Consider the following 57,671-nt stretch of genomic DNA (forward strand, 5'->3'; position numbering starts at 1 on the left):
GTGGACTAAATTGACTGTAAGCTTTTAAGCCAAAATATTTTGCCTGATTATCTGTAATGTCGAGCGAGCCGATTATTGATTTTATTTTTCGGGGCTTTCCTGTTTTAATTCCTGATACTGCTGAAAAAAAAAGCTACCTATTTCTGGACCAACCTCTGATAACATTTTCTGACGGACTGCTTTTTCTATACTTTCAAAAGTTTTTAACTCGGTTGGCTCTGTATTTCTGTAAAGAATTTTTGCTACCGCTTTTAAGTGGGCTTTTAGTTGTTGTTGGTCTGAGGGTGTCATTTTATTTACCTCATCTTTATTTGACGATTTTACTAGCTTTTTCATTTTAACTCTTTTTTGACACATTCGCAAAAGTGAGATGCACCCGCGGAATCTTGTTTAATATTGTCTTCCAAGTCTTTCAGTCGCCGGGTAAGGTTGGATGGTTCCATTGGAGCAGCCTTTTGCTTTTACAAAAAAGATTTGTAAATAATGTAGCACTTAACGCACGTGTTTGGATCTGCGATCGCACCCATACACTCAGAAACCGTGTTGTTCAACCAGAATAAAGGACTAGAAGCAAGTCTTTTCGTAAAAAACCCGGTTTCCAGTCAGTCCTGTGCGGTTCACACGCGCACCTCCTGACCCAAATCCTCCCGTACTCTTTGCAGTATTTCCCGTTCAAGTCTGATTACTTTTGTTTGCAACTCCCACTTTTCCAAACGATAAAGAACTAAGTCCGTCTCCGTATCGCTAGCACCCAACATCGCATCAACTATTTCTAAACTGTGGGTAGTTGCAAATAGCTGCACATCCAATCGCTGACACCACTGCACAATCCAAGTAAAGGAACTGCAAAGTGAATCAGTATGAATAGCTTTTTCTGTCTCGTCAATTAGTAAAACTCCACCTCGAACTTTGCTCAGCGTTAAAGCAATGAACAACAGACGACGCACACCATCACCAACAGCACTTAACGGCAAAATTCCCAATTGTTTATGATCGATATAAAGACTGGGACGCTTGCCCCTATGCGACAGAATGGCTAAATCAATAATTCCTGAATCTATCCCTTGCAGTAACTTAATCACTTCCGACTTAAAACGCTGAAAAGTTGCTTCTGAGAGCAATTCAAATTGCAATTCTTCGAGTCCATAAGAAAAAGGTGTGACTGTATCAACAGTCAGCACGGCATTTGAACAATGTGTTGATATTGCCTCTAAAATGCTGGTTTTCCCTGAGTTATTCGCACCAATCAATATGTTGATTTGACCCAAGTCCTGCAAGGTTAAATCTCGCAGGCCTCGGAACCGATGAATGGTTAAATTGTCAAGGTGTTTCATAATTATGACTTAGGCATTTCAACTGAGATGCTTCGCTTCTCTCAGCATGACACATAGGCTTTGCCTAAGTCCCGATCGCCCTTATGACTTGGGCGTATAAGTCGATCGCACTTGCAACTCCTTCAACTGCTTCTCATCCACAGCAGACGGCGCATTCGTCAGCAAACAAGCCGCCTGCTGCGTCTTCGGAAACGCAATCACATCGCGAATCGATTCTTCATCAGCCAACAGCCTCACCAACCGATCCAAGCCGTAAGCAATGCCTCCGTGGGGAGGAGTTCCATACTCAAACGCCTCCAACAAAAAGCCAAACTTATTGTAAGCTTCCTCAGTCGATAAGCCGATCGCCTCAAACACCTTTTCCTGAACTTCCCGCTGGTAAATCCGCAGAGAACCACCGCCGATTTCTGTACCGTTTAACACCAAATCGTAAGCTTGAGCTCTCGCAGTTTTCAAATCATTAATATCGTCAGGATGCGGCGCAGTAAACGGGTGGTGCACTGCTTCCAAACGCTTCTCGTCAGCGTTCCATTCAAACATCGGGAAATCTGTCACCCACAGCAGATTCATCTTGTCTTTGTCAATCAATCCCAATTCGTTACCAACGAACAAACGCAATCTATCCAAAGTCTTATTGACAGTTGTCGCATCAGCCGCTGCGAATAACAACAAATGACCTGGTTGCGCGCCCGTGCGATCGAGCAATTGCTGTTTTTGTGCTTCCGTCAAATTATCCTTAATAGCGCCGATCGTATCAATTTCGCCGTTATCCCGCACGCGGATGTAAGCCAATCCTTTCGCACCCGCTTCGCTGGCTTCCTTAAACAAATCGCCAGCGGGTTTAATCCGCACGTTAGAAATCGCATCATTCCCGCCCGGAATCGGCAAAACTTTCACAATTCCGCCTGCAGCAACCGCCCCGGAAAATACCTTAAATCCCGAATCTTTCATCAAATCGGAAACATCGACTAATTCCATACCGAAGCGAGTGTCTGGTTTGTCGCTACCATAGCGATCCATTGCTTCCGCGTAAGTCAAGCGCGGAAAAGGACGAGGTAATTCTACGCCTTTGACACTTTGGAAAATCTGGCAGACTAAACCTTCGTTTAGTTCGAGAATTTCTTCTAAAGACATGAAACTCATTTCCATGTCTAATTGTGTGAATTCCGGCTGTCTTTCGGCGCGCAAATCTTCATCGCGGAAACAGCGGGCAAGTTGATAATATCTGTCCAAACCCGAAACCATTAACAATTGTTTGAACAACTGTGGCGACTGCGGCAAAGCGTACCATTCGCCCAAATTGACGCGACTGGGCACTAAATAATCTCTCGCACCTTCAGGAGTCGATCGCGTTAAAATCGGTGTTTCAACTTCAATAAAACCTCCCACATCTTCCAAGTGGCGGCGCATCGCTTTGACTACTTGGTGGCGAAGCTGCAAATTGCGACTCATGCGAGCGCGCCGCAAGTCCAAATAGCGATATTTCAGGCGCAAATCTTCCCGCACGCTTTCAGTCTCCGCCGTCGCCACCTGAAACGGTAACTGTTTGCGAACCGCATTCAACAACTCAATTTCGTCAGCATAAATTTCTACTTCACCCGTAGGCAATTTCGGGTTGAGGGACTCTTCGGGGCGGCTGGTGACTCGCCCAGTAATTTTAATCACGTATTCGCTGCGTAAAGCCTCAGCCCCGTGATAGGAATCGGGGGTGCGTTCAGGATCGCTGACAATCTGCACAATACCCGATCGATCGCGCACATCCAGAAAAATCACCCCGCCATGATCGCGGCGGCGATCCACCCAGCCGTAAAGGGTGACAGTCTCTCCAATGTGTTCGCTTCGCAGTTCGCCGCAGTAGTAACTTCTCATAATTAGGGGTAGTGGACTAAAAATAAAGCTTTTTAATTATGCAGTATGCCTGAAACTTCTGCTGAATGCAAATGCACGGATGATTTTTAAGCAGAGGCGCATCTCAATTTTATAGTCAATGCTGATGAAATTATTGTGGGGAGTAGGGGTTGGGCGTCCCGCCCGCCCCACAAATACAATGTTCTAGGAATCCCCGCGATCGCTGTGAGACTTGTCAAAAAACGCCGTCAGCGCGTTCCATGCAGACTTAGCCGCATCCGTCAAGCGAGTGCCGATCGACTCAATTTGCTTCACAATAACGTGCCAATTCTTTTCAGCTTCCGTGTGAATGTGGTCAACAGCTTGTTCGATGCGATCGCGTTCGATCAATTTATTTTGTTCCACCGCTTCTCGCGCTTGTCGCACTGCTTTCAAATAAGCTTCGCGACTGACTTCGCCGGCATCTTGCACCTGCGCTTGCGCCCGCGTTTTAATCGCATCTACCACCAGCCAATTTTTCTCAGTTTCTTTTTTAATCAGCTTGACTGCTTCTGTGAATCTCTCGTGGGCGAGATCCTTATTTTCTTCGATCGCGCCCGATGCCTTATTCACAGCTTTTAAATAAGCTTCGCGGGTGAGTTCGCCCGCTGCTTGCACTTCGGCGGTGGCGCGTTTTTTAATTGCTTCAAACAGCGCGGCAGTTTCTGCGATCGCCTCATCAGTCGCGTCGGGCATCTCTTTTTTGACGAGCTCCGTCGTTTCGATAGTTGCCTCTAAAACGGGTTCCTCGGTTACTTTTGGATCTGTCATCTCAATCTTCTCCTGTGGTAGTAAACATTTTCAAAAAATCTCACAGTCCCTGGATGCAGACTTTGTAGGTGTAGCGCCAGAACGAATTGTGGTCTTTTATACAGACTTTGTACGTGTAGCGCCAGAAGGAATTCTGGCATTTAATAAGAACTAGGCAATTCTTATTCCAGCTTTATCAACTTTTGTATCCGCGCTTACCTAGTTGGAATGACCTCAGTTCTATTACATTATATCTACCAAAGTTGCTCTCGTGTGTAGGATACCGCCAACTTGCAGGTACGGTTTAGCGCACTTAAATTTATGATAAGTCTCTATACCTAAAAAACACACACCAATCAACTTGGTTTCTCAACACAATAAAACGGGCAAATTTAATAGTTTCAATTTTCCAACTGCAAATCTTCGCTCTCGTCCCTATATAACAAGTGGTGACATCTTTGAGCGTGCAGTAAAGATTGAGGAAATTCGTACTGAGATAAGAGGATATCTTCGAGCGCAACTTTCATTTGATTGGCGCAGATATGTGGCGGCACTTTGCCCATTCCCGTACCCATGCCGGGAATAGCGATAGTTTCAATTATATGTTTGACTGGAGTTCCATCTGCCACTGAGCCAAATTTTACGAGAGTCAAAATAGCGCGGGTTGCTAGATAAACATTTACTGTTTCTCTTAAAACTGTGGGAACGCGCATAACGGGTGCAGCTATTAAATACGGAATTTCAGCATGATCCGTGTCTACAATTTCTGCCCTTCCTACTAAGAGTTCGCCGTGATGTCGAGCCTGAATTAGTTTTTGCAAGCGTTCAAGAACCTGCCCTCCAAAATATTCCAAAATTTCTAAATGTAAGCCGTCGTCCATGAAACCAAAACTATTTCCCGGACTCACAATAGCATCACATTTGACATCAAATATTGAACCGCGGTGAATCTTTACATTTTCTATATTGCCGCAAGTGCTTTCCCAGGCTCTAACTAAATCATCGTCTAAGGCAGCCAGCACAATTTGCATACATACTCTCTCTTAATTTTAATGGCGAACAGCCAGAGCGATCGCCAATTTAATCCTACAATACTTTACATAAGTCCGCTAAATTTTAAATTCATCTCAATTTCAACTAGCAAATGTTCAATAGCTACGACATTTTTTTATCGCACACACCCTTAACCTAATACAGAGAGAGCTTTTAACAGGGTTGGCACCCTCTCAGGTTTAGGTGTGATGAGCTATACTGCATCGTGTTTTCTGGCCCAGGGGCTAAAGTCTGCAAGCTGTTTCCCTATCTTGTTTTCAGTTTACTCTTTCTCGGTTGAACTCACGTTTAATAAATAATGCTTAGGGCGCTTCGATATCGCTGTTCTCAAAAGAACGGTTGAGGATTTAAACAGCGTTTGATACGTTTATGCTCGTACATGAGTTTGTCAGCTTTTGCCAGCAATTGTTCTAATAAAACTTCATGGTTTAAATCGCCAAACTCCACACCAAGACTTATTGATATATAAGCTCGCTCGGACTGTTGATTAAAGCGATCTATATTTTCTTGCAGCCGAGCATGGAAATTAGTAGATGAATTCCCAGAAAAGTTAGGAATAAATAAAGCAAATTCATCTCCGCCGAGTCGAGCCACAATATCCGCTTCACGAAAGGTTTGCTTCAATATTTGAGCTGCGTCAACGATTACTCTGTCTCCCATTTCGTGTCCTAAAGTGTCGTTAATCTTTTTCAGACCATCTAAGTCAGCGAACAAAATAAAATAGGATGTTTGCGTGCGTCGAGCAATTTTTAATTGTTGATCTGCTAGTAAAAAAAAGCCTCGTCGGTTATATAATCCAGTTAATTCATCGGTCACGGATAGCTGCCTTACTTCTGCTTCTGCCCTCAGACGTTCCTGGATTTCGTGTTCTAAACGTTGATTTTGTTCGAGCAGTTGTTGGCGTTGCTGTTGGATGAGTAATTGATTTTTTACTCTCATCAGCACTTCCTGCTCTTGAAAGGGTTTGGTAATATAATCTACACCACCCAGTTCAAAGGCTCGTACCTTGTTTTCCAGTCGTTCGAGCGCACTGATAAAAATAACTGGTATCTGAGCACTCGCTTCCGATGCTTTTAACTTTTGGCAGACTTCGTACCCATTCATCTCCGGCATATTGATGTCAAGTAAAATTAGACTCGGTGGGTCGCGATGAACACCTTGGAGTGCCATTCTGCCGTTGAGGGCTTTACGGACAATATAGCCCTGTGACTCTAGAATTTTGGCTAACAAGCGCAGATTGTCTGGGGTATCATCCACGATGAGAATATTCGTTTGGGCCACAAGTTTGAATAAAGCTGTCATGGTCTTATTCCTAAATCTGGGTGAGAGTTGCGATCGCTTCAAGCTGAAAGTTATCGACCAGAGATGTCATCGCCGCGATGAAATCTTGTTTCTCCTTGGGAATTTGAGCGATCAGTTCATAAAGCTTATTATCACTAAGATCGAGTGCTGCTTCATGAACTTCTGCAATCCACTTGGTGGGCATGGTTTTCAAGTCGGGAGTCAATATCTTTGGGGGCGAAGCTGATGAGTCTGGCTGAACTTTTTCGGCGTAGCAGTAGCGGACGCCCAAGTGATGAGCTATTTTGTCGAAAAGTGTGTCTTCAGTAAACGGCTTGGCAATGTAGTCATCGCAACCGACTTGCAGGCTGGCGATACGATCGTCTTCAAAAGCATAGGCAGTGAGGGCAATTATGCGTGTAATTTGTCTTTTGTCCTGTGACATTTGCCCTGAGTTATCTGCTGATGACTCATGACTCATGACTAATGACTGTTGTGCTCGAATCTGTCTCGTCGCTTCATAACCATCCATGACAGGCATTTGAATGTCCATCAAAATCAGGTCAGGGTGCCATGTTTGCCAACGATCGATCGCCTCTACCCCATTTTCCACCGCACACACATCAAACCCAACTGACCCCAGCAGCGTCACCAGCAGTTGCCGATTTTCTGGAACGTCTTCTACTACTAGAATTCGGTAGATACGTTGCCCAGGTTCGATCCCGATAATCCGATCGCTAATTTTATGTTCATCTAAATCAACGGACTCTGGTAGTTCCAAAACGACTTGGCAGGTAAAAGTCGAGCCTCGATTCAGGGTGCTTCGCACGGTGATATCCCCTCCCATCAGACGCGCAAACTCACGACTGATAGACAGTCCTAAACCTGTTCCTCGATCGTTGCGACCGCTATTGGTTTGCATGAAAGCGTCAAAAATTGATTCTAAATCTGAGGGAGAAATGCCAGGCCCGGTATCCTCAACTTCGAGACACAAGGTAATAGTTGGTTTAATATCGGGTGGATTAGTGGCGCGATCGCAATTTGTACCAGATGGCATATCATCTGATGAAAAAGCTCGTCCACGTAGGGCTATGCTTCCTGTTGTTGTAAATTTGAGCGCGTTCCCCAGCAGATTAATCAAGATTTGGCGAAGTTTTGCTTCATCGCCACAGACATAACGGGGGACAGTAGCATCCCACTCGCTGCTAAGATGTAACCCTTTCTCAGGCGCTTTGATGGTGAACATCTCGTTAATAGAACCTAGCAGTCGATGCAGATTAAAACACCTTTTACTCAGTACCAATTGCCCTGCTTCAATTCTAGACATTTGCAAAACATCGTCGATCAATGTCAGCAGGTGTTCTCCACTACGGGTAATGATCCCTAAATGCTCTTGAAATTCTTCTGGGATATAGGGGTTGCGGTTCATAAGCTGGGTAAATCCCAGAATCGCGTTGAGTGGCGTTCTGAGCTCGTGGCTCATGTTGGCAAGGAACTGGCTTTTGGCACGGTTGGCTATTGCTGCCCTTTCTGCTGCGTGTTCTAAGGCAGCTTGCGAAAATTCTAACACCGCCAGCATGAGGATATGTCTCATTTCGGCGGCAGCTTCTAACTCTGCAATCTGCCACGGATAAGACATCTCCCGCACTGTCTCTTGCCACAGTTTAAAGGATTGGCGGGGACACAGGTGCATTTTTCCAATTTCGTCGATCGACACAGCATCCTGTGGATTACCTGCCCAGTTTATGGTTTGAATTTGTTCGGGTCGGAACCAAAGGATATGGTATGACTTTTGTTTGGCGTAGGATAGGAAGATTGAGATTGCTAAAACACCGCTAGCTTGCTCTTTGAATTGCTTCGCTTGGGGATACAACTGAGACAAAGAAGCTGTTGCAAACACTCGTTCTTTATTCTGTTCCAGCAACCACTGCACGAGTTCGTCTACCTCAGATTCCGATGGTGTTTGACCCACCAATGTTAGACGACCATCGAGCAGAATTGCAGCTCCCTGAGCATGAACTAAATCTAGCAATTGAGAAGCATTTTCGCTCAATACCTGTTCGATAAAATTAGAATCTCGCAGGAATGCCTGCTGAAGTTTATCCTGAATAGTTTTCGCCTGCGATCGGTAAACGTTCAATTCTCGATCTTGCTGATGTACCAGTTCGATCGAGGCAAATTGTCCTAAAAATTCACAGGTTTTGCGAGTTTCGTAATCTACCAATCGCGGGCTGTAATGGTGACAGGCAATTAATCCCCAGAGGCGCCGATCGTCAATTAACGAAATTGTCAGTGTCCCAGCAACTCCCATATTCTGCAAATATTCAATGTGGTAGGGAGATACTCCCCTTAACACGCAAGCACTTAGATCCTGGGGTGTATCGGTTAGGGGATGGTTGGTGGGAATTAGGCGGGCCGGGGTGTAATTGATATCAGGAATTTGGCGCACCCAGTTGCGGTAAAACAATTTGCGGGCGGGTACGGGAATATCGATCGCCGGGTAATGCAATCCCAGGTAGCTTTCTAGATAGCTTTCTTTCTCTTCGGCAATTACCACCCCATGATCGTCGGCTTCAAAGCGATAGACCATCACGCGATCGAACCCGGTCATGGCTTTGACTTCACGAGCAATGGTTTGAGCTAAATCAGAAAGACCGATCGCACTGCGAAAGTTGAGGATAACTGTTTGCAGACGGTGATAGAAATCGATTGAATGATTATTTTCAATAGGGAATTGGGGTTCTAGCTCCAGAACCCACCCATCTGATATCTGATGCAGTGTACTTCTAAATGTTTGGGTTTTGCCGTCTTTTAGAGATACTTTTATCTCCAAATAATTAGGAGAGTTTTGTGTTTCTTGAGTTATCTTGCTAACAATTTTTTCTGCTTGAACCTCGCCAAATAACCGTTGCAATGGCTTGCCTAGCAATTCTTCTGCCGAAATGCCAAAAAACTCTTTTACATTTTCACTTATCTGTATAATATTTAGATTAGTTCCTTGCAGCAATAAAACGATTCCGTGCGGCTGAATATGACCTGGAGCATACACAGATTCCTCGGTACATTCCTCTAAACTTGTTAAATCAAAAGTAGTGATTTGGGAGATTTTGGTAACTTTATGAGGCATTTTAGGTCAGTAATTATCAATAAAAATTAAGGATGTTTTTTTAAGAAATACCAAAAATTAGATGGTCTTATTGTTCACTGTTCCTAATTCCCTAGTCCTCATCAAACGTTTAAATGCACAACGGCTTATAAATCCAATGGAGGAATTTCACTTGGGAAATTACCTTGAATTAGATTAAGAATTTTTTCAAATTGATACTGGTTGGCGAGTTCCGTCAGATGAGTACCTAATTGAGCGAGTTCTGAGGAAAGTTGAGCTACCAGTTCAACGATCGCAACATCATCCCCACATAAAGCAGCATCTTCCAACTGAACCACCCATACTTTTGGTAATGTCGCCAGAATCGTTGGATCGAGGGAATCAGAAACGGAAGACGCAACAGAACAGAGGTAAGAAGGAAAACAATCTGTTCCCCGTTCCCCTTTTTCTGTTTCCTCTTCCTCATATACATACTCTAAACCTAGGTATTCCGCCATCTTAAGAAATAGGGTCTGTTCCCGGAAGGGCTTGCTGATGTAGTCGTTGCAACCAGCAGCTAAGGCGAGGGCGCGATCGCTCTGGGAAGCTTGGGCCGTAAGTGCAATAATGATACTGTTCTGTCCGTCTTCCATTGCCCGAATTTGCTTCGTAGCCTCGTATCCATCTAAAACGGGCATCCGAATGTCCATCCAGGTTAGGTCGGGTTGCCATTGTTGCCAAATCTGCACAGCTTGCTGTCCGTTGGTAGCTTCTTTTACCTCTAATCCTAATTGTGTCAGTAATCTGACCATTAGCAAGCGATTTTCTACTTGATCATCAACCACCAAAATGCGATGATCCCGTTCACTGGGAGCCAGCCCAATCACGAGGCGATTATTCTCTTCGGGTGTAACATTAACTCCACTGATGGGGCTGACGGGAAGGGTAAATGTGAAGGTACTCCCCTCTCCCAGAGTGCTGCTGACAGAAATTTTTCCGCCCATGAGTTCCAACAATTTGCGACTAATGGTGAGACCTAGGCCAGTACCAGCGATCGATCGCTTCCCAGCTTGGGCTTGCACAAACGCATCGAAGATGGTATCGAGTTCGACTGATGCAATCCCTACACCTGTGTCAGCTACTACAAACTGGAGAATTGGCCGAGTTGTGGTTAATGCCCCTGTACCAGAAGCCTGAATGCTGACTTGCAAAGTAATGCTTCCCCGATCGGTAAATTTGATGGCATTACTCACCAAATTGAGCAAAACCTGACGCAGTTTTTGAGCATCGACCAGCATAAATTGGGGAACTTCTGGCGCAATCTCAAAACAAAGGTCAAGTCCTTTAGAACTTGCTCGTTCCGCCAACATATTTCGGAGGGAATGCAGCAGCGCAATTAAGTCCAATCCGCTTTGTTCAACTGTGCAGTGTCCCGATTCAATTTTCGAGAGATCCAGCACATCGTTAATCAAACTCAAGAGGTGATCCCCACTCCGTCGAATTGTTTGCAGGTCTTGTTGTTGGTTGGGAGTTAGGGAGGGGTCATGGGTCATTACCTGAGCAAATCCTAGAATTACGTTGAGAGGAGTGCGTAATTCGTGGCTCATATTGGCTAGGAAGGTACTTTTTGCCAAATTCGCTGCTTCTGCTGCTTCCATTGCCTGCTGCAGTGCCAGTTCTTTTTGTTTGCGATCGCTGATGTCTTTGTGCGTTCCAATCATCCGTAAAGGCTTACCATGTTCATCGTAGGCAACGACTTTCCCGTAGTTAGCGATCCACTTCCACTCACCTGACTTGCAACGCACACGATAGTCAAAGGCATACTTAACTGAGCTATCTTGCAAGTGACTATTGAGAAACTCAAAAACCCAGAATTTATCATCAGGGTGAATCATCTGTTCCCAGACCTTCAAATCCATCACCAATTCACCCGGCTTGTAGCCCAGCATCTCCTGGTAGTAGGAATTCAGGTAAACTTTTCCAGTTTCAATTTTCCAATCCCATAGTCCATCTCCAGAGGCTTCTAGTGCCAGTTTTAAGCGTTCCTCACTCATTTGTAAGGCGGTTTCAGCTTGATGTTGTCGTGTCACATCGATCGCCACACCACCTACTAGCATTTGCCCAGGTAAGTCGGGGATGAGAAATTTGTAAACCAGAAACTCACCCAGGGTGCCATCTCGACGGGGCGCCATCTCAATCGTTTCAATTAGCTCGTTGGTTTGAACAACCGTTTGGATATTGTCTAGATATTGTTGCGCGTGGGCGGCGGGGTAAAGTTCAAAAATGGATTTTCCAATCACATCGTCAGTGGGTAACTCGAAGGTATTGAGATAAGTCTGGCTGGCATAGAGCATTACACCATTTTCATCGGTAATCCAGGCAGGGGCAGGGCTGTGATTCATGAAGGCTTGGAAGCGAGTTTCACTCTCTCGGAGTGCCTGTTCGGTTTGTTGGCGTTCCGCTTCGTTGCGTTTGCGATCGCTAATATCCCGGCAGATACAGAAGTTCATTATCTCATCTTGTAATTCCACCCGGTTCCAGCTAATTTCCACGTCATATACAGAACCATCCTTGCGGCGATGTCGCGTTTCAAACAGCGGAATAACCTTCTCTCTCTGGAGCATAAGTTGTAGTTCTTCCTTCGTCCATTCAGCATCCCAATCAAACACACTCAGATTCAGGGTTTCTTCTAGGGTGTAGCCCAGCATTTGAGCAAAACTGGAACTAGCTTCGACAACTTTTCCGACCCTATCCATGACAACAACACCATCCAGTGAAGTGTTGAAGAAGGCTTTACTCCGCAGGAGTTCCTGTTCTAGTGCAAGTTCGGCTTTTTTGCGATCGCTAATATCTTTCATGAAGCAGTAATGCCCCATAAATTGGTGCTGTTCGTCGTAAGTTGAAATCATCACCAATTGCTTATAAAAAACCGAACCGTCTTTACGAACCCCTCTGGTTTCAACTTCAACTCTGCCCTCTTGCACCATCAGCCCATAGGCTGCAATCAGTTTTTTCAACTCATCGGGATATACGGTTTTTTCCCAGGACATCCCGATCATTTCTTCTGGCTGATAGCCTGTCACGTCAGAATATGCTTTATTGACATAGAGGTAACGTCCTTGAGTGTCTATTTTGGAAATGCCGGACACCGCATTTTTCATCACCTCACTCAGTTCTCTAAGCTCTGCTTCTGCGTGTTTGCGATCGGTGATATCTTCTGAAAAACAAAGTAGGTACTGGGGCTGATGCTGCTGGTCGTAAATGGGAATCTTCACTGTATGCAGCCAAAGTTTTCCCAGACTATGACTGTCAATGACTTCTTCGAGAATATCTTCACTCTTACCTTTCTCAAAGGCTTCTCTATCCTTTTGGTCAAAAAAGATAGCCTGTTCTGTTGGAAAAAAATCATAGCCACTTTTGCCGATCGCTTGTTCGGCTGAGATGCCAAATAACCGTTCGCTGGTTTTATTCCAAAACTGAAATACGCCAAATCGTTTAGGATCGGCGTCCTTAACAAAAACCGCCACCGGTAAATTATCCAGCAGTGCTTGTAAGAAATTGCGAGTGTTTTGGATGTCCTGCTCTACTTTTTTGCTTTTACTAACATCAATAAACGTAACTACAACTTGTGTAATTTGACCGTTTTGATCGAACTCCGGGTAGGCATTAACTAAGACCCAAACACAACTATCAATTTCTTTTTTAATTCCTAAAACATAATTTTTGAGGGAACTTCTACTGGATAAAACCTGATTTACCGGATATTCCTCTAGGGGCATAACGCTGCCATCTTCCCGCACAAAATGCCATGCCGGAGATATCGCAGTTTTTCCCAGCATTTGATCCATTGAAAGCCCTAGTAATTCACAGGCCGTTTCATTAGATAATTGGATGCTGGTATCTGTAGCATGAATCAGAAAACCTGCATTTAAGTTATCGATCAATTGCCGATATCTGGCTTCGCTGACCTGTAAAGCAACTTCAGCTTGCTTGCGCTCGGTAATGTCGGTGTGAGAGCCAGCCATCCGAATTACGTTACCTGCATCGTCCCACAGCGCCTGACCGCGATCCAAAATCCATTTGTAGGAACCATCTTTGCAGCGAATGCGATGTTCTGTGATGTAAAAAGGAGTTTTCTTGGCAAAATGGTCTTGAACGGCTTGCATCACCCATCCCAAATCATCGGGATGTACCAGATTAGCCCATTCGTCTACAATGTTTTGGATTTCATGGTCTTCATAGCCCAGCATTTCCTTCCAGCGACTAGACAAGAAGACCTCGTTGGTTTGAACATTCCAATCCCAAATGCCGTCATTATTCCCGCGTACAGACAGTTCCCAGCGTTCTTCACTTTCACGTAGTGCTGCTTCTGCTTGTTTGCTGTCAGCAATATTCCGGGCAATCTTTGAGGCTCCAATTATATTCCCTGCTTGGTCTTTAATGGGGGAGACACTCATCGAGACATCGATTAATGTTCCATCTTTCCTCAGCCTCTTTGTATCGTAGTGTTTGATACGTTCTCCTCGCTGGATTTTGGTGAGAATTTCGTTTTCCTCATCTTGATAGTCTGCAGGAATCAGTTTTCTCCCTGATTGCCCTACTATTTCGGCCGCTGTATAGCCAAAAATTGTTTCGGCTCCTACATTCCAACTTGTAACTACACCCTCTAAATCTTTACTGAGAATGGCATCTTCCGAAGATTCAACGATCGCAGCTAGTTGAGCGATCGTAAGTTCTGCCTGTTGTCGCTGGTGAATTTCCCATTGCAACTGGTGATTGGCTTTTTTGAATTTATCGACTTTGCCATAACTAACTTGTGCGAGATACACGACCCACATCAACAGCCAAACTAAAACTAAGCCACCAATTAATACAACTCTAGGCCAATAAAACTTGACACTTTGTACTAAATCTAAAGTTGGATAAACATCTATTCTCCAGTCTACACGATAGGCTTTAACTACAACTGTTTTATGCTCGGAATTTTGAGACAAAGATTCTTGACCGTAGAGCCACCTTGTGCCATCATAGATAGCCACATTGTACCCTGGTGACACTTTTACAATACTTTCAAATAGAGTTTTAAACTGAAAAAATCCGACAATAAACCCATCAAACCGTTCACCTACAAACAAAGGAAAACTTGCTAAAAATCCTTGACCCCCTTGAACAAGTGAAATATTGTGACTTAAGATAGGTTGACGCAAATCACGAGCTACTTGCAAAGTAATTTTCCGACGCAGTTCCCCATTCAAATCTAGGTTTTGCGCTGCCTCATTCCCTGCCAGTGGAGCAACCCATCGCACTTTAAATGATGGATCGACTAATGCGATCGCCTGATAACCGTAGAAATCCTTTACATAAGCCTCTGCATCGGCTTCCCAAAGAGCCTTTGGTGTACCGCCATTGGCTTGCCAGCGATTCGCCATTTGTCGAAGTGTCAACACCCGAATTGATAATCCTTCGCTAAGTTGTGACTGAATCGCATTGGCTTCCTGCTGAATTAACTGCTCGAGGTGAATTTGTCCGTTGATGGTTAGCTGTTGCCACGTAAATAAAACAGCAAGAGAAGCTACCACACCAAGCAAAAGAGGTAGCAATCGTTTAAGTGGTGTTTGGTCTAAACTTATAATTACTTTGCGTCGAGAGATTACCATAAATTAAGCGATAGATGAATAGAGCTGTCTTCAATATTTTGGGCTATACTTGGGTAATTTAATGATGCAAGAAAACTAAGTGTTGAGCCTGATAACCAGTTAGCGATAAGGCAATCTCTAAACTTTATACTCCCTAAGTTTAGCTGTTAAAATCCATCGGTAAAGAAGGTTGTTTCTTAACCCCTAGCCCTTTAACTAGATTTATAGAGGGCGATGAGCCATATCTGTGCAGATTGTAAATAGGTATTGTTTGCCAACATTGGCGACAAAACCAGTAGATTTGATGCTCGCGAACGTGACGCAGCATTTGATTCGAGCAGCAGGGGCAGTGTGTCATAAAGACCTCTTTTTTAACTAAAGGATATTTCACTCTTGTTGCAAAGTGCTGTAAGCTCGCTTGAAGCAACCATAACAAGACCCTAGAGAAAAAAAATAAAGATTTGGTAAAGAATATAAAACGGTTAAGGAAAAGATACAAGTTTAAACATTCCGTAATAAAATTAAGAGCGAAGAGAATTTTTATCCCACAATACGCACCTTGTAATGTCCCATCTGGTTTGTTATAATTCTACACTATTCAGATGCAGCTTTTGATACCCATGCCTACATAAAATAATTTTCCTGCTCCCTGTTCCTTGATTTGATCTGAGAGTCTAAATCCCAGCCCTAAACATGGGCAGTTTGAACAGGAACCATAGGTGGAGCGAGGGGATTCACTATGAATGCTGGCAGATGATATTGACAGTTTTAATTAATTGTTGACTATAGCAAGATAATAAGTTATCAAACCAATTATTGCCGAAAACTTCTTTGTGTGTATAACCCGTGAGGCGGCAGAAAAAAGGATTTACGTAGCCCCGAAACTTAATTCTAGAGGTTGCTGGTTGCAGTTAGCCGATCGCACCACCCAAAACACCCCAACAGCCCAAAATACAAGCACCGCAATATATTGACAATATTGTTTTTTTGCGTATTATATTAAAAACCCGTAAAATCTCTATTCGGATGCCGAACTAATGAACTCCTCACTAACCAAGAAAAACCTCAAACTCGCAGCATTTACAGCCATAGTTTCGATATTATTTCCCGCAGCTTTACCTACAGTTGCCTCAGCCCAGACAGCACTGGAAGAAATTCGGCAAACTGGCATTCTCAAAGTTGGTATCAGAAAAGATGCCCCTCCCTTCGGCTACTTAGAAGGTGAAAAATGGCAAGGAGTTTGCATGGAAGGCTTAGAACTTTTTCGAGCTGACTTAGAAAAAAAATTAAATCGATCCATCCGCTTAGAAAAACTAGAAACAGATCTCAACGAATCAGCGGAAAAAGGCCGCTTCCGCAGCGTAACTAGCAAGCGCACTCACCTAGAATGCGGGCCTAATACAATTCTAAAAAATCCCCCCAGCGGGATTGCATATTCACTGCCTTTTTTATACAGCGGCACTTATCTGTTAGTCAGGCCAGAAAACAGACTGAGAGTCAACCCTTCAGGATTCCTGCAAGACGTGACCATTGGCGTGCTAAGCGGTTCTGTTACCCAACAATTCATTGCAGGCCGATATCAACTAGCCAACCAGCGAATGTATGAAGGTATCGCGGGCAGACAGTCTGGTGTAAAAGATGCGGTATCAGGAACAATTGATGCCTTCGCTAGCGACGGGATGCTGTTAGTAGGAGAAGCGCTGAGACAGGGTTTAACTCCAAGCCAATATTCTGTGATACCGGAGCAGCCTTTAACCTGCATTTCTTACGGCATGATATTGCCAGCAAGTGACACTGAATGGAAAGAAACAGTCAATAATTATATTCGCAATCAAAGTTCGACGAACCTGTTGGAAAAAGTGCTGGGGCGCAATTCTCCTTTCCTACCGATGAGTGTCGCCGATCAAGATAAATGTATTTGAACCCAAATCGGGCAAGATGCTGGGCGCGCACCAGAAGAATAGGGGTCAATCGATTTTAGATTTTAGATTTTAGATTTTAGATTTTAGAATTGACCCCACGGATCAATGCGGGGGCTCTTCTGATTTTCGATTTGCGATTTTGGATTGATTCCACGGATAAATCACGTGGCGGGTACCACCTTTGAAATTCGTGGTCAGGTGTGGATTTTGTCAGGGCAAGTCCGATCGCTGCAACCAGTGGCGTCAATAGGCTCTAAACTGGATTCAGGAAGGCGCGCAGCACAGGTTTAGGAGGGTCATCAGTGACAGAAAAAAATTATCAATCGTCTTCTCTACCCACCTACGCGCGAAAAGAACTGCGGGAATTAGTTCGATCGCAGTTAAGGGCCCTGTTGGAAGAAGGAGACTTTAAAGGAGCAAAAGCGATTTTGCACCCGGTGCAGGAAGCAGACATAGCTGAAGCTATCGAAGGCCTGCCAGAAACCATGCAAGTAATAGCTTTCCGCTTGCTTTCCAAAGACGAAGCAATCGCAGTCTACGAATATCTCGACTCCAGCGTTCAGCAGTCCCTCTGCGAAAAATTCAAACGCCAAGAAGTCATTGACATTGTAGACAAAATGTCCCCGGACGATCGAGCTAAACTCTTTGACGAACTGCCGGCAATATTAGTCCGTCGCCTGTTGGGGGAATTGAGCCCAACGGAACGAGAAGCAACGGCTCAACTTTTGGGCTACGAAGCCAGTACCGCCGGTCGGATCATGACCCCGGAATACATTTCTCTGAAAGAAAGCTTTACCGTCGCCCAAGCTTTAGACCGCATTCGCTCTTTGGCTAGAACTACCGAAACAATTTATTCTCTTTACGTCACCGACGCCGGACGCAGTTTGACCGGTATTTTATCCCTGCGGGATTTAGTCACTTCCCCCCTGGACAAAACTGTCGGCGAAATTATGACCCGCGACGTAGTTTCTGTTCAAACAGGAACGGATCAAGAAGAAGTAGCTAGGCTGATCCAGCGTTACGATTTTTTAGCTGTGCCCGTTGTAGACCGCGAACAGCGTCTGGTAGGCATCATTACAGTTGACGACGCGATCGACATTTTAGAACAAGAAGCAGCCAAAGATATTTATACCTTGGGCGGCGTCCAGTCCGGCGGCGACAATTATTTTCAGACCGATTTAATCACTGTTGCCCGGAAAAGAGTCGTGTGGCTGTTTGTTCTGCTTTTAACTAATACTGTCACCGGCGCAATTATTAGAGCTCAAGAAGATATTTTGAACCAAGTAGTCGCCTTAGCAGCCTTTATTCCCCTGCTGACTGGCACTGGAGGCAATGTCGGAGCTCAGTCCTCAACGGTTGTAATTCGCGGCTTGAACACTGACGAAATTACAGCAATGGGCCCGTTTCAAGTAATTATTCGGGAGGGGATGGCGGGAGCGCTGCTAGGAGCTATATTGGGGACTGTAGCGACGGGCTGGGCTTACACTCTGCAAGGGAGTTTAGAAGTGGCACTCGCGGTGGGAGTGAGTTTGTTTGCGATCGCAATTTTAGCTTCTATTGCCGGTTCAGCTCTGCCGTTTCTATTTCGTTCTTTGGGTTTAGACCCCGCTTTAATGTCTGCTCCCTTTATTACTACCGCAGTTGATGTCCTCGGAGTGTTGATTTATTTCACTTTAGCTCGACAAATTTTGCAGCTTTAATATATTTAATTACATGGCTGTGAATAAAAAACTTAATCTGTTTTTCACCACTGCTAAATTCGGGGTTAATGTGCAATTCCCTACCGGATATCTGCACTCGCGCGTACTTTATTTTTATCCGCATACTTGCACCCCTTGAAAAAAAGAATGCAACTATAGGCCCGTGCTCGAAACTCCGAGCTTCCTGAGTCATTCCACATCTAAAATCTAAAATCTAAAATCTAAAATGGTATTAGCCTATGTCATCATCCAATTCACCAACTAAAATCCAAAATCCCACGTCCAGCAATTTGTTAGAAACTGCTGAATTGGTTTTTCTTGCTGCCTCTGCTGTGGGATTGGCTGCTAGTTTGGTTTGGGAACAGAGCGTTTATGCTCAAGTACCTGTAGTGATTGCGTTGGTGTTGAATTTTGTGAACCGACAGAAGCTGCACAAGCAAGTTAAAGCAAGTACGGCGGCCACGTTCGATCGCGTAAATCAACAAGCAGCTACTACCGATCGCGCGATCGAGGAATTGCAACTTGCTGTAAATGCTTTAGACGAAGCTGTTGCTCAAACATCTCGCGAAAATCTCAATGTTGGGCCTGGAGAAAACGTACACTCTCTAATTTCAGCAATTGAGAACCTGCGCCAGCGACTAATAATTTTAGAAAAAACTATTAAAATGATTCAAAGCGAGATCGAACTCACCAGCCGCCAATTCAAACAGCGACCGGAGTTGCAACAAGTCGAAACTTTGACAACAATAATTCTGGACTTGCAGCAGTTTATCAATGAACTGCCACAGTGGGGCAGTTTGCAGCAGCGGCAGCTAACAGAACTTCAGCAAAAAGTAAACGATGCTTTGGCTCAGCTATCAGAAGAAATTGCTGTGATTCCCAACCGCGTGCAAGAGGCGCTAGCTAGTCGCGGTGGGGAAATTAACCCACAGCTTGGTTCTGGTTTGAATGCCGAGCAAAAGAATGGTTATCGACCTAAAACCCAGAATGAGAAAATTCGTCAGAAATATCCCAGAGCTTATGTCAAGTGGAGTCAGGATGAAGACGAAAATTTGAAGCAAGAATATGCTAGCGGTCAACAAATTGACGAATTAGCTCAGAGATTTCAGCGACAGCCTAGTGCCATTCGTTCGCGATTACAAAAATTAGGAATAATCGAATAATGGTAATTGGTAATTGGTAATTTGTAATCACAGAAAACAGACAACAGTCAACAGTCAACTGATATCAAATCCGTTAGCATCAGAATAGTAAATTCGAGTTCACTGTTCACTGTTCACTGTTCACTGTCAACAGTCAACAGTCAACATCATTCCGGTGTAACCAGAAATGATATGACAAATAACAAAGCGATCGCCCTTTTTTTTCAAAAGAGCGATCGCTTTGTTTCTGTATTCAGTACCGGCTGCCAACAGCGGGCCACTAACATCACATCTCAAGGCTTTTTAGCCTGGGTCTACCTGATTTTAGAAATCTTGGGGTAACAAAGAACTTAAACGCTCCAACAAAGGATCGGAATTCCGAGGAGGAACAACTTCAGCATCAGACACTACATTATCATCCGCCACAGAGTCAGACTCAATCGGGTCAGGCTCTACTACTTTTGAAACTGGGGCAAAAGAAACTTGAGCAAACTTACTGTTAACACTCCCCTGCAATTGATCCAACTGCGCGCTGAGTTGACTCAGGTGATGTTCCAGTCCCTCCAAACGGCTTAATTCCTCTGCCGAAACATTGTGTTCAAACTCAGCAAATTTTACCACAAGTTCAGCAATACGCTGTTCCAACCGCTGAAAGCTCTGTGTAGAGCTAGCAGACTCAGATACAGACAAAAACTGCCACAAAGCTTGCTTGCAGAGATTGCTGAAAGTCTGATACTTCGTGAAAGCCAACTCTTTTTCAATAGCGGCCAGCAAAGTTTGATCCGCAGCATCTTCCGTAAACGCCACCGAGAAATTCGCCTTATTTTTTGCCCACAGTGCCATAGGGTTCAAGCCTTAATGCGTTACTTTATCGTGGCTAGCTGAGCCTCAGCATAAATAAACTGTCCCAAAGCATTAGCTTTCCGGGAAGGCTGAGCCAAGTGAGCCTTAAGATTGGCGTCTTTAAGCAAAGGTTGCAAAACCTCCCAGAAAAACTCGCCGCCACCGCCAGTCAGAACCACATCCGTCACACGTTCCGGCAGCCACTGCACCAAACGTTCGGACAGTTCGTTAGCGAAAGCCTCCCGCAAATCCTTAATAATCGGATCTAAATTAGTCGGCTTAGTCGCTCCTCTGGGACGGTAAAAACGCTGGCCTTCGGGTTTATTCACCGCTTCCAGTAAAGACAGAGATTGAGGGTCTGCTCCCGGAATCTTTGAGGCAACTTGTTCGTAGAACTTGTTCATTGCGAAGGAATCGCTCTTTGAAGCTGCCCGGGCGAACCGGAAACGATCGACCATTAACAAATCGGTAGTTTGGTGTCCGATATCAACAACAGCCACCGACAGTTCCGGCAACTCCGGCGTAAACTCCTTGTTATCTTGAGCCTCGCACCAAATCAGGCTGCCGAACCCTTCCGGCATCACCCAAACGTGACTGATGTTAATATCCACACGCTCGCCCCGGTACACCACAACGTGGGGAGAGCGCAGTTGGCTGATAATCTCTTCCTTTTCCTTCTCAAACTGATCCTGCGAATAAAACGGCAAACCCAGCACAACTGCTATTTCGCCTTTCATCTGGAAATATCCAGCACAGGAAAAGACCTTAACCAAAGCATCTACTACTTTCGACTGGTCAGCGCCACCGAGATTAGCGCCAAAATCTGCCGCCAATTGACCGATCGCGTAACCCCTGCCCTGGTACTCCAGCCACATATCCAACAGAGGGTCTGTTGCTTTGGACTCAAAGCTGCCACCCCGCACCTTTTCCACAGGCATAGTAGCCACGTTGGCAGGGATGAAAACAACGCCACTCGGGTTGCGACTCACGCAAGCTTTAGTTGCCGTCCGACCCAAATCAGCGCTAATAATCGATTTGTTAGAAGCGACTTTAGTCTGCTGGGTCAGCATAGCCGAATTAGGAACAAGCTGTCTAGTTGTCATTGAAATGTGTTACCTCACTGAGCCTCACCATTATCATGCCTTATCCCTTGACACTGCCACGCTTAAAGACAGTGGGTTTTGCGGCGATTCTTCTAACTCTACCTAGATCGGTATCGAAATCAGCACCAAACATTATATTCGGGACGATCGCCCTTACCGTAACTAACCTAACTTTTTCTGGAGCGATCGTCCTCGAAGCTCTGTTGCCTGAGAGTGCATTGTTAAGTTAAATTTAGTTAAGATTCTGAGTGTAAACTTTTGTCGCACTTCTCCGACACCGCGATCTTACCCGATCTGTCCCCAATTCAAGGCATCCGCATTTATGAAAATTTCTTGGCGAACTATACTACTTTGGACTTTACCCGCCTTAGTCATCGGCTTTTTCTTGTGGCAGGGGGCCTTTGCGCCATCCCCGGCAGAAATGAGCAAGAACACCGCCAGCACCCGCCTGAGCTACGGTCGCTTCTTAGATTACTTAAACGCCGGTCGAGTGACCAGCGTTGACCTTTACGACGGAGGTCGGACGGCTATTGTCCTAGCAGTCGATCCCGAACTGGACAATCACGAGCAGCGGTGGCGGGTAGACTTGCCCTCAAATGCCCCGGAATTGGTTTCTAGGCTCAGAGACTCCAAAATCAGCTTCGACACTCACCCACTACGCAACGACGGTGCTGTCTGGGGACTTTTAGGCAATCTAGTATTTCCCCTCTTGTTAGTAGGAGGCCTGTTTTTCCTCTTCCGCCGCGGTGGCAACGTGCCAGGGGGCCCTGGCCAAGCCATGAATTTTGGCAAATCCAAAGCTCGCTTTCAAATGGAAGCTAAAACAGGCGTACTGTTCGACGACGTAGCAGGCGTTGAGGAAGCCAAAGAAGAACTTCAAGAAGTGGTGACATTCCTCAAAAAACCCGAACGCTTCACCGCAGTCGGGGCGAAGATTCCCAAAGGCGTGCTGCTAGTGGGCCCTCCCGGAACCGGTAAAACCCTGCTGGCAAAAGCGATCGCAGGCGAAGCCGGCGTGCCTTTCTTCAGCATCTCCGGTTCGGAATTTGTCGAAATGTTCGTCGGTGTCGGCGCTTCCCGCGTTCGGGACTTGTTCAAGAAAGCTAAAGAAAATGCTCCTTGCATCATCTTTATCGATGAAATCGATGCAGTGGGCCGCCAGCGCGGCGCCGGTATCGGTGGCGGTAACGACGAACGGGAACAAACCCTGAACCAGTTGCTGACCGAAATGGACGGTTTTGAGGGCAATACTGGCATTATCATCATTGCTGCTACGAACCGCCCCGACGTGCTCGACTCAGCGCTGCTGCGTCCGGGACGTTTTGACCGCCAAGTTAGCGTAGATACGCCGGATATCAAAGGCCGCTTGGAAATTTTGGAAGTTCACGCGCGCAACAAGAAGCTGTCTCCAGAGATTTCTTTGGACGCTATCGCCCGCCGCACTCCTGGTTTTACCGGCGCTGATTTGGCTAACTTGCTCAACGAAGCTGCGATTTTAACCGCCCGCCGCCGCAAAGAAGCGATTACGATGCTCGAAGTTGACGATGCAGTCGATCGCGTGGTAGCAGGTATGGAAGGCACTCCCTTGGTGGACAGCAAGAGCAAGCGCTTGATTGCTTACCACGAAATCGGCCACGCGATCGTCGGTACAATCATTCAAGCCCACGATCCAGTTCAAAAAGTTACCTTAGTTCCTCGCGGACAGGCCCGCGGCTTGACTTGGTTCATGCCCAGCGAAGACCAAGGTTTGATTTCTCGATCGCAAATTTTAGCCCGGATTAGCGGTGCTTTGGGTGGCCGCGCAGCCGAAGAAGTAGTTTTCGGCGATGCCGAAGTAACCACCGGTGCCGGCAACGACTTGCAGCAAGTAAGCGGCATGGCGCGGCAAATGGTGACTCGCTACGGGATGTCTACCTTGGGCCCGATCGCCCTAGAAGCCCAGCAAAGCGAAATTTTCCTCGGCCGCGACTACACAGCGCGATCGGAATATTCCGAAGAAATAGCCTCTCGGATTGACGGACAAGTTCGAGCAATTGTCGATCACTGCTACGACGACGCCCGCCGAATTATTCGCGAAAATCGCACCGTGATCGATCGCTTAGTCGATTTGTTGATTGAAAAAGAAACCATCGACGGCGAAGAGTTGCGCCTAATCGTCTCTGAATACACTTTTGTTCCTGAAAAAGAACAATACGTTCCTCAGCTTTAAAAAGAAGAGCGAATATTCAATGCGAATATTCAATGCGAATATTCAATGCGAATGAAATTTGCTTCTTGTAAAACAAAGCGAATAGTGATGGCGAATAGAATTCGCTTCTTGTCAAACAAAGTCCGCGCAAAGCGAGACTAAAGAAATTCAACCTGCACAGGCGGGTTTTGTCTGACAAGAAGCGGTTTTAACCGCCGAGTCCAATCAATAAATTCAACCCGCGCAGGCGGGTTTTGTTTGTGTATAAGCGGTTTCAACCGCCGAATGTTAATATTAAATTTAATCTAAAATCTAAAATCTAAAATCTAAAATCGGATGACAAACCCCACCGAATACCGACAAAGACGCGAACAGTTAATGGCAAAAATTGGCAGCGGGACGGCTATATTTCGCAGCGCGCCCGCTGCCGTCATGCACAACGATGTAGAATATGCCTACCGACAAGATAGCGATTTTTTCTACTTAACGGGTTTCAACGAAGCTGCGGCGGTAGCGGTGCTCGCGCCACACCACGAAGAACACAAATTTGTTTTGTTTGTGCAGCCAAAAGACTTGGAAAAAGAAACTTGGCACGGTTATCGCGCCGGCGTAGAAGGCGCTAAGGAATTGTACGGCGCGGATGAAGCTTTCCCGATTAATGAACTTGCCGAAAAACTGCCGAAATATTTAGAAAAGGCCGATCGCATATACTATCACTTCGGGCGCGATCGTAGTTTCGACCAAACAGTCCTCAATCATTGGCAGCGCTTGATGGCAACCTACCCGAAACGCGGCACCGGCCCCACAGCAATCGAAGATTCCAACATCATTTTACACCCGATGCGGCTGGTGAAAAGCGAAACAGAATTAGCATTAATGCGAAAAGCGGCTAATATCTCAGTTGCAGCGCACAACCGCGCCCAAGAATTCGCCAAACCGGGCAGATACGAATATGAAATTCAAGCTGAAATAGAACATACTTTTGGCTTAAATGGCTGTACTCCGGCTTACCCTTCAATTGTTGCATCCGGTTACAATTCCTGTGTCCTCCACTACATCGAAAACAACCGCCAAATGCAGGAAAACGATTTGCTGCTAATCGATGCCGGTTGTGCTTGCGGGTACTACAACGCCGATATTACTCGCACGTTTCCTGTTAGCGGCAAATTTACAGCCGAACAACAGATAATTTATGACTTAGTTTTGCAAGCACAATTGCAGGCAATTAGTCAAGTATTTCCCGGAAATCCTTACAGCAAAATTCATGAAACGGCTGTGCGCGTTTTGGTGGAAGGTTTAATGGATTTAAAACTTTTGGTGGGGGATATTGAAGAGATAATTAAAGAAGAGAAATACAAGCCATTTTATATGCACCGCACTGGTCATTGGCTGGGATTGGATGTGCACGATGTCGGCGTTTATCAGTACGGGGAAAATCCGCAAGTTTTGCAGGCAGGACAAGTGCTGACGGTGGAACCGGGGATTTATATTTCTCCTTATATTAAACCCGTTGAAGGACAGCCGGAGGTTCCTGAAAAATGGCGGGGTATTGGCGTGAGAATTGAAGATGATGTTTTGGTGACATTGGAAAGTCATGAAGTCTTGACGGCGGGAGTTCCTAAATAATTGTTGACTGTTGACTGTTGACTGTTGACTATTGACTGTTTGAACAATACCGATGCAACCGGAAAGGATATAATATCAAATCCAGTAGCATCGGAATTATGAGCGGGCTATATCATCCAGATATATTATTCCGATGCAACCGTCCATGATATAAGTTGGCACTGAAGGCTTGAGCTTTGTTAGTATTGGCTTGAAAAAGCTCAAGTCCGCAACTGCCAAACAAAGAGCGCTTATGTGTATTGATCCTACCAAGATTGATCGACCTCTGGAAACCTGCGAAGCATTAGTAGCAGAGCAAAAAGCAAAAATTCGACAATTAGAAGAGCATTTGCAGCAGCAGAGAGAATTGTGCCAGAAATTAGAAGCACAACTCAAAGCAGTCGAGAATGCTGGCTTTTCGGGTTCCGTAACTGAATTTGATATCACCGAGGACGATCGCATTCGGTTAATCGCATCTCTGGAAAAAAGCCAGGAAATGTACCGAACTCTCATCAAATATTATCCCAATGGTTCGGTGTTTTTGTTCGATCGCGATTTGCGCTATACTCTGGTTGACGGCCAAGGTTTGGCAGTAGTTGGTTTGTCCAAAGAACAGTTGGAAGGCAAAACATTGTGGGAAGTATCCCCCCCTGAAGATTGGCCACTTTTTGAGACTAAATATCGCGCTGCTTTGGCAGGAAAAGAGAATTCTTTTGAATATAAATACGGCAATCGCGTTTATTCCACAACAATTGCTCCCGTCAAAAACGACCTGGAAGAAATTTTTGCAGGCATAGTAGTTACTCAAGATATTACCGAAAAAAAACAGGCAGAAATAGCGCTGGAAGAAATCACAAATCAGCTCGAAATTAAATATCAAAAGCGCACTGAAGACTTGACAACAGCCAACAATCAATTGCAGGAAGAAATTCTCTCTCGCTGGCGCGCCGAAAAAGCTCTGCGGGAAAGCCAGGAACAGCTAGAATTGTTTTTCTCTCAATCTTTAGATGGCTTTTTCTTTATGATGCTGGACGAACCAGTGCATTGGGACGATACAGTTGACAAAGAAAAAGTCTTGGATTACGTATTTACTCACGGGCGGGTAACGAAGGCAAACGATGCTTTGATAGCTCAATACGGAGGTACTAGGGAAGAGTTTATTGGCAGGACGCTTTACTCTTTCTTGTCGCACAACTTGACTGGTAGCAGAGAGATAATCAGGCAATTTTTTGATGCGGGCAGAATTCATATCGAAAATGACAATCGCAAGTTTGACGGGGATCTAATTTGGGTGGAAGGCGACTATATTTGCATTTACGATTCCCACGGCAGAATCGTGGGCTATTTTGGCGTGCAGCGCGATATTAGCGATCGCAAAAAAGCAGAAGCAACCCTCAGAGATAGCGAAGAACGCTTTCGGGCCACCGTCGAACAAGCGGCAGTCGGCATTACCCACCCTGACGAAACAGGCCACTATTTGCGAGTCAATCAAAAATTCTGCGAGATAGTGGGATATAGTGCGAGCGAACTGCTGTCACGAACTTGGATGGACGTTACTTATCCAGAAGATATAGATGCAGATTTAGAACAAAACAAGAAATTATTTGCCGGGGAAATTGACAGTTTTAAAATGGAAAAACGCTTGCTGCACAAAGACGGCACTGTAGTTTGGGTAAATATTACAGTATCGCTCATCCAAGAACCGCTGAGCGGGGCAATTTACAATGTAGTAGTGACAGAAGATATTAGTGAGCGCAAAAAAACAGAAGCAGCGCTGAAAGAAAGCGAAGAAAGGTTCCGACAGCTAGCAGAACACATTGAAAGCGTGTTTTGGATGGTAAACGTTCAACCCCAGAAAATTATTTATATCAGTCCGGCTTACGAAAAGATTTGGGGCAGAAGCTGCGCTGATTTGTATGCTAACGGCCGCTTTTTTGCAGATTCCCTCCATCCAGAAGATCGCGCTCGCGTTATTGCTAATTTAACTAGACAAATTGAGTCTGAAGACGAGATAGAATATCGAATTGTCAGGCCGGACGGCAAAATACGCTGGATTCGCGATCGGGCTTTTCCGATTAGAAATCAATCTGGTAAAGTTTACCGCATCGTGGGCATTGCAGTAGATATTACCGCACGCAAACAGGCCGAAAAAACCATCCGCGAAAGTGAAGAACGCTTCCGCCAGTTAGCAGAAAATATCCAAGATTCCGTCTGGCTAATGTCTGCGGAATTCACCGATTTATTGTATCTGAGTCCAGCTTACGAACAAATCTGGGGGCGCTGTCGGGAAGAATTGTATGCTGAGCCATTAAAAATGATGGAGTGGGTGCATCCAGAAGATAAACTCCTGTTGACAGAGGCAATGGGGCGAGTGTTGCAGGGCGAGTCCACCAATACCGAATATCGGATTTTTCTGCCAGACGGCACAATTCGCTGGCTGTGCGATCGAGCTTTTCCCATTTACGACGAATCGGGCAAAATTTACCGCATCGCGGGTATTGGCGAAGATATCAGCGATCGCAAATTTACCGATGCCCGCATCCAAGCAGCACTCCGCGAAAAAGAAGTATTGCTCAAAGAAATTCACCACCGAGTCAAAAATAATATGCAGATAATTTCCAGCCTGCTGCAACTTCAATCTCAATACATTGAAGACGAACCGACGCTAGCTTTATTTGAAGAAAGCCAGACGCGCATCCATTCAATGGCTCTGATTCACGAGCAACTTTATCAATCCGAAAATCTCGATCACATCGCCCTGTCTCCCTACGTCGAAAACTTGGTTGCTAATTTGTATCAATCTTTTGGTTGCGGCAACACTTCAATCAAATTTAATCTCAAAATTGACCCCATTTATTTAAACATAGAAACAGCAATTCCGTGCGGCTTAATTATTAACGAACTGGTTTCTAACTCTTTAAAATATGCCTTTGGGTCTAATTTAGATGGTGAAATAACTATTGACTTTCATGAAATAAATTACCACCAATTTCATTTAACTATTCAAGATAACGGTTGCGGATTTCCTGCGGATTTTGACGTGGAAAATACTGAAACATTAGGATTGCGATTAGTAAGAATGTTGGCTTACCAATTAGAGGCGAGTATTGCCATTGACAGTCAGCGTGGAACCTGCTACACTCTGATTTTCCAAGAGTTAAATTATCGGCAGCGTATTTAACGAAAAATGAACCCTATACAAATTTTGGTTGTAGAAGACGAAGTTATTGTAGCCCAAGACATAGCAGGTCGATTAAAAAAACTGGGATATGCAGTCACAGCTACAGTTTCTTCAGGAGAAGAAGCAATTCAAAAAGCGATAGAAACCCCGCCCGATTTAGTGTTGATGGATATCGTGCTTAAAGGTGACATGGACGGGGTAACAGCAGCCGAGAAAATCCGAACTAATAGGAATGTGCCGACAGTATTTTTAACAGCTTATGCCGACGAGCAAACGCTGCAAAGAGCGAAACTTACAGACCCGTTCGGTTATATTATCAAACCATTTCAACAAAATGATTTGCGGGTGGCGATCGAGATTGCCCTGCACAGACACGAAATGGAAACCAAGATGCGAGAATCTCTCAAAGCTGCGGAAGCAGTCAGAGAGTCGGTGGAAGAAAAATCGCACCGCCAAAACCAGTATATTTCAATGGCCGCTCACGAATTGCGGAATCCCCTCAACGCGATTTTAATCTCTGCGGAACTTCTGGATCTCGATCGAACTCGCAGCAGTGACGAATCCCAAGTTAGAACCCTGCGCCTCGTGCACTCAGCTACCCAAAAGATGAACCAGCTAATCGACGATATGCTGTTCATGGGCAGGGCAGAATCAGGCCAACTCAAATGCAATCCATTACCGATAAATTTAATCGAATTTTGTCAAAACTTGCTCGATCAATTGCAGTTAGGAAATGAAGCAAAGCACAAACTAACATTAATCCCATCAGATGTTACCAGCGCGATGTTAGATCAACAATTGCTGCACGGCATTATTTCTAACTTAATCGTCAATGCCATCAAATATTCTCCCAACGGTGGACAAGTCACCTTGGAATTGGAATGCCGTCAAGCACGTGAGGGAGACAAAGAACATATTTTCTGCTTGTCTCCTCAGTGTTTGTTTCCCAATTCCCAATTTACAAATATTAACACCCCCTTACTAATTATACGTATCCGAGACGAAGGTATCGGCATCCCAGAAACTGAAGTAGGGAAAATATTTGAAATGTTTTACCGCTGCAAGAATACTGGGAAGATTAAAGGTAACGGTTTGGGATTAACAATTGTTAAAAAAGCTGTGGAATTGCAAGGAGGCGCGATCGCCTGCGAAAGCAAAATGGGCGTGGGTACAACCTTCACAGTCACCCTTCCTTACATTGCCCTTTCCTGTAAGACTCAACGAGAAACAAATTAAAGGCCTCTACAAATACTAATCAAAGTGTTGCAAAATCCACTCCACCGCCACCGCTAAATTTGCTGCAATAAAATCCGGTTTAGTATGGTGCTGATAGTCCCCGCTCAACACGCTTTCTCCGTAACCAGTCTGCACCAAAATGCCAGTACAGCCGGCATTGTGAGCCATATCAACATCAGTCGCTTTGTCCCCCACCATAAAACTATTCGGCAAATCCAAATCGTATTCCCAAGCGGCCGCTACCAACATCCCCGTATTTGGTTTTCGCCAAGTCGAATACCGCGTAAATTCGGGGTTTGTTCCGCCTTCGGCTGCGCTTAAATAAGGACAGTAATAAAGAGCGTCTAACTTGGCTCCTGCTTCATTTTCTAATAAATGACACAGGCGTTTGTGCAAAGCTTCTATATGGCTAATCGGATTATAATCCCTCGCTGGGCCGGATTGATTGGAAACCAAACAGCAAAATATTTCTTTGTCATTTAAACGGCGTACAGCTTGGGCTATTCCGGGGATTAAATTCAAATCTTCTACTTTGTGGATGTAGCCGACTTCGATATTGAGAACGCCATCTCTGTCAAGAAATACTGCTCGTTTCATTGTTGTATTGTTTTTGATATAATATAAAACTCGGTGGCATCGGAATTGATATTACTTAAGCTTTTCGTCCGCTAGTCTTCCTGCCTACCCGGCAGTTCGCCAGGGAATGAATTCCCTGTCTAATAGCCAAAGTCCTCTAAAAGAGGACTGAATAATTTAAGTAGTTGTTCCGAATTAATTACACAATATTTTTAGTGAAACCCTTGCCTAGCAAGGAGTTTTTATGTAATTAATTTTGTGTGGTTACTGATTAGTCCTCTTTTAGAGGACTTCAGCTTTGAGGCAGGGGTTTCAACCCCTGTCGGACTATCGGTTTAACGTTAAGTTGACTCCAATGGACACTGCCGTGTCCTCATCAGGATTCTAAAATAGATTGTTTGCCTAACCATTCGCGGAAACTATTATGATACAAACTATAGCAAATTTCTCCTCCAATTTCTTGTTTATTTAAGAACTCGATCCAATTGTCTAACACTTTTTCAACATCGTATTCATCCTGATCAATTATATTGGATATCGCACTTACAGATAAACTGGATGTCGATCGTACCAAAACATTGAGCACAGACAAGTCAACTTCCGATAAGCCATCACCTGTCATCCGCAGCCAGTGGTTTTGATAATAGGCTGCTAAACCGGGAGGAAGTTCACAGAGTAGTGAGGACTCTCCCAGATTAGCATCGGGGTGTGAATTCTCGTTAATGGCCCTTAACATCTGACTCAGATACATGAAATTGTTTTCGCTGACTGTGGCGAGTTGTTGGCAGAGTTCGGGTTGAGTTAAATCCGGTGCGGTTGATAGGTATTGCTGAATGTAGTTAAGGGCATCTTCGCGATTTTGGGCGGGATAATCTCTTAAATCGAGAGTTTGAGAGGGGGTTTCAATTAACAAACCGGATTTCTCTCTCAAAAACGGGCGGCGGGCGAGGATAAAATAAGTACGATCGCCCAAATATCTCGGCAGATAAAACAGATTTGTGCTGGGAGGCTGACTCGTGCGGGCGATCGCGTCTACAGAATCAATGACTATTATCAATTTTTGGCGATGACGTACCGTCTCGCAAGCTACGTTTAATTTATCGCTAATTTGCTGAAGCAACAAAGACAGAAACCAACTCCCATCATGGGATTCGAGATTTTGAAGTTGAGATCTTAGCTTGAGGATTTCGGATGTTTCCCCATTGGCGGCAAGGTATTTGTCAATCAGTTGAGTGCAGACTGAAGCGAGAAAATCTTCAGCTCGATTTTTGCCCTCAACTGCAGCGTTGTAATAGATACTGCGAGGATGGGCCCTGACATATTGGGCGAGGATGGAACTTTTGCCGCAGCCCGGAGTGCCGACAATTGTGAAATAACCGCGGCTGTGGGAGTCCAGAAAGTCGGATATGGCAGAAAAAACAAACTTGCGCCCTGCAAAATTCTCGGTTTTTTCTCGCAGGAGTTGCTGAAATTCTTTTGGGTAAGAATCGGTAGAGATGGGAGTTGAGAGAGGTGAGGAATTCATGTTAGTGCCTCCACCCCTTCTAGCCGCAGGAAATATACGCGGCCGGATTCGTCGCCTGCGACAATTGTGACTCCATCGGGGGCGATCGCGCAAGAGGCGATCGAACTTTCACCAGTAAAACTAGCAATGACATTTCTACTCAACAAATCCCAGACTTTGAGGGTATTGTCATCTGAACCAGAAATCGCCCGCTTCCCATCAGCAGTGACGGCTACTGCATTTACCGAGTCGCTGTGACCTTTGAGAGTAAACTGTTTTTTTCCAGTTGTTAAATCCCAGACTTTGAGGGTTTTGTCATCTGAACCAGAAATCGCCCGCTTCCGATCAGCAGTGACGGCTACTGCATTTACCGAGTCGCTGTGACCTTTGAGAGTAAACTGTTTTTTTCCAGTTGTTAAATCCCAGACTTTGAGGGTGTTATCCCATGAACCAGAAATCGCCCGCTTGCCATCAGCAGTGACAGCTACTGCATATACCGAACTGCTGTGACCATTGAGAGTAAACTGTTGCTTTCCAGTTGTTAAATCCCAGACTTTCAGGGTTTTATCATATGAACCAGAAATCGCCCGCTTGCCATCAGCAGTGACGGCTACTGCTTTTACCGAACTGCTGTGACCATTGAGAGTAAACTGTTCCTCTCCAGTTGTTAAATCCCAGACTTTCAGGGTTTTATCATCTGAACCAGAAATCGCCCGCTTGCCATCAGCCGTGACGGCTACTGCATTTACCGAGTCCCTGTGACCATTGAGAGTAAACTGTTGCTTTCCAGTTGTTAAATCCCAGACTTTCAGGGTTTTATCATCTGAACCAGAAATCGCCCGCTTGGCCTCAGCAGTGACGGCTACTGCATTTACCGAACTGCTGTGACCATTGAGAGTAAACTGTTCCTCTCCAGTTGTTAAATCCCAGACTTTGAGGGTGTTATCATCTGAACCAGAAATCGCCCGCTTGCCATCAGCAGTGACGGCTACTGCATATACCGAACTGCTGTGACCATTGAGAGTAAACAGTTTCTCTCCAGTTGTTAAATCCCAGACTTTGAGGGTTTTGTCTCTTGAACCAGAAATCGCCCGCTTGCCATCAGCGGTGACGGCTACTGCTTTTACCGAGTCGCTGTGACCATTAAGAGTAAACTTTTCCTCTCCAGTTGTTAAATCCCAGACTTTGAGGGTGTTATCATATGAACCAGAAATCGCCCGCTTGCCATCAGCAGTGACGGCTACTGCATTTACCGAGTCCCTGTGACCATTGAGAGTAAACTCTTCCTTTCGAGTTGTTAAATCCCAGACTTTAAGGGTGTTATCATATGAACCAGAAATCGCCCGCTTGCCATCAGCAGTGACGGCTACTGCATATACCGAACGGGTGTGACCATTGAGAGTAAACTCTTCCTTTCGAGTTGTTAAATCCCAGACTTTGAGGGTGTTATCATATGAACCAGAAATCGCCCGCTTGCCATCAGCCGTGACGGCTACTGCATATACCGAACTGCTGTGACCCTTGAGAGTAAACTGTTCCTTTCGAGTTGTTAAATCCCAGACTTTAAGGGTTTTGTCTCTTGAACCAGAAATCGCCCGCTTGCCATCAGCCGTGACGGCTACTGCTTTTACCGAGTCGCTGTGACCATTGAGAGTAAACTGTTCCTTTCCAGTTGTTAAATCCCAGACTTTAAGGGTTGTGTCAGATGAGCCAGAAATTGCTCGCTTGCCATCAGCAGTTACTGCTACGACAATTACCGAGTCGCTGTGACCTTTAAGGGTTCGTATAACTCCGCTGCCGGGGGGAGTGAAACAGGGTGTGAAAGGACGCAACCAAAGTCCTGCTTTCTGATGCTGGACTCCCTCCAGAATGGCTTTTATTTCTGGTGTTTTTAAGTGTGCCAAGCGCCCCCAGAATTGCTCTGCGAGTTGCGTCTTATCTCGCTCCAAAATATCGCCTGACCTCCAAAATACCGATTGAATCAAGTTCAGAACTTTGACTTTTTCTGGATTGTACTTTGAGTGATTTAATGCTTCGTAATCGTCAACTAAATTAAAATCATCAATCAGTGCCTGCAGCCCAAACTCAGGATGCTGAATCTTTGCCATCAGAAAGTTAAAATCAGTCAGTCTTTGATAATACTTTTCTAAATTCCCTGACTTGACATAATTTGGCAATAAGCTGCCTAGATAAGCACGTTGATAGAAAAGTGGTTTGGCCTCGAACTTGTCGGCAAATTCTCCCATCTCACGCCATCTCCTTTTCTAAATACTCAGCAATCCGTTGATTTACTTGTTGAAAAATTCTTCGCGTTGAATCCATCTCTCGTTTGGATTTCAGAAAGTCCAGAAAACTAGCATGATAGATGCTGTAGCATATTTCTCCGTCTACATTCTGCTTTTTCAAATACTCAACCCACTCATCTTCTAAAACCTTTTTCACATCGCATTCATCCACCTCGGCAATTCCAGCAATCATCTCGCAGGGAATCGGTGTGCCAATCTCTACTAAAATATACAAGACAATCTCCATCAATTGTCCTGGCTTAACTTCCATCCCCATCCGCACCCAATGGTTTTGATAATATTCTTGCAGCCCGTCTGGTAATTCCTTTAAACTGAGGTCGTTGTAATCGCCCTTAGCAATTGCTGGCAAAACATAGCGCAAATACATAAAATTATTTTCGCTTTTGTTTGCCATTTGCTCGACAAAAGTTGTATCGGGAATGCTGCGGGTTTGAATCCAGTTTCTCAGTCCATTTTTATAGTCAGAATCGGCATCAAGAGCAAAGCGAATATATTCTTTGATATCATCCTGATTGAAATTAACATACTTGTTGTCTCTTAAATCCAACTCTTGTACCCGAACTCCAGGAGATACGGACAGCCGCTTTTTTCCGAGGTTATGCGGTCGCCTCGTCAGCAAGAAATAAACCCGATCTGGCAGAGTTGTCGGTAAATGTAAAAGATTTTCTCCCGGTTCTTGTTCAACTTCATCCAGTGCATCAATCGCAATTACCAAACGTTCGCCGCAAGTGAGTTTTCCCGCCACCTTTGTCAGTAACGTTGGTAAATCGGCATTTTCTGAATTTAGCAATTGATAGCGGTCAATTAATTGCTGGCGAATGCTCTTCAAAAACAATTCTGGTCTGTTGCGGCGTTCGACGAGAATATTGAAATAGCAGGGAGATTTATGTTCGGAGATGTATTTGGCAACGATCGAACTTTTGCCCATTCCCGCATCCCCGATAATTGTAAAATAACCGTGAGGATTTTCCTTGATAAAGTCCTGAAAATCCTTAAAAACAAATTGGCGGCCGCAAAAGGTTTTAATTTTTTCTGCTATGAGTGATTCAAACTCTGGCGGCAGCTTATTTTCGGCATTCCAATCTTTTGGGTCAACAATATCTGTGGGTTCTATTCCTAATGCTTTAGCTATGTTGGTAACTTGCCATTTTTCTACGCCATTAAGACATTTTCTTGTGCCAAGTAAGCGCTGAATAGTGTCAGTGGAAACATTAGCTTCTGTCGCTAGTTCTTCTATACTCAGTTTAGCTTGCTTGTATGATTCTTTGAGCTTAATTTTTCCAGTTGCACTCGATTGAACTTTATCGGATGGGCGCATAGTATGTTGTTAGCTATGGTTGTTAGTTTTTCAGTTAATTCGATAATTCGATAATTCGATAATCCGACAGTCCGACAGGGAATGAATTCCCTGTCTCATAGCGAAAGTCCTCTTAAGAGGACTGAAAATTAGTATTTTAGTCGGTTTTAACCGACTTCTGCTATTAGCCAGGGAATTCATTCCCTGGCGGGTTTTGGGAGAGTCCGACAGTCCGACAGGGAATGAATTCCCTGTCTCATAGCGAAAGTCCTCTTAAGAGGACTGAAAATTAGTATTTTAGTCGTTTTTAAGCGACTTTTGCTATTAGCCAGGGAATTCATTCCCTGGCGGATTTCGGGGGAATGAAACAGCATGGGGGCTAGCGGGAGCGAGATTTCATGATTATTCATCCGTAACTCCGATCGCACTCACATTCTATATTTAATTACTTCTCTCTGTCTAGGGCAGATAGGTTGTAATCTCCTGCCCTATCTGCCCCAAAAATTAGGGCATATCGCAAATTAAAACTCGCCCTATCTGCCCTAGACTCTGGCTGTTTGCTTGGGTAGAGTAATTGTAGAAACAAAAAAATATCACTATTTTGGAGAGAAAACAGTTATGAATTTTAACTTATTCGGCAACTCACAACCTGATGAAGATTATAGCGAAATTAAGAAAGAAATGCTGCGAGAATCATTGCGGCAAGTTCGTCAAAGCTACAATCTTGCCCTTTTTGTCACCGCCGCATCGGCAATGGTTACTTTCGGAGGGATCGGACTTCTATTTTGTGAGAAAATCTCAGAGGCTACTCTCACTGCTTCCGGCGGATTGTTGACAAGTTTGGGCAGCATTGAGTTTGCCAAGCAAAAGAAGAAGGAATTGCAGCAGATGATGGATGATTTGGAAGACTAACATCGAGTTTTAGCTTCCCGACTTCTTTCCTCGTCCCCCAGGCCTGGAAAGCAGCTAAATTGTAGGGACACGGCAGTGCCGTGTCCTAACTTAGATATCCTAGTTCTTAGCCGCCCCAAACCTTCTTCAAAACATCTTGAGGAGAGATGTCTGCCATTTTGCCAGTAGGAGATTTAATGCCCAAAAATCGATCGCTCTTTGGCAACAATTTCGCCTGTTCAGTCGGGCCAAACAAAGCTATTGTATAAGTTTGAACCGCCACAGCTAAGTGCATCGGCGCACTGTCAGTACATATCATCAAATTAGCAGCAGCAATAGTCGCCGCCAACTTGCCGACATCATCCGGCGAGATAACTTTTACATTCGGACATAACTCGACTAACTTTGTCACGAAGTCTGCATCTTCTGGGCCTTTCACAACAACAACAGGCAAATTCGGCTGCCGCTGCTGACAGTCTTCGATGATTTGCTTCCAGTTGTCTGTAGGGTAAATTTTGTCAATACCTTTAGACACAGCTAATTGACTCGAACCGCCGTGAATTAGAATGTAGCCGCTTTCTTTTACGCCCAACCGCTGCTGTTCGGCTTCCGCCCACTGAATGTCCTGTTTTGGTACATTAATTGCCAGTGGCGGACAAGGATTTTTAATATTAAATCCTTGCAGCAAATCATGGTACATTGAAGCGGCGTACTGTTCAGTTTTCAGCGGTACAGCAGCAGTGAGAAATCGAGCGCCGTTGGTTCCCGAATAGCCAACTCTCTGCGGAATGCCGGTCAGCCACAGCAGCAGCCCTACAGTCCACCGCTGGCCTAGGGAAATCACTGCTTCGTATTCGCGATCGCGAATTACACCCAGCAAATTGCCCCAATCCGCCATCGCGTTGCGGTCTTTGAAATTGTACGTCAAGACTTCTTTGACCGACTTGCAGACTCGGTAAGCACTTTTTGCCCTCGGTTCGACAATGACATCAATTTGCGCGTCGGGATAAGACTGCTTGAGGTCATCAAGAGTGGGGAAAAATAAAATTTGGTCGCCAATCCCGCCAGGGACAAGTGCTAGTATTCGCATCATAAACGATCGGGCTATTATTGATCGAGGTAGCTCTCAGAGATCGGCTCTCAACTATCAGCTTATAGTATTTCTAGACCTTAAAAGCTACTGGCTGACAGCTAAACAACTGACTCAAAAGTACAGGACGCTCTTATTATATATATCTAGTTGGGTTAAAAACGGTTAGTAAATGCACTTATTAATTCCTGCAGCGGGTTCGGGGCGACGGATGGGGAGTCAGCGGAACAAACTGCTGCTGACTTTGCTCTCTAAACCTTTGCTGAGTTGGACTTTGGCTGCTGCTGAAGCTTCGCAGCACATTAGCTGGATTGGCATCATGGGCCAGCCAGACGATTTTCCTGCTTTTCAAGCGATTCTGAGCGATTTATCTTTGGTTAAGCCTGTGGAACTGATTAAAGGAGGCGCCACCAGGCAAGAGTCAGTTTACAACGGTTTGCAGGCTTTGCCTCCGTCGGGCGATCGAGTCTTGATTCACGACGGGGCCCGATGTTTGGCAACTGCTGAATTGTTCGATCGATCTGCAGAGGCCCTCTTGACCTGTCCAGGCTTGATTGTAGCCGTCCCGGTCAAGGATACGATTAAGGTCGTAGATGAGCGTCGGATCGTGCGAGACACCCCAGACAGAAGCAATTTATGGGCAGCCCAGACTCCCCAAGGATTTGAAGTGAAATTGTTAAAGCAGTGTCACGAAGAAGGGCGACAAAAAGGTTGGGAAGTGACAGACGATGCAGCTTTGTTTGAAAAATGCGGTTTACCAGTGCAAATTGTGGAGGGGGAAGAGACGAATTTGAAAGTCACAACCCCCGTTGATTTAGCACTAGCGGAATTTATTTTGCGGCAGAGAACAGATAAGAGTAAATAGAATTTGTTGAGTATTTTTAAGAACGGGCAAGATACCCGTTCCACAATCAATAATTTGTTAGTTGTGGGACAGGCATCTTGCCTGTTCAATAAAAATAATAAGGTGTTAGTTGTGGAACAGGCATCTTGCCTGTTCAATAAAAATTTGTGTGTGGAACAGGCATCTTGCCTATTCCTTATGTTATCTTAGAAAGATCATAGCTGGAAGTAAAACATATGATTTCTGTTGCGCCGATCGCACCACCGTTACTCATAGGCGAAAAGCGAGTAGTGTTGAGAAATATTACTTGGCAGGGCTATCAACAACTGCTACAGATTTTAGGCGATAACCGAGCGGCTACATTGATATTTGATCGGGGAATTTTAGAAATTACCATGCCTTTAGAAGAACACGAATTTTCAGCACGCTTAATCGAACGACTGATTATTATTTTGGCTGTAGAGCTAGGTTTTAAGATTAAAACAATGGGTTCGACAACCCTCGATAGATCGGACTTAGAGCGCGGTGCAGAACCAGATAATGCCTATTACATTCAAAATCAGCCCCTTGTAGCCGGTCGTACAGTAGATTTAGCCACAGATCCGCCACCAGATTTAGTAGTAGAAATAGATATCACCCATACTGATATTAACAAGCCGGCTCTCTATGCCAGTATGGGAGTACCGGAATTTTGGCGTTACAATGGTAGAGAATGGCGAATTTATAAGCTAGAGAACGATGAGTATTTGGAAGTATCGGTCAGCCCCACTTTTGCGATACTTCCCAAGTCCAAGCTATACGAATTTTTAGCCGCAGCGCAGCTAGATGAGGTAGAAGCCGAGGTTAATTTCCGCAACTGGGTGAGAGAGATAGCGAAATCTAACTAGCGAATTTGGCATTGGCAGTCACCAGATTACGAGCTTCATCACAGCGTATATTCAAGAGAGAAGTTTCCTGTTTCGTTAGTAAGGGCTGGCTGTTGGTCGGACGATAATTTCGCTAACATCAACATCGTCAGGTTGTTCGATCGCAAATACAATCGATCGCGCGATCGCAGCAGCAGGAATAGATATTTTGCGAAATTCTTGCATTCCCGATTTTGCAGTTTCATCAGTGATGCTCTCGGCTAACTCAGACTCCGTTACTCCAGGAGAAATCACCGTCACCCGAATGTCGCCCCCAACTTCTTGTCTCAAGCCTTCTGAGATGGCTCCAACGGCGAATTTAGTAGCACAGTAAACAGCAGCAGTAGGAGAAACCGCGTGTCCGCCGATCGAGGAAAGATTAATAATCTGACCAGATTTTTGTGCTTTCATGACAGGAAGTGCCGCCGCGATGCCGTACAAAACACCTTTGATATTGACATCAATCATTTTATCCCATTCATCAACTTTCAGTTGTTCGAGTGCGGATAGGGGCATGATGCCAGCATTGTTAATCAGGACATCTACGCGATCGAACTTGTTCTGGGCAAATTGAACAATCGCCTCCATTTGACTGCGTTGCGTCACATCTAGAGCCTGGTATTCGACTGTTCCACCCTCCGCACGAATATCTTTGGCGATCGCTTCTAGGCGATCGGTGCGACGTGCGCCTAAAACCACTCGTGCGCCTTGATGAGCGAGCATACGGGCTGTGGCTTCCCCAATTCCACTACTGGCTCCAGTAATGATGACAACCTTTCCATTTAAGTTCGACATTGAAATCTCCTATTTTTGTGATGTTACTGGAAATTTGTTTTTGTTACGGTGGTGATATAAATGACTTCCATCAGTATTGAAACCTCCTAGCAATGTCAAGGCATTCAGCAGATATTGGGAAGTAGTTTGTTTTTTACAAACTGCTCTAATGTCGTTGGTGTAACCGCTTCTTGGGTTCGAGCTGTCGCATAAATTCCGTCAGGATCGCCAAGGGCAATAAACAGCTTCCCTAACTCTTTTTGTACATCAGGTGTTGCTCCGATCGATGCCAGTTGCTGCTGGATAGATTCAATTGTCACTTGCACATATTCTATCGGGCAATCGAGCAATTGTGAAAGAATAGCCGTTGTTTCCAAGATCGTTAAATTTTCTGGCCCCATCAAATTACGAGTCCACTTACCTGCCCAACGATCGTCGAGTAGATATTTTGCAGCCTCATCGCCGATATCGTCAGTGCTAATCCACGGAAGATCATGGTCGCTGGCATAGGGGAAGTATACGGTATGGTCTTGCTGAATCAACTTGACTTGACTTAGAAAATTCTCCATAAAATAGCCGGGACGCAGATGCAGTACATTGGCTCCGGTTTGGTTGAAAATCGATTCAACATCACCAACGAATGAGACTGTACCTAAATTTGGTTTTGCACCTGCACCAATGCTAGAAATATTGACGACTCGCTTAATGCCGTTTTCACGCACTGCTGTGGCTCCAGCCATTGCTGTCTGGATGTACCAGTTGGATAAGCTTGGCGTGTCGAGTTTCGGTGGAGTCAGCCAAAACAAAGCATCTGCATTTTGTGTTGCTTCGCTCAATCCTTGAGGATCGTCACTGCTAATTTGCTTCACTGTCGCACCTCGCTCAACTAGATCGGCTAATTTCTCTGGATGTCTTGCCAAAAGAACGGTTTCGGCTCCAGCTTGTATCACTTTCTCAGCGGTACGTCGTCCAATATTGCCTGATGCGGCTGCAATGACAATTTTCATAGCTTTCCTCTCTTTTATGTATTAGCCTCGGCTGAAAAATTGGCGCAATTTTTGGGTGTCGCCCATTGCATCAATAACGGGGACAGGGTTCCAGTATTCACGGTAGTGAACGATCTTTCCATCCTTGGTTTCTAGTCGCATCACATAATCTTGTTGATAGTGGCGACCTGTGGCGAGGATGTCGGCTTCTCCATGAACCTCGGCAAGTAAAACATTAGGGTTTGATGTTTGATATTCGCGAACATTCGTGAATACTAAATCTTGCATCTGTGCCACCATCTTTTTCATGTGGTTGTAGATGGCAGATTTGCCTTCCAATCGTTCTGGCGCATTCAGAGCAGCAGCATACGGAAATTCCACAACTGCATCTTCAGCAAATAAATTTATCCAAGCTTCGGTATCCTTGCCAATCAGTGCGAGATGGTCGGTCAAAAGCTGTGTAGTCATATCTTCCTCTTCTATTTCACCTTAAAATTGGATGGCTCTCACTCGAAATCTCCTATTTCTGTCCCTTCTGTTGAGCTTAGTTTGAATTAAACAAACTGACCGCCAGAGACTTCGATTCTCTGTGCATTCACCCATCTGTTTTCTTCGGATAGCAAAGAGGCGATCGCACCGCCAATATCATCAGGAAGACCCACGCGACCTAGGGCGGTTTGCGAAGCGATAAAGTTGTTAATCTCAGGATTGTCACGCACCGCACCGCCATTAAAATCCGTTTCAATCGCGCCTGGGGCCACCACATTCACGGCAATCTGTCTTTGTCCCAGTTCTTTCGCCAGGTATCGGGTCAAAACTTCGATCGCTCCCTTCATGCTTGCGTAAGCTGCATAGCCCGGTAGAGCAAAACGGGCAAGCCCAGACGAAATATTGACAATCCGTCCTCCATCATTTATCAAAGGAAGAAGTTTCTGCGTGAGGAAAAAAACGCCCTTCACATGAATATTCATCAAGCGATCGAAATCATCTTCGGTTGTATCAGCAAAAGACGCATGAACACCAACACCAGCATTATTCACGAGGTAATCAAAATTCTCTGTCTGCCATTTATCTTGAAGTGACTGCTTGACTTGTTCCACAAAACCGTCAAAGGTTTTAGTGTTTGAAGTATCCAGTTGCAGTGCAACGGCTTTAGCTCCGATTTCGGCGATCGCAGATACAACGCTTTTGGCTTCTTCATCGCTATTGTGATAAGTCACGATAACATCTACTCCTTTTCTGGCAAGGGTCAAAGCGGTATTTTTGCCAAGTCCTCGGCTCGCCCCTGTTACCAATGCGATTTTTGTCTTGTCTTTGGTCATTGCCTTATCCTTTTACTGTTTCATTCAGATGTGTTCATCCTATGAGTAAAAGTAAGGGTTTTGAATACACAGACCTCGCAATTTATTGCCTAATCCTCCAAAGCCCTCTTTTAGGAATGGCTCAAGATGCTCTATGATGAGCAAAAGGAAATGGTTAAATCAATCAAAATACTAGCATGGCGATTGAAATGCTCAACCAAGTAATAAACCAAGATGCGATCGGCAATCAGTGTCAAGAACTGGCGGCATTGCTAACTCGGCACACCCAAGGCAAGGGGAACGGTTTTCATACAACAGCTATAGATCAGCTAGAATTTACGCGAGAATCTTCTGCTTCCACCCCACTACATGGTGTCTATGAACCTATTCTCGGCATTATCGTTCAGGGTCAAAAAGAAGCGTTGCTGGGGGAGGAAACCTATCGTTATGGCGCGGCTCAATATCTTGTTATTTCAGTTGATTTGCCCCTGAGCGGATTTGTTGTAGAGGCCACTCCTGATAAGCCGTATTTAGGATTTAAACTAAATCTCGACCCCCGTCAACTCTGCGACATTATTACGGCCCAAACCAAGCCAAGTGCGAATAAGAAAGAAAACTCTGTTAGAGGCTTGTTTGTCAGCACCGCCGATGCACCTTTGCTCGATTGCGCCCTCAGACTGACACGACTTTTGGATACGCCGCAGGATATCCCGATTCTCGCACCGATGATTATCCGCGAAATCTATTATCGTCTTTTAATGGGTGAGCAAGGCGAAGCTGTCCGCCAAATCGCAACATCTGGCAGCAATATGCAGCGCATCGCTGAGGTGCTCAAACTGATTAAAACTGATTTTGTAAAACCGATGCGTGTTGAGGATTTGGCAGGACAAGCCAATATGTCTCCTTCATCTTTCCATTACCATTTCAAGGAAGTGACATCGATGAGTCCACTTCAATATCAAAAGCAATTAAGACTATTAGAAGCACGTCGCCTGATGCTTGCCGAAAACTCCGATGCAGCAAATGCTGCCTATCAGGTGGGTTATGAAAGCCCCTCACAGTTCAGCCGCGAATATTCTCGGATGTTCGGTGCGCCGCCGATTAAAGATATTGAGCGTTTGCGTACTGCTTGAGCGTAACTGTTTCGACTATATTGGTTTTGTGACCGTTAACACAAGTGGAGGATGAAAGCAATGCAATATAGCGGTACATGGCGTATCACAGAGATGGCAATGTGGGATAGTGATTACTTGGACATGGAAGTTGAAGCCTATATCGAGATTGATGAAACAGGTTCAGGAGAATTTCAATTCGGTTTAGTATCAGGTGAAATTGACGGCGAAGTCGTAAAAGATGGAAAAGATCAGCGATTTGAGTTTACATGGGATGGTAATGACGAGAACGATCCTGCATTTGGTAGCGGTTGGCTCAAATTAAAGGATAAAAACTCCATAGATGGTCGAATCAAATTCCACCAAGGCGACAGTTCTAGTCTTGTTGCAAAACGCATGAAATAAGAAATCAGCGATCGTACTATTTTAGACCATTTTTTTTAAACCGCAGATGAACGCAGATAAAATCCCATCCGCGTTCATCTGTGTCCATCCGCTGATATCTGCGGTAACAAAATCCCAATCTAACCAATAACCAATAACAACTGACTTAGGTTTTTCATGAAGGATTAATCGGAAAATCGCCCTCACTATCAACGTCTGCGGCACTTTTAACTAAATCCAAAAACGCAAAGACGGCCGGAATCAACAACCCATCCCTCAAAACAGCCACCCCAATTACCCTTTCAAAATCAGCAGGTAAACTGCAAACTTTGACCGAAGACGGTATCGGTTCCGCCGCCAAACGGGGAAGAATTGCTGTACCCAAACCTTGCATCACCATACTGACAATAGTTGAATCTTCGCTGAGTTCGTACGCGATATTTAAGGGAAACCCCGAAGTTGTCAAATATTTTCGCAGCGGTACAGAACAAGAATTTTCGACGGGCTGCAAAATCAACGGATAAGCCGCTAATTCTTTCCAGGTAATCTTAGCACTTGACAATTTGGCCGTTGGCGGCAGCAACACAACATATTTATCCCGCAAAATTTCTCTAGTTTCAAATTCATCGGAGATGGGAAGAGAGACAAAGCCGATGTCTGCTTTGCCCGATCGCAAAGCCTCTTCCACAGCTTGGGTATAATAAACTTCGGTAATGCTGACCGTAATTTTGGGAAAGCAACTGCGAAATTTAGCAATAATACCCGGTAGGATATGAGTTGCGACACTCCGAAAAGTAACTATCCGTACCTGGCCTCCCTGCAAACCTTTTTCTAAATCCGCTTCTTTGACCATCATTTCTAAGGCGCAGGCTATTTGACGCCCGTGACTCACTACCCTTTCCCCCACCGGCGTCAGTTGAGCACCGTGTCGCCCCCGGTGGAACAATTGCACTCCCAATTCTGTTTCTAAAGAGGCGATGGCGTGGCTGACGGCGGATTGGGACAGTTCCAATTGCAAAGCCGCCTCGCTAAAGTTTTCACAGTCTGCTACAGCTATCAAAGCTTGAATCTGAGAGAGTTTCATCCGCCGCGTATTGATTTCGTTCATAGCGTTTGTGCCAGTAGTACGCAAATTGTCACAAGGGCTTCGATATATCGATTTTATTCATACAACCTATGCAAGCAATGCTTTGATTGTTAATTGCCGCAGAGTTAAGGTTAATTTATCAGGTAACAGAGAGACTTTTACAGGGCTTGCACGACAACAATATTGTGCTGTACTTGCGTTGAATTTATTACAGTCGCAAGCTATTTTTTGTAATTTTAGTGGTGCAATTTTTGTAAAAGTCATCACTTTAAGGTGTTGGCTATGTCTACTTACAACAGTCGGATCAACCCCCGAATCATGATGTTTTTTTTGATAGCTGATCGAGCTAAACCATCCGAAAAACCGAAAGGGCTATCTCTCTTTTCAGCTATAAAAAAAATAGGGCAGTTTTTGCTCTACCTCATTTCTAGTGAGGACGAACTGAGAATTTGGCAGACGTGCGATCGCTATGGTAACACTTGGTGGCACGGTTGCGATCGGGCGACTGGTCGTTCTACCTGCGTGGCGACGGATGATGAAATGCGCGCTTGGCTCGATCGGCGTTATTGCCAATAACAGTGTGTGGGTTGCGTGGAAATGAAGTGAAATACAGCCCTCGATTAGAAATTACCAATTAGCAATTACCAAGTAGCAATTACCAATTACCAAGTAGGAGATGCTATGCTTCAAATATCTTCCGAATGTGCAGCGCCAGATCGCATTATTCTGATGGAAAACGAGGTATACAGATTGCCTCAAACTCATCGAAAAATTCAAGTTTTGTCAGGAATTGCTTGGATCACGCTTGACCAACAGGACATCATCTTGCAAAGTTCTGAAAAAGCATCGCTTCCACCCAGCAAAAACTTTGCTGTCATATCCGCTCTCAACAATATGCCGCTGATTATGGCAGTCTGGCAAGACAAAAACCCAGTCAGAACCTAGGGATTGAGAAAAAATTTGGCAGGAACACCCCAAAAAGCTCTATCTTAATAGTTATCACTTAGCTATTGGAGGACTCGATCGGTGCACCGCCGCTCTTATCACTTCAGCTATCTCGCAGCTATAAGTATTGTCTTATCGCCCGCACTCAGCTTGCTGGCAATTTCCGACGCCCGGGCTTATGGCCCAATTATAAATGCGAGGCGCGCCCAAGCGAGCGATCACGCTCAGGCAACTGACCCCAAAACGCAAGCAGACCAACTTTTTGAAACAGGAGTAAAACAGCACCGCGAGGGTTTGTTTCGAGAAGCAATCGAGACTTTTGAGCAAGTTTTGGCAATCCGTAAGCAACTCGGCGACCAAGCGGGAATCGGAGAAACCCTCAACAATATGGGGGAAGTTTATGGCGAAATGGGTTTGACGCCCAAAGCTTTGGAAGTTTTGCGGCAAGCTTTAGTCATTCACCGAGAAATCAGCGGAGGGCGTCGTATAGCGCGCACTCTCAATCTCATCGGTTTCGTTAACCGGATTGGGGACAATTTTTCCGAAGCGATGAAACTGCACCAAGAAGCTTTGGAACTGGCCAAAACTACCAACGACCAAATTGAAATTGGAGAATCCCTCCACAACATCGCGGCCGTGTACGCAGAACAGGTAGATTACGCCAAGGCGATCGAATTTTACCAACAAGCGCGGACGATTCGCACGGCCGCCGGCGATCGGCGCGATTTAGGCCGTACCCTCAATAACATGGGCGGCGTTTACTACAACATCGGCGACTTTAATAGAGCGATGGAATTTTATCACCAAGCTTTAGCAATTCGCCGGGAAATCGGAGACCGGGCTGGCGTCGGCCGCCTCCTCAACAACATGGCACTTACCTCTCGCAAACTCGGCAAAGATACTCAAGCGCTGATCTATTTTCAGCAAGCAATACCGATGTTAGAAGCAATCGGTGACAAGACAAGTATCGGACGCTTGCTCAACAATATGGGCGCAATTCATGAAAGTCTCGGTCAAAATGCTGAAGCTCTCGAATCCTACGAGGAAGCTTTAAAAATTGCTCGTGAGGGCGGTGATAAAGCCGGAGAAACTACAGCGATGGAGGGCATTAAGCGATTGTCTTCCAGTCAGCTTGTACCGCAATAAGAGTAGTTAGTAAGTCGGGTCGAAGGAAGTAAAACTAGATATTTAAGGAATTGAAAATGATAGGTTTTTGAACAATAACTTGCTATGATTGCCTGGATGTAACATTAATCAGCCAGTGCCTCGCAACGATATTGACAGTATCAGAGAGAAAATTCGCCTCCGCCAGTACGATATGTCAGCCCACGCAATGGAAGAAATGGCTGAGGACTTGCTGACTATCCTGGATGTAGAAGAGGCGGTTCTGAGTGGTCAGATTATCCGGGTTGAAAAAGACGACCCCAGAGGTACAAAATATGTAGTAGTGGGGACTGCACTGGATCGACAAACACCTGTTGGAGTGGTTGGACGTTTCGCTAGTAACGGACGTTATCTAATCATCACGGTTTATGAAGTCACTCAACTTAATGGCTAATCGTATGTATAAATACAGATGTGAGTATTGCGAAGGAACCGTTCAACCCCGCACTGTCAAGCGCGAGGCATTCAAACATAAAAATGGATTTGTCATTCTTGAAGATGTGACCATCGGTGTTTGCGATAACTGCGGCAATCGATACTATTCAGCCGATATTCTTCATGCGGTTCATGCCGTTGCAACTGGAGCGAGATTGCCTGAAAGAACCGAACAAATTCCGGTTACTCATTTAGAATCAGCATAACCAGTGGAGCGCTTTAATTTCATTAAAACGCTGTGACGATAAAGGAGACTGTCCGGGGGTTAAGATTGGAAACTATCGACTTTGGCTATGATTTGACATTCATCTGCAAGTCGTTGTAGAATTGCTTGCCAAAAATATATAACTAAAAAAGAGGAAAAAGGCTTCAGGGGCGCTATAATTTGATTAATATCGCGATCGCAAGATAGAAACAGTTTCTGTAGTAATTCGTCTGCGAGAGCGGCTGCACAACAATTAATCTCAGCTATGGATATCCGTACCGAAAAGCCAGAAGATGTAGAAGCTGTTCGTAACATTAATGTTGCGGCATTCGGGCGAGAAAATGAGGCTAACTTAGTCGATCGATTGCGGGGAATTGCATCTACATTTTCCTTCGTTGCCGTACAATCCGATCGCATTGTGGGACACATTTTCTTCAGTCCGGTTGTAGTGGAAGGAAAATGTTCTAGGAATTTATCGATTCTAGGGTTGGCGCCAGTCGCAGTTCTACCCAACTATCAGCGGCAAGGTATCGGAACGCTGCTGATTCGGGAAGGTTTAAAAGAGTGCGCGCGATCGGGATTTCAGGCAGTAGTTGTGCTGGGTCATCCAGATTTTTATCCGCGTTTTGGGTTCATTCCTGCTAGTAGAAAGAGCTTAAAATGTGAATATGATGTGCCCGATGAAGCGTTTATGGTGTTGGAGTTAGAAAGCGGAGCCTTGCAGGATTGCAGCGGCACGGTGAAGTATCGATCGGAGTTTAGTCTATGCGAGTGATATAGCCTTTCTCAGTAACATGAGGTACTGTCGGGCATAGGGCATAGGGCATAGGGCATAGGACATAGGGCATAGGGCATACCTCACTTTCTTGAGAACCGCTATATTAATTCCGCCCTTCATCGGAATTATTCATCTCTGTCTGATCTCCCTCTGCGTTCTCTGCGTTCTCTGCGGTTAAATCATTCCGATGCAACCGGAACTGATCTGACGCAGTGGCGGTTTTTATCGTGATGTATCGTAAAAAATTATAAAAATAACATTTAGTATTCACAATGGAAAATGGTTGTGCTGTACTTGCCTTTGTGAACCATAAAACCTGTACAACTATTGCCCAGCCGAGTTATTTAAACGCCCCCTTTTCCCTTCTCCGCTTTTGCACCTTGCAAAGCAAAAACGGGAGTCAGAGCAGATTTACCCTTCAGAGCAAGAGATCCCAAAGCCTCGCAAATAAAGTTTAGCTCGATCGACTCAAACACCCTTTCACCAATCAAAATTTGGTTTTCCGCCGCCTTGCTCATCAACCGAGCCGCCGTATTCACCGTATCACCGAGGATATTAAACTCCCTGCGCCCTCGCGGTTCCCCAACCTCAGCAGCAAACACCGGCCCCCGCGACAGCCCAATTTGACAGCTTACTTTTACTTCTTCACCCGCAATCATTACCAGAGGCAAACCTGCAATGATATCTCGGATCGCAATCGCCGCACTAGCCGCGCGGCTGGCGTCATCCGTGTGAGCGTCGGGCACGCCAAAATAAATCAGCATATCCGAACCGTCTAAGTGCGCCGTTACTTTTTGCAACACGCCCCCTTTAGCTGAGACTACAGCATCAATCGACGCAAACACACGAGAAAAAGCCACTATCAGATTGACTTCTTCCTCCGGCGAGGCTTTCTCCACAGACTCCGGTAAACCAATCAAGTTGACAAACATCACCGTCGGTTCAGGAAAATCTGGCGGAATTTTCCGCCTGTCTGCATTTTCCACCAGCAGTCTCAGGATAGTTTTGGGAATATAACTAGCAAGGGGTTCAAGCCGATTCACAGCTTCCCCGATTTCTTTTACCAAGCCCGCAACGCTGCGATCGAGCAAGACCGAACTCGGCATCCGCCGTCCAGTCAAAGTGATATCATACTCTCCGAGTCGATCGTCCGTTAAATCGTCCGCCACCAAAAAATAACCCTGTTTCCCAGGTTCAAAACGAAATTGCTCTCCCAAAGACTCTCTAGCAGTTTCAGTCACACACACCCGCCCCACAGTCCCAGAACCCTCAGCTTGCTTGGCTTGCTGGACTGAATGCCCCAGCAGTACGTGAGCCATCCGCAGCGGGGTACCGATGTCAGCACTAATATAGCGACCGCAGTGGATGCCCACCCGCATCCTCAAAGACAAAACACCCCGCGCCGTTTCAATATTCGCAAATTCAGCCATCGCCCGCTGCATCCGCAAACCCGCCCGCACCGCCCTCGCTGTATCCTCTTGGTAAACCCCTGACGGAAACTGCACCAGCATCGCATCTCCGGTAAACTCCAGCAAATCCCCGCCCGATTTGCTGACAATTTCAATCATTGAGGCAAAATAGTCGTTAATCACGCCCAGCAGGCTTTCAGCTCCCTTACGCCCCTGGGTAGCGTTCGCTTCCAACAGCGAGGTAAACCCTGCCAAATCGGTGAACAGCAAGGTGCCCGTTTGCCACTGGTAGCGCACCTCGCCCGGGTTGGGCGGAGATTCGGACACGGGCCGGGGCACGTAGTCGTGGAGGATGTAGCGCAGAGTTCGCAGGTGATCGAAAACCCCCATTAGCGTAGCGGGGGACGGATCTACCCACGCAGCAGCGTACAGTTGAGCCGAAAGGAGTGATCGCAGCCGCAGTTCGATCGCAGCCAAGGGAGGATTGTAGGTTAATCTATTAATAATTTCCACCTAAGTTTATTCTTAAAAAATAGGGTAAGTTCGATCAATGTAGAGGCAACACCAATAGCTCGACTTTATACCATTATGATAAGTTTCCAGTGACTCCATACCAGCCAAACCCAGAACCCACTAGAGAAACTTCCGAAAGTCACAGCTTGCTAGCTCCCGATTTGATCCGAGCTGCTCGATCGGCCTATGGTATGTATCTGAAAGTGCATTCCGAGCAGATGCAGCGTCCGGCGGGTGTAGTTGTCAGTCAAGGAAGCGATCGAGGTCAGGTAATTTTTGCTTCGCAGCCGATTTTATTGCCCGGTGAACGTTTTGTTACTTTTGAGGAAATTGAATCTCAAATGTATTAATTGGGAAATGGGCATGGGGCATGGGGCATGGGGCATGGGGCATGGGGCATTGACAACTAATATTTATGTTGGCTCGAACGAGTATCAAAAAATAGGTTGGTAGTGAGAACTTTAGTCCTAAGAATTTGACTTTTGACTAAAGTCCCTACTACAAACCTTATGGGTAATTGACCGGACACAATCAACAATTAATAAATAACCACAGTCAATCGATTTTAGATTTTAGATTTTAGATTGAAGATTGACCCCACGGATAAATTCGGGGGGCAAGTTTCTCGGATACAGGTTTTTTATTTCTGGACGGATGAATCCGGGGGCTTGTATCCTGGATGCTTTCGGTCAACAGTGAACAGTCAACAGTGAACAGTCAACTTAATGGAAATAATCTTTAATTGCCTTGTCATGGCGATCGTCTTTATTTTAGGCTCCGCTATTGGCAGCTTTCTAAATGTGGTAGTCTATCGGTTGCCTGCGGGTTTGTCGGTGATCCACCCTCCTTCTCGCTGTCCCAAATGTTTAAATCAACTCAGAAATTACGAAAATATACCCGTGTTCGGTTGGCTGTGGCTGCGGGGACGCTGCAATCACTGCCACAGTCGCATTTCTGCCCGCTATCCGTTGGTGGAAGCAGCTACGGGTTTGCTGTTTTTGCTAATCTTTTGGCGGTTTGGCGTAACAGTGCAAACTCTTGGTTTTTGGGCTTTGTTTAGCTGGCTCTTGGCTTTGTCTTTGATTGATTGCGATACAATGACTTTGCCTAATTCTTTAACTCGATCGGGTTTGGTACTCGGCTTGGTTTTCCAGATGGCGAAAGGTTGGTGGCCGACTTTTAGTTTGATCGACTCGATACAGTATCTGGTACTCGATGGGATCGCCGGAGCAGTTGTCGGGTTGTGGCTGTTTGACGCGATCGGACTCGCCGGGACGATCGGTCTGGGGCAGAATGCTATGGGCGCCGGAGATACCAAATTAGCCGCCTTGATGGGAGCTTGGCTGGGCTGGAAATACTTGCTGCTAGCGGGATTTATTGCCTGTGTCGCCGGGGCTTTTGTTGGTGGTGGGGCGATCGCCCTCGGCTTGCTCGATCGGCGTCAACCCATGCCTTTCGGCCCGTTTCTGGCTCTCGGTACAGCAATTACTGCTCTGTGGGGCGAAGCGATCTTATCTACTTACTTGCAGTTGTTTTTCCCGAATTTTAGTTTCTGATGTGCCCGTAGTCAGGCGCGATCGAACATAATATTGTCTCAAAAATTGGTAAAATTGTTCCGTGTCTTGGATTACACTTACAACTACTAGCTTTCGTTGGGAAGCGGAATTAATGCAGCAGCTCCTAGCTGCTCATGAAATCCCCGCCCGGATTGTAGACTTGGGCATAGCATCTTATTTGGGTGCTGGAAGTGCTACAGCCCTGCAAGTTCTTCCAGAACACCAGCAAACAGCATCGCTCCTCATCAGTCCAGTTGAAGAGGACAATAGTCAGTAGTCAAGTCTGTTGTTTATTGTCAGTTGTTATGGGTTATGGGTTATGGGTTATTGGTTATTGGTTATTGGTTATTGGTTATTGGTAGCAGCTAACAAATAACAAATAACAAATAACAAATAACAAATAACAAATAACAAATAACAAATAACAAATAACAACAGTCAACAGTCAACAGTCAACAGTTAACAATTACCAAGTTTTAATGTCTCTATTTGATTGGTTTGCAAATCGACGAAAATCAGTACCGAACTCCCAAGAACGGCCGGAACGAGAAATTGCGGACGGACTTTGGAATAAATGCGAAGCTTGCGGTGCCCTCAGTTATACCAAAGACCTGCGAGCAAATCAAATGGTTTGCTTGGAATGCGGGCATCATATCAGAGTTTACAGTGACGATCGCATCGAGCAGTTGATCGATCCCAACACCTGGGTGCCCCTTAACGAAGGACTGCACGCCACAGATCCCCTGAAATTTCGCGATCGCAAAAAATATAGCGATCGACTCCGAGAATTTCAAGAAAAAACAGGCCACCTAGACGCCGTAGAAACAGGCATCGGCAAACTAGAAAATTTGCCCGTCGCCCTCGGAGTCATGGAATTTCAGTTCATCGGCGGCAGCATGGGCTCAGTAGTCGGAGAAAAGCTAACTCGCCTCATCGAACACGCCACGCGGGAACGCTTGTCCGTGATCATTGTCTGCGCTTCCGGTGGTGCAAGAATGCAAGAAGGAATGCTCAGCTTGATGCAAATGGCTAAGATTTCCGGGGCTCTGGAACGCCACCGGGAAGCGAGACTGCTTTACATCCCGATTTTGACCCACCCGACCACCGGCGGCGTCACCGCCAGTTTTGCCATGCTGGGAGACATTATAATTGCAGAGCCAAAAGCTACTGTGGCCTTTACGGGCGGCCGGGTAATCGAGCAAACTCTGCGGGAAAAGCTGCCGGAAAATTATCAAACTTCCGAATACTCCTTCGCCCACGGTTTTGTAGACTTGATTGTACCCCGGACTCAATTAAAGAAAACTCTTGGTCAGCTCATCAGCCTCCATCAGCCCCAGCCTTTCTTAGCCAACTCGGAATTCCCCGCCCTCGAAGCCAGCGACAACCACGCTTTGCCGCCGCAGACTCACGCTTTCAAACTTTCTCCCTAAGCTGCTGCGCCGCCTGATTGTCTGTTGGTGAGTGGGGGGCACAGAGGAAATTGCTGAGGAATTGCTCAAAACCCGGCTTCTACCAAAAATATTTGAGTTGGGTAACGAGACGTTCACGCAGAAACTGGGTTTTGAACCCCGCCCGCCCAACTCCTATTGGTAATAACGACCCAGCAGTGGGATGATATTGATCGGAAGTTGATTGGCCCTGAAGTTAGGCTGGGCAAAAATGCCTAGTCGCAGTTAGCGGTTAGTTAGCTTGCGATCGAACAAAATCTCAGAACAAACTAACAGAACAAGCTAACAGCGCTTTCTACAATTGTCCGGCTTTCAGTTAATAGCCGTCAACTCAATTTTGACCTGTCAGCGACCTAAAAATTATGGGTTTTGCAGACCTGTCCATCGCAGAAATAGCAGAGGACTTCAACGTCCCTGTTGAAGACGTGATCCGCTTGTGCGATGAGTTGGAAATTGCCTACAAGCACCCTCAAACCCGTTTGGCTTTGGAGGATGTTAAGGCAATTATGTCCACTCTCGAAAAAAGGCGCGACTCAAAACTTCTTGCAGATTAGATCGCAAAATTCCTCTACCTTTAAAGGTATGGCTGCACAAACTTTCGCCCGTTGTTGCAGAATCAGGGAATTTTGAACACAAATCTGTTTGCCAGGTATGATCTCTTAGCGTTCAATAATTTGCCGGATTTTTTTAAGGAGAACCATGCTTAAAAGATATTTCATTGCTCTGACCGCTGTATTCTTGAGCTTTCAGTTATTTGTCAGCAGTGCGATGGCTGTCGAACTGAGTCCTGAACTTCGCACTGTGACTTTGAATGACAAGGGTGCTCCAGTGGTGCTGAGCCTCAAACAAGTTCAGCAAGGCAAACGCCTATTCAATTCGGCTTGCGCTCAATGTCACGCTGCGGGCATGACAAAAACTGACCCGAACGTGAATTTGAGCCCGGAAACTCTGGCTTTGGCCAACCCGCCCCGGAATAATATTGAGTCGCTGGTGGACTTTATGAAAAATCCCACCACTTATGACGGGTTTGAGGAAATTTCGGAACTGCATCCGAGCATGAAGAGTGCGGATATTTTCGCTGAGATGAGAAATCTCTCGGATGACGATTTGTACGCGATTGCCGGTCACATTCTGTTGCAGCCAAAAATTGTCTCCAAGCAGTGGGCTGGTGGCAAAGGCGCTCGCTAATCGATTTTAGATTTTAGATTTTGGATTTTGGATTGGGAGAGGGCTGAAGTTCGGCAAGAATTGCTGGCTGGTCGTTTTTCGCTCTAAAATCTGAAATCTAAAATTTACCGGCTGCTCATTGATTATCGCAAAAGGTTGTAGTCCCTCATGCTGCGTCGTGGTGCTTTTGTCTGCTTTCTGTTGGGGATGTTAATTATTTTGCCACTCGTGCTGTTGGCTCCTCAACCTGTTTTGGCTGCTGCCGATTCTTACGTGAATAGGTATTTACAAGCCAGCGAACCTGTGGCTCTGGAGTTGGACTCTGAGGGACATACTCGCTTGTTTTCGACTCAGGATTTGTCTGCGGGCAAGGTATTGTTCGAGCAAAATTGCCTCAATTGTCACGTCGGAGGAGCTAATTTGCCAGATCCGACGATATCTCTGTCTTTGGCTGACCTCAAGGGGGCAACGCCTCCCCGCAACAATATCAATAGTCTGGTGGCGTATCTGAGAGAACCGATGACTTATGACGGTACTGAGGAGACTTTTTGGTGCCGCCAAGTGCCGGAAAGCTGGATGCCACAGGCTGAGATTGAAAATTTAGCGGCTTTTGTGATCCGGGCTGCTCAGAAAGCTCCGGGCTGGGGCGTGGAGAATTTTGAGAGTTGAACTGCCACTGCCAAAAAGTGGTAAATTACTCGAAAGAAGGCGATACGACTGCGCGATCGCGCCTGTTTTAACAGGTAAAATATCTAAAGAATCACCCTTTGCGTGTCCATTAGAGGAGAACTGCGTTGAAAAGACTCTTATCGATCGCCCTGTTAGCGATCGCAATTTTTACCGTCGGCTTTGGTCGCCCTGCTTTGGCAGGTGATGCTGTTAAAGGAGCTAAAATCTTTAGCTCCAACTGTGCTGCTTGTCACATCGGTGGCGGCAACGTGGTTATGGCCATGAAAACCTTGAAAAAAGAAGCTCTTGAGAAGTACGGCATGAATTCTCTGGAAGCTATTACCACTCAGGTAACTAAGGGCAAAAATGCTATGCCTGCTTTCGGTGCCAAGTTGAAGCCCGAACAAATCGAGGATGTAGCAACCTACGTGCTCGAGCAATCTGAGAAAGACTGGAAAGGCTAAACTGCCTCTTTGAAGTCGGGCAGCCTGGGCGGGTTTGATTTAATTTAAAACTTGTCCTCCCGATCGCACCCTCTCTCACCCTTTGGCGAATAAATATCGGTTTGCAGCGATCTTAACCTATTTGGGAAAGCGCGCCAGAAATCCAATTTTTATTAGCTCAAGGGTGAGGGAGGGACATTTTATTTTAGATTTTAGATTTTAGATTTTAGATTTTGGATTGAAGAATTGAAGAATTGAAGAATTGAAGATTTGAAAATTTAAAGATTTGAGATTGCTAAATGCTGACTTTGTATAAACTGTCAAGCACCTAATATTAAGATTCATGTATGGAAGCCAGTCATAAATTGGGGTGGTGTGCTAGGATGTAAACCCTTTACTAGCAAAGCCTTGAAATCCAAATTAAAGTCGATCGGGGATCTGGAATCTACACCTGCCATGAACGTAAAAACATCAGCAAAAGTTAAAACTCAAGTTAAAACTCTCGGAGACGCTGCATCTGGGGCGATTGAGAAATATTTCCGCAAAAGTGTAGCGCACGAGGCTGAAGTTATCAAAGACAAAGACGCGGAAGAACTTCATCAAATGCGCGTGGGATTGAGACGTTTGCGATCGGCTGTGACTGGTTTTGCTCCGGTTTTAGATTGGCCAAAAGAGGCTTCTGAACGTAAAATTGGTAAGGTGGGGCGGATTTTGGGAACTCTCAGGGATTTGGATGTGATGCTCGAAAGTCTCCAAAACCGCTATTACCGGAATTTGCCGACTGACGAACAGGAAGTTTTGGATAAGGCTTTGTCGAATTTGCTCAAACAGCGCCACCGGGCTTTGAAAGAGGTGAGGGCGATTTTAGATCACAAAAGCTACGAATCGCTGAAGGAGTCGATCGAGGATTGGCTGGAAAAACCGAAGTTTCAGGCGATCGAACATTTGCCAATTGCTGAGGTTTTGCCAGATTTACTGTTACCTCAAGTCAGTGAGTTTTTCCTGCATCCGGCTTGGCTGTTGGGTACAGAATATGAAGATGGCAAAGTTAAAGTTGTTGATGATTTAAATGCTGAGGCTGTCGAAGAGAAGTTAGCAGCCGAGGGAACTATTCTGCACGATTTGCGGAAGCAAGCGAAGCGGGTTCGCTATTTGATGAATCTGTTTGGGGATTTTTACAGCGAGACTTACGAAGCTTATGTCGAAGATGTGAAAGCTATTCAGGAATGTTTGGGCGATATTCAAGACAGTGAAGTTTTAGGCGAGTTTCTGACAGATTTTGTCGATCGCGATCTGAAAAAAGAGTTGCCGAAGTTGGCTGGTGTGTTGGCCGAAAATCGCTATGCAGCTTGGCAAAAATGGCAGGTTTTGCAACGCAGGTATTTGAATTCGGAAATTCGGCAAGGTTTGCGATCTGCTTTAATTCATCCTGTGGTTAAAGATGGTGCTAATGGAAAGTTGCCCCAGGAAAGTTAGGTTTTTCTGGCCCAGAGAATGCGATCGACTGCCGGGAGGGACTAAAAGAGGGATATTTGTAGGGACACGGCATTGCAGTGTCCTTCATTGTGTAACTCAATAAAGGGCGATCGCTCTTGGGCATAGGTTAAATAAACCACCTTAACAATTCCTCTTTCCAGTAATATCGTTTCCGGTTGCATCGGAATCATAAAATCGAGTCAACAGTTAACACTCAAATATTCAGTTTTTCGACCCGCCCGTCAACAGTCAACAGTCAACAATCATTCCGGTGTAACCGGAATTGATATAACGAGTTAAAATCAGAATTACTTCAGCAGCGTGAAGTAAAAGAAAGGGCGATCGCGTTTTTTACCATAGCAACTCACGACTGCAACCACTTCATAAACTTATTCGTCGCAGTACCAATAGACTCTCCGACTTGTTTCTTCAACCGCCACCGCTGAAACGCTTTTTCGTA

50 protein-coding genes and 1 pseudogene (1 of these 51 running past the window's edge) are annotated in these 57,671 nt (G+C 45.4%); 28 read left to right on the forward strand and 23 right to left on the reverse strand.

Annotated features, from left to right (window positions below; translation table 11 throughout):
- The 9 genes and pseudogenes from QUA83_RS07885 to QUA83_RS30540 all read right to left on the reverse strand — a co-directional run.
- A pseudogene (locus QUA83_RS07885) lies at window positions 1-291 on the reverse strand (ISKra4 family transposase); the annotation flags it as partial.
- 326 nt (window positions 292-617) lie between these two features.
- The gene (locus QUA83_RS07890) at window positions 618-1,334 is read right to left on the reverse strand and encodes an AAA family ATPase (RefSeq protein ID WP_333292437.1); all 717 of its coding nucleotides are present in this window, start codon (window positions 1,332-1,334) and stop codon (window positions 618-620) included.
- Window positions 1,335-1,415: 81 nt separating this feature from the next.
- Entirely contained in the window at window positions 1,416-3,203 is a 1,788-nt protein-coding gene (aspS, locus tag QUA83_RS07895) for an aspartate--tRNA ligase (RefSeq protein ID WP_333292438.1), read from the reverse strand.
- 183 nt (window positions 3,204-3,386) lie between these two features.
- Window positions 3,387-3,992 carry a hypothetical protein gene (locus tag QUA83_RS07900; RefSeq protein WP_333292439.1) on the reverse strand — a complete coding sequence of 202 codons (606 nt, stop codon included), beginning with the start codon at window positions 3,990-3,992 and terminating at the stop codon, window positions 3,387-3,389.
- A gap of 380 nt (window positions 3,993-4,372) precedes the next feature.
- A complete protein-coding gene (locus QUA83_RS07905; RefSeq protein ID WP_333292440.1) occupies window positions 4,373-5,002 on the reverse strand; it encodes a macro domain-containing protein in 630 nt (209 codons plus the stop codon).
- A gap of 349 nt (window positions 5,003-5,351) precedes the next feature.
- On the reverse strand, window positions 5,352-6,326 hold the full coding sequence (locus tag QUA83_RS07910; RefSeq protein WP_333292441.1) for a diguanylate cyclase: 975 nt from the start codon (window positions 6,324-6,326) through the stop codon (window positions 5,352-5,354).
- Between the two features lie 10 nt (window positions 6,327-6,336).
- Window positions 6,337-9,432, reverse strand: coding sequence for a response regulator (locus QUA83_RS07915; protein WP_333292442.1), 3,096 nt, complete (start codon window positions 9,430-9,432; stop codon window positions 6,337-6,339).
- A 125-nt stretch (window positions 9,433-9,557) separates the two neighbouring features.
- Entirely contained in the window at window positions 9,558-15,047 is a 5,490-nt protein-coding gene (locus QUA83_RS07920; protein ID WP_333292443.1) for a PAS domain S-box protein, read from the reverse strand.
- Window positions 15,048-15,763: 716 nt separating this feature from the next.
- A complete protein-coding gene (locus QUA83_RS30540; RefSeq protein WP_445301764.1) occupies window positions 15,764-15,937 on the reverse strand; it encodes a PAS domain S-box protein in 174 nt (57 codons plus the stop codon).
- Between the two features lie 126 nt (window positions 15,938-16,063).
- On the opposite strand from QUA83_RS30540, the gene QUA83_RS07925 reads away from it, so the two are divergent.
- The 4 genes from QUA83_RS07925 (at window position 16,064) to QUA83_RS07940 (ending at window position 20,132) form a co-directional block, all read left to right on the forward strand.
- Complete coding sequence (locus QUA83_RS07925; RefSeq protein WP_333292444.1) at window positions 16,064-16,948, forward strand: amino acid ABC transporter substrate-binding protein; 885 nt, start codon at window positions 16,064-16,066, stop codon at window positions 16,946-16,948.
- Between the two features lie 302 nt (window positions 16,949-17,250).
- Window positions 17,251-18,648, forward strand: coding sequence for a magnesium transporter (gene mgtE, locus QUA83_RS07930; protein WP_333292445.1), 1,398 nt, complete (start codon window positions 17,251-17,253; stop codon window positions 18,646-18,648).
- 239 nt (window positions 18,649-18,887) lie between these two features.
- Window positions 18,888-19,811 carry a hypothetical protein gene (locus tag QUA83_RS07935; RefSeq protein WP_333292446.1) on the forward strand — a complete coding sequence of 308 codons (924 nt, stop codon included), beginning with the start codon at window positions 18,888-18,890 and terminating at the stop codon, window positions 19,809-19,811.
- Window positions 19,812-19,982: 171 nt separating this feature from the next.
- A complete protein-coding gene (locus QUA83_RS07940; protein ID WP_333292447.1) occupies window positions 19,983-20,132 on the forward strand; it encodes a hypothetical protein in 150 nt (49 codons plus the stop codon).
- On the opposite strand, the gene QUA83_RS07945 is transcribed toward QUA83_RS07940, so the two are convergent.
- Entirely contained in the window at window positions 20,115-20,633 is a 519-nt protein-coding gene (locus QUA83_RS07945; protein WP_333292448.1) for a hypothetical protein, read from the reverse strand. The two genes, QUA83_RS07940 and QUA83_RS07945, sit on opposite strands and share 18 nt — an antisense overlap.
- Before the next feature lie 20 nt (window positions 20,634-20,653).
- Entirely contained in the window at window positions 20,654-21,736 is a 1,083-nt protein-coding gene (locus QUA83_RS07950) for a ParM/StbA family protein (RefSeq protein WP_333292449.1), read from the reverse strand.
- Window positions 21,737-22,058: 322 nt separating this feature from the next.
- Here QUA83_RS07950 and ftsH2 point away from each other — a divergent pair, with 322 nt between their 5' ends.
- The 4 genes from ftsH2 to QUA83_RS07970 all read left to right on the forward strand — a co-directional run bounded on the left by ftsH2 (window position 22,059) and on the right by QUA83_RS07970 (window position 29,946).
- Complete coding sequence (gene ftsH2 / locus QUA83_RS07955) at window positions 22,059-23,945, forward strand: ATP-dependent zinc metalloprotease FtsH2 (protein WP_333205819.1); 1,887 nt, start codon at window positions 22,059-22,061, stop codon at window positions 23,943-23,945.
- A gap of 315 nt (window positions 23,946-24,260) precedes the next feature.
- The gene (locus tag QUA83_RS07960; protein ID WP_333292450.1) at window positions 24,261-25,550 is read left to right on the forward strand and encodes an aminopeptidase P N-terminal domain-containing protein; all 1,290 of its coding nucleotides are present in this window, start codon (window positions 24,261-24,263) and stop codon (window positions 25,548-25,550) included.
- Between the two features lie 232 nt (window positions 25,551-25,782).
- Window positions 25,783-28,710: a PAS domain S-box protein gene (locus tag QUA83_RS07965; protein WP_333292451.1), complete on the forward strand. Its 2,928-nt coding sequence runs from the start codon at window positions 25,783-25,785 to the stop codon at window positions 28,708-28,710.
- A gap of 6 nt (window positions 28,711-28,716) precedes the next feature.
- Window positions 28,717-29,946 (forward strand): ATP-binding protein, encoded by a 1,230-nt coding sequence (locus QUA83_RS07970; RefSeq protein ID WP_333292452.1) that lies wholly within the window; start codon window positions 28,717-28,719, stop codon window positions 29,944-29,946.
- Window positions 29,947-29,961: 15 nt separating this feature from the next.
- Here the strand turns inward: QUA83_RS07970 and QUA83_RS07975 are convergent, their stop codons facing one another.
- The 4 genes from QUA83_RS07975 to QUA83_RS07990 all read right to left on the reverse strand — a co-directional run bounded on the left by QUA83_RS07975 (window position 29,962) and on the right by QUA83_RS07990 (window position 35,650).
- Window positions 29,962-30,543, reverse strand: coding sequence for an HAD family hydrolase (locus QUA83_RS07975; protein WP_333292453.1), 582 nt, complete (start codon window positions 30,541-30,543; stop codon window positions 29,962-29,964).
- A 355-nt stretch (window positions 30,544-30,898) separates the two neighbouring features.
- Entirely contained in the window at window positions 30,899-32,047 is a 1,149-nt protein-coding gene (locus QUA83_RS07980; protein WP_333292454.1) for an ATP-binding protein, read from the reverse strand.
- Window positions 32,044-34,272, reverse strand: a complete 2,229-nt coding sequence (locus tag QUA83_RS07985) for a WD40 repeat domain-containing protein (RefSeq protein ID WP_333292455.1) — start codon at window positions 34,270-34,272, stop codon at window positions 32,044-32,046. The genes QUA83_RS07980 and QUA83_RS07985 overlap by 4 nt, the downstream gene beginning before the upstream one ends.
- Before the next feature lies 1 nt (window position 34,273).
- A complete protein-coding gene (locus tag QUA83_RS07990; RefSeq protein ID WP_333292456.1) occupies window positions 34,274-35,650 on the reverse strand; it encodes an NACHT domain-containing protein in 1,377 nt (458 codons plus the stop codon).
- Between the two features lie 597 nt (window positions 35,651-36,247).
- On the opposite strand from QUA83_RS07990, the gene QUA83_RS07995 reads away from it, so the two are divergent.
- A complete protein-coding gene (locus QUA83_RS07995; RefSeq protein WP_333142214.1) occupies window positions 36,248-36,541 on the forward strand; it encodes a TRADD-N-associated membrane domain-containing protein in 294 nt (97 codons plus the stop codon).
- 106 nt (window positions 36,542-36,647) lie between these two features.
- On the opposite strand, the gene QUA83_RS08000 is transcribed toward QUA83_RS07995, so the two are convergent.
- On the reverse strand, window positions 36,648-37,610 hold the full coding sequence (locus QUA83_RS08000) for a glycosyltransferase family 9 protein (protein WP_333292513.1): 963 nt from the start codon (window positions 37,608-37,610) through the stop codon (window positions 36,648-36,650).
- A gap of 172 nt (window positions 37,611-37,782) precedes the next feature.
- On the opposite strand from QUA83_RS08000, the gene ispD reads away from it, so the two are divergent.
- Both ispD and QUA83_RS08010 read left to right on the forward strand, forming a co-directional pair.
- The gene (gene ispD, locus QUA83_RS08005; protein WP_333292457.1) at window positions 37,783-38,475 is read left to right on the forward strand and encodes a 2-C-methyl-D-erythritol 4-phosphate cytidylyltransferase; all 693 of its coding nucleotides are present in this window, start codon (window positions 37,783-37,785) and stop codon (window positions 38,473-38,475) included.
- A 215-nt stretch (window positions 38,476-38,690) separates the two neighbouring features.
- The gene (locus tag QUA83_RS08010; RefSeq protein ID WP_333292458.1) at window positions 38,691-39,341 is read left to right on the forward strand and encodes a Uma2 family endonuclease; all 651 of its coding nucleotides are present in this window, start codon (window positions 38,691-38,693) and stop codon (window positions 39,339-39,341) included.
- Between the two features lie 75 nt (window positions 39,342-39,416).
- Here QUA83_RS08010 and QUA83_RS08015 read toward each other — a convergent pair whose 3' ends face one another.
- From QUA83_RS08015 to QUA83_RS08030, 4 genes are all read right to left on the reverse strand, one after another.
- Complete coding sequence (locus QUA83_RS08015; RefSeq protein ID WP_333292459.1) at window positions 39,417-40,154, reverse strand: SDR family oxidoreductase; 738 nt, start codon at window positions 40,152-40,154, stop codon at window positions 39,417-39,419.
- Between the two features lie 104 nt (window positions 40,155-40,258).
- Window positions 40,259-41,140, reverse strand: coding sequence for an NmrA family NAD(P)-binding protein (locus QUA83_RS08020; RefSeq protein ID WP_333292460.1), 882 nt, complete (start codon window positions 41,138-41,140; stop codon window positions 40,259-40,261).
- A gap of 21 nt (window positions 41,141-41,161) precedes the next feature.
- Window positions 41,162-41,587, reverse strand: a complete 426-nt coding sequence (locus QUA83_RS08025) for a nuclear transport factor 2 family protein (RefSeq protein ID WP_333151057.1) — start codon at window positions 41,585-41,587, stop codon at window positions 41,162-41,164.
- A gap of 86 nt (window positions 41,588-41,673) precedes the next feature.
- Window positions 41,674-42,441 carry an SDR family oxidoreductase gene (locus QUA83_RS08030; protein ID WP_333292461.1) on the reverse strand — a complete coding sequence of 256 codons (768 nt, stop codon included), beginning with the start codon at window positions 42,439-42,441 and terminating at the stop codon, window positions 41,674-41,676.
- Window positions 42,442-42,617: 176 nt separating this feature from the next.
- On the opposite strand from QUA83_RS08030, the gene QUA83_RS08035 reads away from it, so the two are divergent.
- Together QUA83_RS08035 and QUA83_RS08040 are read left to right on the forward strand one after the other, a co-directional pair.
- Window positions 42,618-43,553, forward strand: a complete 936-nt coding sequence (locus tag QUA83_RS08035; RefSeq protein WP_333292462.1) for an AraC family transcriptional regulator — start codon at window positions 42,618-42,620, stop codon at window positions 43,551-43,553.
- Window positions 43,554-43,604: 51 nt separating this feature from the next.
- A complete protein-coding gene (locus QUA83_RS08040) occupies window positions 43,605-43,937 on the forward strand; it encodes a hypothetical protein (protein WP_333292463.1) in 333 nt (110 codons plus the stop codon).
- A gap of 154 nt (window positions 43,938-44,091) precedes the next feature.
- Here the strand turns inward: QUA83_RS08040 and QUA83_RS08045 are convergent, their stop codons facing one another.
- The gene (locus QUA83_RS08045; RefSeq protein ID WP_333292464.1) at window positions 44,092-45,024 is read right to left on the reverse strand and encodes a LysR family transcriptional regulator; all 933 of its coding nucleotides are present in this window, start codon (window positions 45,022-45,024) and stop codon (window positions 44,092-44,094) included.
- A gap of 261 nt (window positions 45,025-45,285) precedes the next feature.
- Between QUA83_RS08045 and QUA83_RS08050 the strand changes: the two genes are divergently transcribed.
- The 6 genes from QUA83_RS08050 to QUA83_RS08075 all read left to right on the forward strand — a co-directional run bounded on the left by QUA83_RS08050 (window position 45,286) and on the right by QUA83_RS08075 (window position 48,527).
- A complete protein-coding gene (locus tag QUA83_RS08050) occupies window positions 45,286-45,579 on the forward strand; it encodes a hypothetical protein (RefSeq protein WP_333292465.1) in 294 nt (97 codons plus the stop codon).
- A 105-nt stretch (window positions 45,580-45,684) separates the two neighbouring features.
- Complete coding sequence (locus tag QUA83_RS08055) at window positions 45,685-45,948, forward strand: hypothetical protein (protein ID WP_333292466.1); 264 nt, start codon at window positions 45,685-45,687, stop codon at window positions 45,946-45,948.
- 81 nt (window positions 45,949-46,029) lie between these two features.
- Window positions 46,030-47,094, forward strand: a complete 1,065-nt coding sequence (locus tag QUA83_RS08060; RefSeq protein ID WP_333292467.1) for a tetratricopeptide repeat protein — start codon at window positions 46,030-46,032, stop codon at window positions 47,092-47,094.
- Between the two features lie 115 nt (window positions 47,095-47,209).
- On the forward strand, window positions 47,210-47,506 hold the full coding sequence (locus QUA83_RS08065; RefSeq protein WP_333292468.1) for a DUF4258 domain-containing protein: 297 nt from the start codon (window positions 47,210-47,212) through the stop codon (window positions 47,504-47,506).
- Window positions 47,507-47,510: 4 nt separating this feature from the next.
- Complete coding sequence (locus QUA83_RS08070; protein WP_333056915.1) at window positions 47,511-47,753, forward strand: YgiT-type zinc finger protein; 243 nt, start codon at window positions 47,511-47,513, stop codon at window positions 47,751-47,753.
- A 264-nt stretch (window positions 47,754-48,017) separates the two neighbouring features.
- Window positions 48,018-48,527 (forward strand): N-acetyltransferase, encoded by a 510-nt coding sequence (locus tag QUA83_RS08075; RefSeq protein WP_333292469.1) that lies wholly within the window; start codon window positions 48,018-48,020, stop codon window positions 48,525-48,527.
- Between the two features lie 347 nt (window positions 48,528-48,874).
- Here QUA83_RS08075 and QUA83_RS08080 read toward each other — a convergent pair whose 3' ends face one another.
- Window positions 48,875-50,452 carry an adenylate/guanylate cyclase domain-containing protein gene (locus QUA83_RS08080; protein ID WP_333292470.1) on the reverse strand — a complete coding sequence of 526 codons (1,578 nt, stop codon included), beginning with the start codon at window positions 50,450-50,452 and terminating at the stop codon, window positions 48,875-48,877.
- Window positions 50,453-50,541: 89 nt separating this feature from the next.
- On the opposite strand from QUA83_RS08080, the gene QUA83_RS08085 reads away from it, so the two are divergent.
- The 9 genes from QUA83_RS08085 to QUA83_RS08125 all read left to right on the forward strand — a co-directional run bounded on the left by QUA83_RS08085 (window position 50,542) and on the right by QUA83_RS08125 (window position 57,211).
- Window positions 50,542-50,802, forward strand: coding sequence for a hypothetical protein (locus QUA83_RS08085; RefSeq protein WP_333292471.1), 261 nt, complete (start codon window positions 50,542-50,544; stop codon window positions 50,800-50,802).
- Window positions 50,803-51,177: 375 nt separating this feature from the next.
- Window positions 51,178-52,008: a prepilin peptidase gene (locus QUA83_RS08090; RefSeq protein WP_333292472.1), complete on the forward strand. Its 831-nt coding sequence runs from the start codon at window positions 51,178-51,180 to the stop codon at window positions 52,006-52,008.
- Between the two features lie 61 nt (window positions 52,009-52,069).
- Window positions 52,070-52,285 (forward strand): hypothetical protein, encoded by a 216-nt coding sequence (locus QUA83_RS08095; protein ID WP_333292473.1) that lies wholly within the window; start codon window positions 52,070-52,072, stop codon window positions 52,283-52,285.
- 202 nt (window positions 52,286-52,487) lie between these two features.
- The gene (gene accD / locus QUA83_RS08100) at window positions 52,488-53,438 is read left to right on the forward strand and encodes an acetyl-CoA carboxylase, carboxyltransferase subunit beta (RefSeq protein ID WP_333292474.1); all 951 of its coding nucleotides are present in this window, start codon (window positions 52,488-52,490) and stop codon (window positions 53,436-53,438) included.
- 380 nt (window positions 53,439-53,818) lie between these two features.
- A complete protein-coding gene (locus QUA83_RS08105; RefSeq protein WP_006633443.1) occupies window positions 53,819-54,010 on the forward strand; it encodes a hypothetical protein in 192 nt (63 codons plus the stop codon).
- Between the two features lie 145 nt (window positions 54,011-54,155).
- Complete coding sequence (gene psbV, locus QUA83_RS08110) at window positions 54,156-54,644, forward strand: photosystem II cytochrome c-550 (RefSeq protein WP_333035576.1); 489 nt, start codon at window positions 54,156-54,158, stop codon at window positions 54,642-54,644.
- A gap of 147 nt (window positions 54,645-54,791) precedes the next feature.
- Window positions 54,792-55,292, forward strand: a complete 501-nt coding sequence (gene psbV2 / locus QUA83_RS08115; protein WP_333292475.1) for a photosystem II cytochrome PsbV2 — start codon at window positions 54,792-54,794, stop codon at window positions 55,290-55,292.
- A gap of 125 nt (window positions 55,293-55,417) precedes the next feature.
- The gene (petJ, locus tag QUA83_RS08120; protein ID WP_333292476.1) at window positions 55,418-55,756 is read left to right on the forward strand and encodes a cytochrome c6 PetJ; all 339 of its coding nucleotides are present in this window, start codon (window positions 55,418-55,420) and stop codon (window positions 55,754-55,756) included.
- A gap of 435 nt (window positions 55,757-56,191) precedes the next feature.
- Window positions 56,192-57,211, forward strand: a complete 1,020-nt coding sequence (locus QUA83_RS08125) for a CHAD domain-containing protein (RefSeq protein WP_333292514.1) — start codon at window positions 56,192-56,194, stop codon at window positions 57,209-57,211.
- Between the two features lie 364 nt (window positions 57,212-57,575).
- Here QUA83_RS08125 and QUA83_RS08130 read toward each other — a convergent pair whose 3' ends face one another.
- Window positions 57,576-57,671 carry the end of a 2TM domain-containing protein gene (locus QUA83_RS08130; RefSeq protein ID WP_333292477.1) on the reverse strand. Its footprint extends 402 nt past the window's final position, so only the last 96 of its 498 coding nucleotides appear in the window; the start codon falls outside the window, past its right edge; it ends in the stop codon at window positions 57,576-57,578.

The organism is Microcoleus sp. K1-B1 (assembly GCF_036704705.1).
Classification (GTDB): domain Bacteria; phylum Cyanobacteriota; class Cyanobacteriia; order Cyanobacteriales; family Microcoleaceae; genus Microcoleus.

Coding starts and splice junctions, on each gene's coding strand:
- QUA83_RS07890 (WP_333292437.1), bottom strand. CDS start 1,334: ATGAAACACCTTGACAATTTAACCATTCATCGGTTCCGAGGCCTGCGA.
- aspS (WP_333292438.1), bottom strand. CDS start 3,203: ATGAGAAGTTACTACTGCGGCGAACTGCGAAGCGAACACATTGGAGAG.
- QUA83_RS07900 (WP_333292439.1), bottom strand. CDS start 3,992: ATGACAGATCCAAAAGTAACCGAGGAACCCGTTTTAGAGGCAACTATC.
- QUA83_RS07905 (WP_333292440.1), bottom strand. CDS start 5,002: ATGCAAATTGTGCTGGCTGCCTTAGACGATGATTTAGTTAGAGCCTGG.
- QUA83_RS07910 (WP_333292441.1), bottom strand. CDS start 6,326: ATGACAGCTTTATTCAAACTTGTGGCCCAAACGAATATTCTCATCGTG.
- QUA83_RS07915 (WP_333292442.1), bottom strand. CDS start 9,432: ATGCCTCATAAAGTTACCAAAATCTCCCAAATCACTACTTTTGATTTA.
- QUA83_RS07920 (WP_333292443.1), bottom strand. CDS start 15,047: ATGGTAATCTCTCGACGCAAAGTAATTATAAGTTTAGACCAAACACCA.
- QUA83_RS07925 (WP_333292444.1), top strand. CDS start 16,064: ATGAACTCCTCACTAACCAAGAAAAACCTCAAACTCGCAGCATTTACA.
- QUA83_RS07935 (WP_333292446.1), top strand. CDS start 18,888: ATGTCATCATCCAATTCACCAACTAAAATCCAAAATCCCACGTCCAGC.
- QUA83_RS07940 (WP_333292447.1), top strand. CDS start 19,983: ATGACAAATAACAAAGCGATCGCCCTTTTTTTTCAAAAGAGCGATCGC.
- QUA83_RS07945 (WP_333292448.1), bottom strand. CDS start 20,633: ATGGCACTGTGGGCAAAAAATAAGGCGAATTTCTCGGTGGCGTTTACG.
- QUA83_RS07950 (WP_333292449.1), bottom strand. CDS start 21,736: ATGACAACTAGACAGCTTGTTCCTAATTCGGCTATGCTGACCCAGCAG.
- ftsH2 (WP_333205819.1), top strand. CDS start 22,059: ATGAAAATTTCTTGGCGAACTATACTACTTTGGACTTTACCCGCCTTA.
- QUA83_RS07960 (WP_333292450.1), top strand. CDS start 24,261: ATGACAAACCCCACCGAATACCGACAAAGACGCGAACAGTTAATGGCA.
- QUA83_RS07965 (WP_333292451.1), top strand. CDS start 25,783: ATGTGTATTGATCCTACCAAGATTGATCGACCTCTGGAAACCTGCGAA.
- QUA83_RS07970 (WP_333292452.1), top strand. CDS start 28,717: ATGAACCCTATACAAATTTTGGTTGTAGAAGACGAAGTTATTGTAGCC.
- QUA83_RS07975 (WP_333292453.1), bottom strand. CDS start 30,543: ATGAAACGAGCAGTATTTCTTGACAGAGATGGCGTTCTCAATATCGAA.
- QUA83_RS07980 (WP_333292454.1), bottom strand. CDS start 32,047: ATGAATTCCTCACCTCTCTCAACTCCCATCTCTACCGATTCTTACCCA.
- QUA83_RS07985 (WP_333292455.1), bottom strand. CDS start 34,272: ATGGGAGAATTTGCCGACAAGTTCGAGGCCAAACCACTTTTCTATCAA.
- QUA83_RS07990 (WP_333292456.1), bottom strand. CDS start 35,650: ATGCGCCCATCCGATAAAGTTCAATCGAGTGCAACTGGAAAAATTAAG.
- QUA83_RS07995 (WP_333142214.1), top strand. CDS start 36,248: ATGAATTTTAACTTATTCGGCAACTCACAACCTGATGAAGATTATAGC.
- QUA83_RS08000 (WP_333292513.1), bottom strand. CDS start 37,610: ATGCGAATACTAGCACTTGTCCCTGGCGGGATTGGCGACCAAATTTTA.
- ispD (WP_333292457.1), top strand. CDS start 37,783: ATGCACTTATTAATTCCTGCAGCGGGTTCGGGGCGACGGATGGGGAGT.
- QUA83_RS08010 (WP_333292458.1), top strand. CDS start 38,691: ATGATTTCTGTTGCGCCGATCGCACCACCGTTACTCATAGGCGAAAAG.
- QUA83_RS08015 (WP_333292459.1), bottom strand. CDS start 40,154: ATGTCGAACTTAAATGGAAAGGTTGTCATCATTACTGGAGCCAGTAGT.
- QUA83_RS08020 (WP_333292460.1), bottom strand. CDS start 41,140: ATGAAAATTGTCATTGCAGCCGCATCAGGCAATATTGGACGACGTACC.
- QUA83_RS08025 (WP_333151057.1), bottom strand. CDS start 41,587: ATGACTACACAGCTTTTGACCGACCATCTCGCACTGATTGGCAAGGAT.
- QUA83_RS08030 (WP_333292461.1), bottom strand. CDS start 42,441: ATGACCAAAGACAAGACAAAAATCGCATTGGTAACAGGGGCGAGCCGA.
- QUA83_RS08035 (WP_333292462.1), top strand. CDS start 42,618: ATGGCGATTGAAATGCTCAACCAAGTAATAAACCAAGATGCGATCGGC.
- QUA83_RS08040 (WP_333292463.1), top strand. CDS start 43,605: ATGAAAGCAATGCAATATAGCGGTACATGGCGTATCACAGAGATGGCA.
- QUA83_RS08045 (WP_333292464.1), bottom strand. CDS start 45,024: ATGAACGAAATCAATACGCGGCGGATGAAACTCTCTCAGATTCAAGCT.
- QUA83_RS08050 (WP_333292465.1), top strand. CDS start 45,286: ATGTCTACTTACAACAGTCGGATCAACCCCCGAATCATGATGTTTTTT.
- QUA83_RS08055 (WP_333292466.1), top strand. CDS start 45,685: ATGCTTCAAATATCTTCCGAATGTGCAGCGCCAGATCGCATTATTCTG.
- QUA83_RS08070 (WP_333056915.1), top strand. CDS start 47,511: ATGTATAAATACAGATGTGAGTATTGCGAAGGAACCGTTCAACCCCGC.
- QUA83_RS08075 (WP_333292469.1), top strand. CDS start 48,018: ATGGATATCCGTACCGAAAAGCCAGAAGATGTAGAAGCTGTTCGTAAC.
- QUA83_RS08090 (WP_333292472.1), top strand. CDS start 51,178: ATGGAAATAATCTTTAATTGCCTTGTCATGGCGATCGTCTTTATTTTA.
- accD (WP_333292474.1), top strand. CDS start 52,488: ATGTCTCTATTTGATTGGTTTGCAAATCGACGAAAATCAGTACCGAAC.
- QUA83_RS08105 (WP_006633443.1), top strand. CDS start 53,819: ATGGGTTTTGCAGACCTGTCCATCGCAGAAATAGCAGAGGACTTCAAC.
- psbV (WP_333035576.1), top strand. CDS start 54,156: ATGCTTAAAAGATATTTCATTGCTCTGACCGCTGTATTCTTGAGCTTT.
- psbV2 (WP_333292475.1), top strand. CDS start 54,792: ATGCTGCGTCGTGGTGCTTTTGTCTGCTTTCTGTTGGGGATGTTAATT.
- QUA83_RS08125 (WP_333292514.1), top strand. CDS start 56,192: ATGAACGTAAAAACATCAGCAAAAGTTAAAACTCAAGTTAAAACTCTC.